Genomic DNA, 57,037 nt, shown 5'->3' on the forward strand with positions numbered 1-57,037 from the left:
GTTCAAGACACTGGGGAATGTCTTATAAATTAGGGAGGAACAACTTCGATACATATACTATAAAAGGTGGATGTGACCTTGGTGTGAACATAGAGTGAAAGATATGAGAATCTGAGAAACGATACATATAAAATAATTATTACAAGAGTTGTAGAGTAAGAAAAAATGTAATAGAAAGTGCCTTTTCATAAATGAAATGAAGTTCCAGTATAAATAAAAGTTGAAAACTATGAAAAAAAGGATTATGCTCAACTATATTATAAGAATATAAGGTTTATCCCGCTGTTTAAGATTTCTTATAAGCTTTTATTTATAAGGGGAAAAAGGGAGTTAGTGAATATGGAAGTAACAAAAAGACAAGGGCTGTATAATCGTCTTATACGATTAAATCCACCACAAATATTAGCATTAGGTTTTTTCTGCTTAATTGTGGTCGGCGGTTTGTTGTTAAAGTTACCATTTGCAACGAAAGTACATATTAGTTGGGTAGATGCTTTCTTTACGGCAACGTCAGCAGCAACTGTAACGGGATTGGGAGTAGTAGATACTGCAAGTACGTTTACGATGTTTGGCGAAATTGTAATTATGTTTTTAATTCAAACAGGCGGTCTAGGTCTTATGACAATTGCCATTTTAATTGTTTGGGTATTAGGCAAAAAAATCGGATTACGCCATCGCTTATTAATTGGAGAGGCATTTAATCAGACGAATATAGGTGGTCTCGTAAAATTAGTAAAACGTGTCTTTATATTTTCAATTTGTATTGAGCTTATTGGGGTCATCTTTTTATCGTTTCGCTTTATTCCAGAGTTTGGCTTTGGAAAAGGTGTATACTATAGTATTTTTCACGTTATTGCATCTTATAATAATGCTGGATTTGCTCTATGGCCAGATAATTTAACAAGGTATGTAGGGGATCCTATTATTAATATTGGGATTTGTTCTTTAATTGTAATAGGTGGTCTCGGTTTTACTGTATTAATTGATATATGGTATAGCCGTAGTTTTCGAAAATTATCACTTCATTCCAAAATCATGATTGTTGGAACAGTAGCGCTAAATGTGATAGCAATGATTGTGATTTTTGTATTGGAATATAATAATGTGAAGACGTTAGGAAATTTACCTTTAAATGAAAAGTTATGGGCTTCTTTCTTCCAAGGTATTACTCCTCGTACTGCTGGATTTAATACAGTTGACTACGGGGGAATGGAAGAATCATCTATATTATTTACAATGGTTTTAATGTTTATTGGTGCAGGAAGTGTATCAACAGGTGGAGGGATTAAATTAACAACGTTTGTTATTTTAGTTACATCTGTCCTTTCTTTCTTTAGAAAGAAAGAGGAAATCGTATTATTTCAGCGCACAATAAAAATGTCGACAGTAACGAGGGCGTTAGCGATTGCTGTTGCAAGTCAAATACTCATTTTTGCAGCGGTATTTGTATTAATGCTTACAGAAGACTTTAGTTTTATTCAGTTATTATTTGAAACAATTTCAGCATTTGGTACAGTAGGATTAACGATGGGGATTACTGCAAAGTTATCAGCGTTTGGAAAATGTATTATTATGTTTGTTATGTTTTGCGGATTAATTGGTCCGTTAACACTTGTCTTTTCTTTAGCGCGACCAGCAAAACAAAAAATTAAATATCCATCGGAAGATGTATTTACAGGATAAGGTATCCCGCATAAGCGAGATACCTTTTTCTTTTTAAAAAAGGGAGAACAATAATCCGATAAGCGCTACTCGGAATAAAATTGCAATGAGTGCTGCAATTCCGCCGACGATTGCAGCGATACCACCAGTTACAGTAGCTCCGCGATTATAAGCGTAAATACCTAGTAATACAGAAACAAGACCAAATAATGTTGGGAAGGTAAAGAGTGATAAGATAGATAAGGCAAGAGCGATAAAGCCAGCAGTTGATCCAGCGGCGGATGATCTTACATCATCTTTATGATCCTTCTCGTCGTAATCATAATCAATGCGCTGTGGTGCAACCTCAGCTGCATATTCTTCTTTATAGTCACTATAATCACTATCTATTCTATCTCTTTTTTTGTACTCATCAAATTTCTCAGTCAAAGTCATGACTCCTTTCATAACAAGGTTCAGTAGTAGTATGTATCTCTTTTTCCTTTTTATCCGAGTATGTACAGGGAGTCATATCCATTTAAAAGGTGGAAATTGTTTTTTTTGAAATAGGAAAAGTTAGTATGACTTCCTCTATTTTGGAAAGTATAAAAAAGAATAATGAGGAAAGGGTGCAATACATAATGGAACATCCAATTGAAAATTTAATGAAAACAGCAATGACAAATTTAAAAGAGATGGTAGATGTAAATACAATTGTTGGAAGTCCGGTTTCAACGGCTGACGGAAATGTAGTATTAACAGTATCTCAAGTAGCTTTCGGTTTTGGAGCTGGCGGAAGTGACTTTAAAGGTGATTTTATTTCTGAAAAACATAAGAACGGACAAGGGCAACATAAAGAGCACAAACAGAGTCATCCATTTGGAGGCGGGAGCGGGGCTGGGGTTTCTATTAGTCCAGTTGCTTTTTTAGTAGTTGGTTCTAACGGTGTGCAAGTACTGCACCTCAATAGTAGCACACATTTAATTGAGAAGGCTTTAAATACTGTACCAGGCACTGTAGATAAATTTGTAAATAATCGTCAAAAGTGAACTTGCATTTTTTAGGAATTATGATATATTAGAAAAAGTGCGCTTTAGGATGATCGGAATAATTGAACTTTAAATATATATGATGTGTGGAATAAGGGAGAGGAATTTATGATTAATATCAAAAACTTAGTAGTTGGCTTATGTATGTTAGTAAGCGGCTTTGTTGTATATGTAATAAAAGAAAAGGCTCCATTCTAAAACAGACAAACCGTTACTGTCTGTTTTTAATTTGTAAAAAATGTTGACAAGTTATTGTATTGGTGTTAAAATTTTAATTCGTGTCTCGGTTACAGCTAGTGTAAAGTAAATAACTCTTATGAATACAATACGAAAAGTTTGCGAAAGATCGGGTAATTTTACCAACAACTTTTGTGAACAAACCCTATAAATTGTGCTTGTAAGCTTTATATGTATACTAGTGAATCAAGGAGCGGTCAGTGGAACCGTAATGATGAGAGAGAGGTAGGGCTTTCATCCAGTATATATGTTACTTTCCCGTTAGGTGAATATAAAAAAGAGGACTCCTTTTCAAAAGGAGTCCTCTTTCTTTTTATATATGAAATTTAAGTGCGGCTCTCAACTTGCTGACAAATTTCATCTGTTGTTAAACCGTGAGCTGTAATTACCGATCCTTTAATTGATGCATCTGCAATCCCCATCATATTGGAATCTTGCCCAGTTACAACACAACAATCGCATCCTTGTGCATCCTGTTCGGAGTTAAGGGTAACAATTTCATGTCCTTGTTGCTGAAGGGCTTGCTGAACATCTGTTAATGAGTTTTCAACGCCAATTCTAGCCATAATTCTCACCTCCTACCATCTAGTTGCTAGTATGCTCAAGTACATCGCATATATTTATGCAAAGATGGTAGGAAACATATATTTATCTGCTATTTACGGATAGTTTGATTAAAGTATCACTATATTTAGTCGTTATATACACCAGTAAGCATTTGACTTACGAATTGATCGTTTAAAGTGTCTTGAGTAGAAGAAGTATTTGAATGGATATCGATTGAAGCAATAAAGTTATTATGATCTTTATGATTTGGTTCTACCTCTACATAGTTATCGAATTTACAAAAACCTTTCGTATCCATTAGATCAAATAGTTGAAGCATTTCTACTACTTCTTGTCTCGTTCCTTTAATTTGTACACACGCCATATTGATTTCCTCCTTCATTTTGACAAATTGTTTTTTAAAAATAGGATTATGATTCCGAAATGAAAAGTATGAATGTTATTTTTAGACAGCGTTATTTTTATTATTTTCCCCCTTTTTCAGCAAAAGTCGTTGTATATTCCCGAATTTATAAAAACGGACGTCCGTTTATTGAATACAATAGATTCGTATCAATTGATGAAAATCCTTCTTTTAAACAAATATTTTTTTTAGTGAAAATTGGCGAAAAAAATTTTTTGACTTTTTGTAAACGTTAACAATGCTGTTAAATCAATATAATCAAAGATGTACGTACGATTAAAAATTATAAATTTTCTAAAAATTATCTTGATTTATTTAGAAAGGAGAGTAAACTAGGAAACAATAAAAAATTCATAGAACATAGGAGGCGCTTTCCAGTGAACGAGCAATGGATTTTCTTAAATGGAGAATTTGTTCCAAAAGACGAGGCAAAAGTTTCAGTATATGATCATGGTTATTTATATGGAGATGGAGTATTTGAAGGGATTCGAGTTTATAGCGGTAATGTCTTCCGTTTGAGAGAGCATCTTGTCCGGTTATATGAATCAGCAAAATCCATCATGTTAGAAATTCCATATTCTTTAGATGAAGTAACGAATATTGTTGTTGAGACGATTCGACAAAATAAATTATCTAATGGATACATTCGCCTAGTTGTATCGAGAGGAGCAGGAAATCTTGGATTAGATCCTGATTCTTGTAAGAAACCGAATGTAGTAGTAATTGCAGAGCAACTATCTTTATTCCCGCAAGAATATTATGAAAAAGGGATTCCAGTTGTAACAGTTGCAACGCGCCGAAACCGTCCAGATGTATTGTCGCCTCAAGTAAAATCTTTAAATTACTTAAACAATATTTTAGTTCGCATCGAAGCGAAATTGGCTGGAGTACAAGAAGCGCTTATGTTAAATGATCAAGGATATGTAGCTGAAGGATCAGGGGATAACGTGTTTATTGTAAAAGGAAATAAATTAATTACACCACCAAGTTCTGCTGGAGCGTTAGAAGGTATTACACGAAACGCTATTTTAGAGATTGGTGAAAAACTTGGATATGACGTTAGAGAAGAGTTATTTACAAGACATGATGTATATGTAGCCGATGAAGTATTTTTAACAGGAACAGCAGCTGAAGTAATTGCTGTTACGACAGTAGATGGTAGAACGATTGGTTTAGGGCAAACGGGTCCACATACGAATCGTTTATTAGAAGAATTCCGAAAGTTAGTTATAGAAGATGGAGAGAAGATTTACGAAGAAAATAAAGTTGGATAACAACTTTTTATAACATAAGAAAGCGTTGAGAGGGAGGAGTAGTTGATTGTGAAGCCTCACAGAGAGTCGGTGGTTGCTGAAAACCGATGGTTCACGTCGACGAACATCGCCCTTGAGTGCTAAGCTGAAGCATTTGTCTAGGCTTAGACGGTAGCTCCGTTATTAGCTAGACTCATTTATGGGTCACTGAGGCAAGAGTATTCTTGCAAAGAAGGGTGGTACCGCGAAATCTTTCGTCCCTTCAGCACATAGCTGGAGTGTGGACGTAGGATTTTTTTTATTGATAAATGTTTTCAAAAAGGGGGCTTATAAGAACAATGTCTTCAAAAACGGAAGAGAAACTGGCAACTGGTGCACAGCTATTGTTAGAAGCGCTAGAAAAGGAAGGAGTAGAAGTGATTTTCGGTTATCCTGGTGGTGCTGTTTTACCTCTTTATGACGCACTCTATGACTGTGAAATTCCGCATATTTTAACAAGGCATGAGCAAGGGGCGATTCACGCTGCTGAAGGATATGCCAGAATTACTGGAAATCCAGGGGTTGTCATTGCAACGAGTGGGCCAGGTGCTACAAATGTAATTACGGGTCTTGCAGATGCCATGATTGATTCGTTACCGCTTGTTGTATTTACAGGGCAAGTAGCAACAACGTTAATTGGAAGTGATGCTTTCCAAGAAGCTGATATTATGGGGCTTACGATGCCGGTAACAAAACATAACTATCAAGTGCGAAAGGCTTCAGATTTACCTCGAATTATTAAAGAAGCATTTCATATTGCTAGAACAGGAAGACCAGGACCAGTCGTGATCGATCTTCCGAAAGATATGGTAGTAGAGCAAGGAGAACGATGTAATAATGTGCAAATGGATTTACCAGGATACAACCCAAATTATGAACCGAATCTACTCCAAATAAACAAATTATCACAAGCAATTCGTGCTGCAAATAAGCCGTTAATTTTAGCTGGAGCAGGTGTATTGCATGCGAAAGCATCAAAAGAGTTAACAAGTTTTGCGCGTAAATATGAAATTCCTGTTGTGCATACATTACTTGGTCTTGGTGGCTTTCCGCCAGATGATGAACTTTTTCTAGGGATGGGAGGAATGCACGGTTCTTACACAGCCAATATGGCGTTATATGAATGCGACTTACTCATTAATGTAGGCGCGAGATTTGATGATCGACTTACTGGAAATTTAGCTTATTTTGCTAAAGGAGCGACTGTCGCACATATCGATATCGACCCAGCAGAAATCGGAAAAAATGTGCCGACTGAAATTCCTATTGTTGCAAGTGCTAAGCGGGCATTGGAAGTATTACTTGAACCAGAAGGGGGAAAAGAAAATCATCATGAATGGATCACTTTATTAAAGGGGAGAAAAGAACAATATCCATTCTCTTATAAAAGAAACTCTGAAAGTATTAAGCCTCAATATGCAATTGATATGTTATATGAAATTACGAAGGGAGAAGCGATTGTAACAACAGATGTTGGGCAACATCAAATGTGGGCAGCCCAATATTATCCGCTGAAAACTCCAGATAAATGGGTAACTTCAGGAGGATTAGGGACGATGGGATTCGGATTTCCAGCAGCAATTGGTGCGCAAATTGCAAAGCCTGAAGAACTAGTTATTGCAATTGTCGGTGACGCTGGATTTCAAATGACGCTGCAAGAATTAAGTGTATTAAAAGAACACTCTTTACCTGTTAAAGTATTTATTTTAAATAATGAAGCTTTAGGAATGGTTAGACAATGGCAAGATGAATTTTATAACAAAAGATATTCGCACTCTTTACTATCGTGTCAACCAGATTTCGTTGCTCTTGCGAATGCGTATGGTATAAAAGGAGTTCGTATAGATGATCCACTTCTTGCAAAGAAGCAAATACAGCATGCGATTGAATTACAAGAACCGGTCGTAATTGATTGCCGTGTCCTTCAATCAGAAAAGGTAATGCCGATGGTTGCCCCAGGGAAAGGTGTTCACCAAATGGAGGGAGTGGAAAAAAGGTGAAGAGAATTGTTATAGCGACAGTTCGAAATCAAAGCGGTGTGTTAAACCGAATTACAGGTGTTATGACACGAAGACATTTTAATATTGAAAGCATTTCAGTAGGTCATACAGAATCATCGGACATATCGCGGATGACGATTGTTGTACACGTTGAAAATGAACAGCAAGTAGAGCAGTTAATTAAACAACTTCATAAGCAAATTGATGTTCTGAAAGTATCAGATATTACAGAAGAAGCGATGATCGCAAGAGAACTTGCACTTATTAAAGTTGCAACATCAGTAGCAAGAGCAGAATTATATAGTTTAATTGAGCCGTTTCGAGCCACTGTAATAGATGTTGGGAAGGATTCCATAGTTGTGCAAGTAACTGGTACGCAGGAGAAAGTAGAGGCATTAATTGAATTACTTCGTCCATACGGTTTGAAAGAAATCGCTAGAACAGGTGTAACAGCATTTACACGCAGTATGAAGAAGCAAGATAAGCAAGTGATGTTAATTCAATAATCATTTAAATATAGGGGGAAATGAAAATGGCAAAAGTTTATTATGAGAAAGATGTAACGGTAAATGTATTAAAAGAAAAGAGAGTAGCAATCATCGGATACGGCTCGCAAGGTCATGCGCATGCGCAAAATTTACGTGATAATGGATTTGATGTAATAGTAGGTTTAAGAAAAGGGAAGTCTTGGGATAAAGCGAAAGAAGATGGATTTTCTGTATATACAGTAGCAGAAGCGGCAAAGCAGGCTGATGTAGTAATGATTTTACTACCGGATGAACTGCAGCCCGAAGTATATGAAGCGGAAATTGCGCCAAATTTAAAGGCAGGAAATTCTCTCGTTTTTGCACACGGATTTAACGTTCACTTTGATCAAGTGAAACCACCAGTGAATGTAGATGTATTTCTAGTAGCACCAAAAGGTCCAGGTCATCTTGTGCGCCGTACATTTGCGGAAGGCGGAGCTGTTCCTGCATTATTTGCAGTATATCAAGATGCAACAGGAGTTGCGACTGAAAAGGCACTTTCTTATGCTGATGGAATTGGAGCGACGAGAGCTGGTGTACTAGAAACGACATTTAAAGAAGAAACGGAAACAGATTTATTTGGAGAGCAAGCTGTACTTTGCGGAGGAGTAACTGCGCTAGTAAAAGCTGGATTTGAAACGTTAGTTGATGCCGGATATCAGCCGGAACTTGCATATTTTGAATGTTTACATGAACTAAAACTAATCGTTGACCTTATGTATGAAGGTGGACTTGAAAATATGAGATACTCAGTTTCAGATACAGCGCAGTGGGGCGACTTCGTATCAGGACCACGAGTTGTAACGGAAGATACGAAGAAAGCGATGGGGGCAGTGCTAGCAGAAATTCAAGATGGTACATTTGCAAGAGGATGGATTGCAGAGCATAAAGCAGGGAAACCAAATTTCCATGCGACAAATGAGAAAGAAAATGAACATGAAATTGAAGTAGTTGGACGTAAATTACGTGAAATGATGCCTTTCGTACAACCGCGAGTAAAGGCAGGGGTTAAGTAATATGAAGAAAATTTTGTTCATGGATACGACGCTACGTGATGGCGAACAATCACCAGGAGTGAATTTAAATGAACAAGAGAAATTGCAGATCGCAAGGCAATTAGAGAGACTAGGGATTCATGTCATGGAAGCTGGCTTTGCAGCAGCTTCCGAAGGGGATTTTCAATCGGTAAAACGCATCGCAAATACGATTCAAAATGCTACAGTTATGAGTTTAGCTAGGGCGAAAGAAAGTGATATTCGAAGAGCATATGAAGCGGTGAAAGGTGCTGTATATCCTCGTTTACACGTATTTTTAGCTACGAGTGATATTCATATGAAATATAAACTTTGTATGTCAAAAGAAGATGTATTAGATAGCATTCACCGCTCGGTTACACTCGGTAAATCATTATTTCCGACAGTACAATTTTCTGCAGAAGATGCGACAAGAACAGCAAGGGATTTTTTAGCTGAAGCAGTAGAAGTTGCGATTCGTGCAGGAGCGAATGTAATTAATATTCCAGATACAGTTGGATATACGAATCCAGAAGAATATTATTCTCTTTTTAAATACTTACAAGAATCTGTTCCTTCGTATGAAAAAGCAATTTTCTCTTGTCATTGTCACGATGATCTTGGGATGGCTGTAGCAAATTCGTTAGCTGCGGTTGAAGGAGGAGCGTTGCAAGTAGAAGGAACCATTAATGGAATTGGAGAAAGAGCAGGGAATGCAGCGCTAGAAGAAGTCGCAGTTGCTCTTCATATTAGAAAAGATTTCTATAAAGCGGAGTCTTCTATGACGCTAAAAGAAATTAAAGCGACGAGTACATTAGTAAGTAGATTAACAGGTATGGTTGTACCGAAAAATAAAGCGATCGTTGGAGCAAATGCGTTCGCTCATGAGTCAGGAATTCATCAAGACGGTGTTCTAAAAGAAGTGACAACATATGAAATTATTGAACCGGAGTTAGTAGGCGAATCTCAAAACTTATTTGTACTTGGAAAACATTCTGGCCGTCACGCGTTTACAGAAAAAATGAAAGAGCTTGGCTATGAATTTACAACGGAAGAAAGAGATGCGGTGTTTGAAGCGTTTAAAAAATTAGCTGATCGTAAGAAGGAAATTACGGAGGAAGATTTACGTGCACTTATGCTTGGAGAAGCAGCATTTGCGGCTCAGCAATATACCATTACGCAACTGCAAGTACATTTCGTATCAAATAGTACACAATGCGCGACAGTTGTATTAAAAGATGAAGAAGGAAATGTATACAAAGATGCAGCTACTGGTTCTGGTAGTATTGAAGCGATTTATAATGCAATCCAAAGAATTTTAGGATTAGAATGCGAATTGGCAGATTATCGCATACAATCTATTACACAAGGTCAAGATGCACTGGCTCATGTACATGTTGAATTAAAAGAAGGGACGCATCAAGTATCAGGTTTTGGTGTTGCGCAAGATGTATTGGAAGCGTCGGCGAGAGCATATGTCCACGCAGCGGGGAAATTGAAATCTTTTATCCAGCTTGTGAAATAAGTTTTTGATAGGTGAGAGGAGCTATTCTCACCTATCAAATTTAAGTTCTGAAAATTCAGTTAAAGGAGTGTTGAAATTGGAAAAACGTATCGTTTGTTTAGCTGGTGATGGTGTTGGACCGGAAGTTATGGAAAGTGCGAAGGAAGTATTGCATATGGTAGAAAGGCTATATGGTCATCATTTTCATTTGCAAGATGAGTACTTTGGCGGGAGTGCTATCGATTTAAATGGGCAACCATTACCACAACGGACGCTTGCCGCCTGTTTAGCAAGTGATGCGGTATTACTAGGAGCGGTTGGTGGACCAAGGTGGGATGGTGCGAAAGAAAGACCAGAGAAAGGATTATTAGCTTTAAGAAAAGGGCTTGGTGTATTTGCGAACGTTCGCCCTGTAACAGTAGAAAGCGCAACGGCCCATTTATCGCCATTAAAGAAGGCTGATGAAATTGATTTCGTTGTCGTTCGTGAGTTAACAGGTGGAATTTATTTTTCTTATCCGAAAGAACGAACGGATGAAGTAGCAACAGATACACTTACGTATCATCGCCATGAAATTGAACGTATCGTTTCGTATGCTTTTCAACTAGCAAGTAAGCGGAAGAAAAAAGTAACATCGATTGATAAGGCGAATGTTTTAGAGTCTAGTAAATTATGGAGAAATGTGACAGAAGAAGTAGCACTTCGTTATCCAGACGTTGAACTAGAACATATTTTAGTAGATGCTGCTGCGATGGAATTAATTCGGAATCCAGGGCGGTTTGATGTAATTGTAACGGAAAATTTATTTGGAGATATTTTGAGCGACGAAGCTTCCGTATTAGCTGGATCATTAGGAATGCTTCCATCAGCAAGTCACGCGGAAAAGGGACCTTCATTATACGAGCCTATTCACGGATCAGCGCCAGATATTGCCGGGAAAAATAAGGCGAATCCAATTGCCATGATGCGCTCTGTTGCAATGATGCTTGGGCAATCGTTCGGATTAACGAGAGAAGGGTGTGCAATTGAAGAAGCCATTTCAGCAGTCCTTAAATCAGGAAAATGTACAGCCGATATCGGCGGGACTGAAACGACAACTTCATTTACGAAGGCAGTTATGCAAGAAATGGAAGAGCAAGCGTTAGTAGGGAGAGGAAGATAATGGGGAAAAGGTTGCTAGATAAACTTTGGGAAAGACACGTAGTTACGACAAACGAAAATGGATTGGATTTATTATATATCGATCTGCACCTTGTTCACGAAGTAACGTCACCGCAAGCCTTTGAAGGCTTGCGGCTTACAAATCGAACGGTCCGTAGACCAGATTTAACATTCGCAACGATGGATCATAATATCCCAACGAAAGATGTTTGGAATATTACTGATCGCATTGCGAAGCAGCAACTAGATACACTTCGGGAAAATTGTAAACAATTTCAGGTGCCATTAGCGGATATCGGAGATGAAGAGCAAGGGATCGTTCATGTTATTGGACCAGAACTCGGGCTTACGCAGCCAGGCAAAACAATAGTTTGTGGTGATAGTCATACAGCAACGCACGGTGCGTTTGGTGCGCTAGCATTCGGCATTGGTACGAGTGAAGTGGAACATGTATTGGCAACGCAAACGTTATGGCAACGTAAACCGAAAGCGATGGGCATTGAGTTAAAAGGAAAATTACAGAAAGGTGTTTATGCAAAAGATATTATTTTGCATCTCCTTTCAAAGTACGGTGTAGCAGTTGGAACTGGATACGTAATGGAATTTTACGGAGAGACGATTGAATCTATGGAAATGGAAGAGAGAATGACGCTTTGCAATATGGCAATTGAAGGAGGAGCAAAAGCAGGTATTATCGCGCCGGATGAAAAAACATTTGCTTACGTAAAAGGGCGTAAATATGCACCGAAAGACTATGAAACTTTCGAGAAAAAATGGTCTGAACTTTATACAGATGTAGACGCAATGTATGATTTACATATTTTAATTGACGTTACGGATTTAGCACCGTACGTTACGTGGGGAACAAATCCGAGTATGGGTGTTCGTATTGATGAAAGGTTGCCAGAAAAGCATGATGTAAATGACGAAAGAGCATTTTCTTATATGGGATTAAGCCCTGGACAAAGCACGTATGATATTCCAGTTCAGCATGTCTTCATTGGATCCTGTACAAATTCCAGGCTTTCTGATTTAGAAATTGCTGCATCTGTTGTGAAAGGGAAAAAGGTAAAAGAAGGTGTGCGAGCACTCGTTGTGCCTGGATCGAAAAGAGTAAGGGAAGCAGCGATGCAAAAAGGACTACATCGCATATTTGAAGAAGCAGGATTTGAATGGAGAGAACCTGGATGTTCCATGTGTCTTGGAATGAATCCAGATCAAGTACCTGAAGGAGAACATTGTGCTTCCACTTCAAATCGAAATTTTGAAGGGAGACAAGGAAAAGGAGCACGAACACATTTAGTTAGCCCAGCAATGGCGGCAGCAGCTGCGTTATATGGTCATTTTGTTGATACTAGAAAGGAGAGTTATGATGGAGCCATTTCGTATTCATAAAGGTACTGCCGCAGTACTGATGAATGATAACATTGATACAGATCAAATTATTCCGAAGCAATATTTAAAGAGAATTGAAAGGACGGGATTTGGAAAATATTTATTCGATGAATGGCGTTATGATAATAACCGCCATGAAAACCCTAATTTTCCACTTAATGCACTAGATAGAAAAGGAGCAAGTATATTAATTACAGGTGATAATTTTGGTTGCGGTTCTTCAAGAGAACATGCTCCGTGGGCGCTTGCTGATTATGGTTTCCGCACTATTATTGCTGGTGGGTTTGCAGATATTTTTTATATGAATTGTATGAAGAATGGTATGTTACCAATTGTAATGGATAAAGAAATGCGGGAACAACTTGCCAAAACAGATGCGAGAGAACAGATAGAAGTAGATTTAGAGAATGAAGTCATTACAACGAGTACGAACAGGTTTCATTTTACAATCGAGAAAATGTGGAAAGAGAAATTATTAAATGGACTAGATGAAATTAGTATTACAATGCAATATGAACAAGAAATTGTAGGATATGAAAGGGAAAGAGCTTTATATTAAAAAATAACGGAATGTTCGAAATCTATTTACATTTAGAATTAAGTATTATATACTATGTAAAAATTAGAGGAGAAAGGGAGTAAGTATTATGAAAACAATGCAATCTATTAAAATGCTTACACAACTACATCATCATACATAAAGCCCTTGAACCTAGCGTGAAAACGTGTAGGTGCAAGGGTTATTCCCGTTGTACCTACACGCTACGAAAGAGCCTTGTAGGTATATTTTATCTACAAGGCTCTTTTTATTTTCGGTTTAGGTGCATGAAATAGACATATAGTAGAAAGGGAAAGGCGTGAGAATTTAGATGACAAAATGGAAGCGTGCAAACCCAAATGGAACGAGAGATTATTTATTCGAAGAATGTACGTTAATTGAAGAAGTGGAGCAAAAATTAAGGCGTACTTTTTTAGAGAGAGGTTATGAAGAAATAAGGACACCAACAATAGAATTTTATGATGTGTTTGCCTTTCAAAATAGACCGATAGATGAAGAAAAGATGTATAAATTTTTTGATGAAAAAGGAAGGATTATCGTATTGCGTCCTGATATGACAATTCCTTTAGCGAGAGTGATTGGAACGCAGAGATGTGATATGCCACTTAAAGTGACGTATAGCGGGAATGTATTTCGAGCGAATGAGTCTCTCACTGGAAAATATAATGAGATTGTACAAAGTGGTATTGAAATTATTGGGATTGATAATGTAAGAGCGGAAATTGAATGTGTTATAAGCGTCATTCAATCACTTCAAAAGTTAAAAGTGCAATCTTTTACAATAGAGATTGGGCAAGTACAGTTATATAAATGTATTGTAAAAAAGCTCTCTATTCATGAGGAAGAAGAGAGAGTACTTAGAACGTATATTGAAAGTAAAAATTATGCTGCTCTATCAAATTTTATTAGAGAAAAGAAATTAGATCGATGTGATGAAACAGTCAGATTGCTGGAGAAATTACCAAGGCTATTTGGGAATTTAGAAGTGATTGAGGAAGCAGAAAAACTCGCCTCAAGTAATGAAATGAGAATGGCTATTGCAAGAGTGAAAGAAATATATGAAGCGATTGAAAAACTAGGCTATGGATCTTACATATCAATTGATTTAGGGATGATTCAACATCTGGATTATTATACAGGCGTTATTTTCAAAGGGTATATATATGAAATTGGGGAAGAAATTGTTAGTGGCGGAAGATATGATGAGTTAATTGGAAATTTTGGAGAAATGCGGCCGGCTGTCGGACTCGCGGTGCAAGTCAATCAAATTGTGAAGGCGCTACAAGAGCAACAAGAGCCATATGAACGAAAGAGAATAGATATGATAATTCATTATGAGTTAAATAGATTAGCAGAAGCGGAACGATTACGTAGTTTACTTCAAAAGGACGGAAAAAAAGTAGAGCTATCTTTATTCTCTAATGTAAATGACACCTTTCAATTTGCAAGAAAAAATCAAATCGGAACGGTCGTTGAGGCAAAAAACGAATCATTAGTGGAATATGTGTGGAAAGAAAAATGGGTAGTCCAGAAAGAAGGAGAAACTTCATGCGTAACATTCAAATTGCGTTAACGAAAGGACGATTAGAAAAACATGTTATTCCGCTCTTTGAGCAAATTGGAATTGATTGTTCAGAACTCAAAAATAAAGGACGAAAGCTTGTCTTTCAAAGTAAAAATACAGATATCTCATTTATTTTAGTGAAAGCAGTAGATGTTGCTACTTATGTGGAACATGGAGTAGCTGATATTGGAGTCGTTGGAAAAGATGTTTTAATGGAAAATGAGAAAGATATTTATGAAATGTTGGATTTAGGAGTAGGTGTGTGTAAGTTTTGTGTTGCTTCTATTCCTACTTATAACGCGAAGAGCTACCGGAAGAAACGTATTGCGACGAAATATCCACATATTACTTCTAACTATTTTCATGATAAAGGAGAAGATGTAGAAATTATAAAAATAGAAGGTTCGGTAGAAATTGCGCCTATTCTTGGATTGGCAGATGCGATTGTTGATATTGTTGAAACAGGAAAAACATTACAAGAAAACGGGCTCATTGTATTTGAAGAAATGTGTTCTATATCCGCTCGAATGATTGTAAATAAGGCTGCATTAAAAACTAAAAAAGACGAAATATTCAGTATTATAAATATGATGGAACAAGAAATTTTATCAGGAAAATAGGGGGATTAAAATGGAAGTCGTTTATGAAGATTTCAAAGAGGCGTTATCGAAAATAAAATTGCTAAGAGAAAACGCTAATATAATAGAAGAAACTGTTCAAAGAAGTGTAAGTGAAATCGTTCAAAATGTAAGGGAGAGTAGGGATGAGGCTCTGTCTTTTTATACAAAAAAGTTTGATGGTGTAAAGGTTAAAGAATTTCGCGTAAGTGAAGAAGAGATAAAACAAGCGAGTATGTTTGTCGAGAGTTCATTTTTAGAAGCGTTACAAGAGGCGAAGAAAAATATTATTTCGTATCATGAAAAGCAAAAAAGGCAATCTATATTCGATTGCGAGAGTGAAGGCATCATTAGAGGACAAATCATTCGGCCGTTAGAGAATGTAGGAGTATACGTGCCAGGCGGAACTGCTTCATATCCTTCGTCGGTATTAATGAATGTATTGCCAGCAAAACTCGCTGGTGTGAAAAAGATTGTAATGGTAACACCGCCGAGAGAAGGAGGAATTGATCCACATATTTTAGTTGCTGCAGGCCTTGCAGGAGTAAATGAAATTTATACGATAGGTGGCGCGCAAGCAATTGCTGCATTAGCATACGGGACGGAATCGATTCCGAAAGTGGATAAAATAGTTGGACCGGGAAATTTGTACGTTGCTTTGGCGAAACGAGAAGTATACGGAGTAGTGAATATTGATATGATTGCCGGACCGTCAGAAATTGTAGTTATCGCTGATGAAACAGGAAATGCAAAATATATTGCTGCTGATTTATTATCACAAGCAGAACATGACGAGAGAGCAACAGCAATTTGTATTACAACGAATATAGAGTTAGCAAAAGAGGTAGAAAAAGAGATAGAAAGACAGTTAGAAACATTACCAAGAAGCGAAATTGCACGTAAATCGATAAATAGAAATGGAGCTGTTTTTATCGTTCCTTCTTTAGATGAGGCACTACAATTATCGAATGAAATCGCCCCGGAACATTTAGAGTTACATATAAAAGAACCGATGAATGCACTAGCTTATGTGAAACATGCAGGGTCAATCTTTCTTGGACCATATGCACCAGAACCACTCGGTGATTATTTAGCAGGGCCGAATCACGTGTTACCGACAAGTGGAACGGCAAGGTTTTTCTCGCCGTTATCAGTTGATGATTTCGTGAAAAAATCAAGCTTCTTGTCTTATACAGAGGAAGCGTTAAGAGATGTACAACATCATATTGTAGAACTTGCCAATAAAGAAGGGTTATATGCGCATGCGAGAGCAATTCAAATAAGATTTGAGGAGGAAGAATGATGCGAGAAGCTAGTCAAATACGTGAGACGACAGAAACAAAAATAAAATTAAGTTTGCAGCTTGATGAAGGAAAGGACGTTTCTATACAAACGGGAGTTGGATTTTTTGATCATATGCTAACTTTATTTGCAAGGCATGGAAGATTCGGTTTGCAAGTGGAGGCGGAAGGCGATGTATATGTTGATGCGCATCATACAGTTGAAGATGTTGGAATTGTACTCGGAAATTGTTTGAAAGAAGCATTGCAAAGTAAAGAGGGGATTAACCGTTACGGCTCCGCATATGTACCGATGGATGAGTCTTTAGGTTTTGTTGCAATTGATATAAGCGGACGCTCGTATATTGTATTTCAAGGAGAACTAACAAATCCGAAGCTAGGGGATTTTGATACAGAACTAACGGAAGAGTTTTTTAGAGCAGTTGCTCATGCTGCCAATATTACATTACATGCTCGCATCTTATACGGAAGCAATACACATCACAAAATTGAAGCATTATTTAAAGCGTTTGGTAGAGCGCTTAGAGAAGCAGTCGAAAGAAATGCCAACATTACTGGTGTAAATTCAACGAAAGGGATGTTGTAATTGATTGCCATTATAGATTATGGAATGGGAAATATTCGTAGTGTAGAACAAGCATTAAAGCATATTGGAGCAGCGTATATCATAACGAGTGAGAAAGAAGAAATCCTTAGAAGTGATGGAGTAATTTTACCAGGAGTAGGTGCATTTCCAAAAGCGATGAATGTATTGGAAGAAAAAAATTTAGTGAGTGTGTTAAAAGAAGTCGGACGTTCAGGAAAACCGCTTCTAGGCATTTGCTTAGGAATGCAGCTTTTATTTGAAAAAAGTGAGGAACTACAAGACTGTAACGGATTAAGTTTATTGCCAGGTGTTATTAGAAAGTTAAAGGTTCCTTATAAAATTCCACATATGGGATGGAATGAGTTAAAGAAAGAGGGAGAAACAGCACTTTGGAATGGAGTAGAGGACGGTTCTTTCGTATATTATGTCCATTCTTATTACGCAGATTGTCCAAATGAAATTGTGTATGGAATAAGTGAATATGGAGTGAACGTACCTGGTTTTGTAGCAAAAGGAAGTATATATGGCGCACAGTTTCATCCTGAAAAAAGTGGTGACATAGGAATGCAAATGTTGAAAAATTTCAAAGGAGTGGTAGAAGCATGGAAATCTTCCCAGCTATCGATTTAAAAGAGGGCCGCTGCGTTAGACTTTATCAAGGAGAGTTTAGTAAAGAAACAGTAATGAATGAAGACCCGATTGCGCAAGCGATTATATTTGAAAAGTTTGGAGCAAAAAGGTTGCACATTGTTGATTTAGATGGTGCAGTTGCTGGCGAGTCGTTAAACTTGTCCGTCATTGAACGAATTTGTAAGGCGGTACGAATTCCAGTGCAAGTTGGAGGAGGAATTCGATCGCTTATAGCGGTAGAGAAGCTATTGTCAGCAGGGGTAGACAAAGTGATTTTAGGAACAGCCGCTCTTTATGATAAGGCATTTTTAGAAGAAGCAGTTCTTCTATATAAAGAAAAAATCATTGTTGGCATTGATGCGAAAAATGGTTTCGTAGCAACGAGAGGTTGGCTTGATGTGTCTGAAATTTCTTACATTGATTTAGCGAAGCAAATGGAAAATGTAGGTGTTCAAACGATTGTGTTTACAGACATTTCGAAAGACGGGACGCTTGCAGGGCCGAATATAGAGCAATTGGAGTTACTACAAAAAAGCGTTTCTATTCGTCTTATTGCTTCTGGAGGAGTGGCATCTATTCAAGATGTGAAAAAGTTAAATGATATGAATATATACGGCGTCATAATTGGTAAGGCTCTTTATGAGAAAACGATTGATTTAGAAGAAGTATTAGAGGTAACAAAGTTATGTTAGCGAAACGAATTATTCCTTGTCTAGATGTGAAAGAAGGGCGAGTCGTAAAAGGTGTAAATTTTATAGGGTTACAAGACGTCGGTGATCCTGTTGAAATAGCCGCTTTATATAACGAGGCGGGAGCAGATGAAATAGTATTTTTAGATATTACGGCAACGCATGAAGGACGAAAAACGATTATAGATGTTGTAGAAAAAACGGCTTCAAAAGTATTTATTCCTCTTACAGTTGGAGGGGGGATTTCAAGTGTTAAAGATATGTACAATTTACTAAGAGTTGGAGCAGATAAAGTTTCAATTAACTCAGCGGCAGTGCGAAATCCGAAGTTAATCAAAGAAGGGGCAGAACACTTTGGCTCACAATGTATCGTTGTCGCAATTGATGCTAGAAAAGTAGCAGAAGGTAAGTGGAATGTATATGTGAACGGCGGAAGAGTTGATACGGGAATGGATGCAATCTGGTGGGCAAAGCGTGTTACTGAGCTAGGAGCAGGCGAAATTTTATTAACGAGTATGGATGCAGATGGAACGAAAAACGGATATGACCTTCACTTAACAGAAGAAATTTCAAGAAGTGTTTCCGTACCAGTCATTGCGTCAGGCGGATGTGGTCATGCTGATCACATTATAGAAGTTTTTCAAAAGACAACAGTTGATGCAGCTTTAGCGGCATCCATCTTTCATTATGGTGAGGCGACAGTGCAGGACGTAAAGAGAAAATTAAGAAATGCAAATGTTGGGGTGCGGTTATGAAACCTAACTTTTCAAAAGGACTACTACCAGCAGTCGTAATTGAAGAAGGTACAAAAGAAGTTTTAATGTTAGCTTATATGAATGAAGAAGCATATGAAAAAACGCTAGAGACGAAAAGAACGTGGTTTTATTCTCGTTCAAGAAGGTCGTTATGGAATAAAGGAAAAACATCAGGAAATATCCAATCTGTGCAATCTCTTTATTTAGATTGTGATCAAGATTCAATTGTTGTCGTCGTTAAGCAAGTGGGACCTGCTTGTCATACGGGAGAGAAGACATGTTTTCACTACAAAATTATATAGGGGGATACATATGGAAAACGCCTTTACATTACTATTTAAAACAATTGAAGAACGAAAGAGAAATCCACTACCTCAATCATATACAAATTACTTGTTTTCAAAAGGAGAAGATAAAATTTTAAAGAAAATTGGTGAGGAATGTACGGAAGTAATTATCGCATCTAAAAATAATGATAAAAAAGAGTTAGTGAAAGAAATGGTTGATGTACTGTATCACTGCTTCGTTTTATTAGCCGAAAAAAATATATCATTAGAAGATATTATGGAGGAAGTAACAGAAAGAAATGGGAAGCTTTCGAGAGTAGGGGACAGAAGAGAAATAGATACATTATAAGGGGGAATATGTATGAAAGTGGATTATCACATTCATTTAGAAGAAGGGCCGTATTCAATAGGATGGCTAGCTAAAGTAAATGAAGCACTGCAACATTATGAACCGCTTAAAGAAGAAAAACATTCTATGGAATGGCTTGTGAAAACACAAGAACGCCTGCAAAGACGTGTGAAAGAAGGGCCATTTACAACGAAATGGATTGATTTATATTTAGAAGAAGCTTTGCGAAAAGGAATAAAAGAAGTTGGGATTGTCGATCATTTATACCGTTTTTATGAAGCGAAAGAATACTATGAAAGATATGTCGATATTAGTGATTCGAGGCTTGGGCGTTTACAGAAGGAATGGTTAGACCAAGTAAGGGTAGCGTCACTACATGATTTTATAAAGGCAATTGAAGAGGCAAAAGAACGGTGGAGTAAAAGAGGTGTTACGCTTAAACTTGGAATTGAAGCCGATTATTTTGTTGGTGGTGAACAACAATTACAATCTTTACTCGCATTAGGAGATTTTGATTATGTAATTGGTTCTGTTCATTTTTTAAATGGATGGGGATTTGATAATCCAGATACGAAAGAATATTTTAAGGAACATGACTTATATGCTTTATATGATACGTTTTTCAAAACAGTGGAGTGTGCAGTTCGTTCTGAGTTATTTGATATAATAGCTCATCTTGATAACATAAAAGTATTTAATTACCGGCTAGATGAGAATGAACAACTCTCTTATTATAAGGGAATTGCGCGTGCGTTAGTAGAAACAAATACAGCAACGGAAATAAATGCGGGATTGTACTATCGCTACCCTGTGCGCGAGATGTGCCCGAGTCCACTGTATTTACAAGTATTAGCTAAGCACGGGGTCCCGATTACACTCTCTTCAGATGCTCATTATCCGAATCATTTAGGGAAATATGTGGAAGAGAATATAAAGACGTTACGCAATCATGGTATTTCGCATGTAGCTACATTTACGAAACGAGTAAGAACGATGAGATTGTTTGAAGAAGAAGTTACAATTTTAAAATGATCATGATTTTTTGATGAAAACCCACCTTTTTGTTCAAAATAAGAAAGAATAAAAAGGAGGGTAAAGAAATGGCGAAACAACAAAATAAACAAAATGTACAAGGTGCACAGCAACAAGCCTATACTTCTGAAACGAATGCTACATCTCAATCCGTTATTGAGGAACAAATTAGTGATACAGTTGCAGAAGGAACGATCGATGTGAAGCTTGGAAAAGAATCACAAGAGAAAGCATAAGAAGAGGGGAGACTTGCATCTCCTCTTTTTTCATGGAAAAGTGTCGATTTACAAAACTATAATCAAATTCCTTGGTTTTTATATGTGGATTTCTTACAATGAAAGATAAGAGCTATCTTATTTTCTATAGAAGAGGTGTTAGTAGTGGCAAAAATATTAGTAGCAGGGAAAATTCCAGCAATCGGATTAGAACTATTAAAGGATCATGATGTAGAAATGTACGATAAAGAGGCGTTAATTTCTTTAGATGAATTAACAGAGCGTGTAAAAGATAAAGATGCATTGTTAAGCCTACTTTCTACAAAGGTGACAAAAGAAGTGATTGATGCGGCACCTCATTTAAAGATTGTTGCAAACTATGGTGCTGGTTACGATAATATTGATTACACGTACGCTGGAGAAAAAGGGATTTCGGTAACGAATACACCGAAAGTATCAACAGAAGCGACAGCTGAATTAACATTTGCACTTCTTTTAGCAGCTGCACGTAGAATTCCTGAAGGTGATACGTTATGTCGTACAACTGGATTTAACGGATGGGCACCGTTATTTTTCTTAGGCCGCGAAGTACATGGGAAGACAATTGGAATTATTGGCCTTGGAGAAATCGGAAAGGCAGTTGCAAAGCGTGCGAAAGCGTTTGGAATGAATGTTTTATATACAGGACCAAACCGAAAGCCTGAAGCTGAAAGTGGACTGGAAGCAACATATGTAACATTGGAAGAATTATTACAAACGGCAGACTTTATTACAATTAACTGTGCGTATAATCCGAAATTGCATCATATGATTGATGAAGAACAGTTCAAAATGATGAAGAAAACAGCGTATATTATAAATGCTTCACGTGGGCCAATAATGCATGAAGCAGCACTTGCTCATGCATTAAAAACGAATGAAATTGAAGGGGCAGCTCTTGATGTGTTTGAATTTGAACCGAAAATTACGGAAGAGCTAAAAGGATTAAAGAATGTAGTACTCGCTCCTCACGTAGGAAATGCAACATTCGAAACGCGTGATGCGATGGCGGAAATGGCAGTAAGAAATATTTTATCCGTATTAAACGGTGAAGAGCCTGTAACACCTGTAAATCAAAAAGTATTCGTTACAAAATAAAAAGAAACCTTCCGGAATCGGAAGGTTTTTTTATTTGTCTTTATTTGCTCTTTTAGATGGTCTTTGTCTAAGAAATTGAGATAGCATATACAAAATATATAGTGGAATAGCAATGAATAAGAAAACAGAAAAATTACCGAACCCTGTTTGGTACATTGTGATAATGATTCCAACTAAAAATAGTGTAATAATGATGCTATATCGTGGGATTGGTACATCTTTTAAACTTGGGATACGAATGCGGCTCACCATTAAAAATGCGAACGTTACAAATACTGTAATAAGAACGATTTTTGGAATGGTATGTGAAAATAATGTTAAGAAAGCAACAAGCCCTCCCGCTGCTGTAATCGGTACCCCAGTGAAATATTTCATTGAAGTAGAAGATGGCGTTACATTAAATCGTGCTAAACGATATGCTCCGAAAAGAGGGAATAGTCCCGCTATGTATAGTCCGATGATTCCATAATTGGAGAAAGATGTGTAATACATAAGAACAGCAGGTGCGGCACCAAATGTTACGACATCTGCAAGTGAGTCAAGTTCTTTTCCCATTTGTGAATCAACACGTAATAAACGAGCAACACGCCCATCAAGACTATCTAACATCATCCCGATAAGTACTAAAATAGCAGCTGATTTATAATATCCTAAAGATGCATAGCCGATTGACAAGAATCCACTATATAAATTTCCGAGCGTAAATAAGTTTGGAATAGCTGCTCTATACAAAATCTGATCCCTTGCTTTCTGTAATAAATTCTTAATTAGTGTATGAAAGTTTACTTATTTTATCATACCATAAATTTCTTCCTCATACGAAAAAAATTCCCAATTTGTGAAAGATTTCATAGAAGAATGATTTGAAAAATAAGTGAAAAAAGAAGCAACTTTTATAAAGTTGCTTCTTGTATTATTCAAATTTCGTTGTCATTGTTCCAGTTTTATACCGATTGTTAGGATCGAAACGTAATAAATCTCCATAAATGAGTTTATCCGAGAGTTTTAATTCATTTTTTGCTTTTTCAATATTCGGTTGACATAATGAAAAGTCCGCTTCTTCACCCGTATTTCGTTTATAACACATGTTTTTTGTATACACATAATCTTCCGAAACGAAGCTACCATCACGCATTACCATAAGTGGGTCTTCTTCTTTAATAAATAAGTCAGTTCCAAATTCAACCGATTGATTTGTTTTAATACCAAGTAAATGAAGTAGCGTTGGTTTAATATCAATTTGACCAGATACTTTAGAAATGACTTTTCCTTCTTGACCAGGTACGTGAATAATGAGAGGGACGCGTTGTAATTGCATAGAATCAAACGGTGTAATAGCGTCTTTCCCAAGGAACTGAGCCATAGCTGCGTTATGGTTTTCAGAAATACCGTAATGGTCTCCGTAAATGACAATAACGGAATTATCATATAGTCCTTCTTCTTTTAATTGTTTAATAAATCGTTTAAGAGCTTCATCCGTGTAACGAACAGTTGGGAAGTAACGGTTTACAACACCACTTTCTGAATTGAACTCATCAATATATTGGTCTTCTGGATTTAGAAGAAACGGAAAATGGTTTGTTAAAGTAATGAATTTTGTATAGAACGGCTGTGGTAAAGATTTTAGCTTTGGAATAGATTGTTCAAAGAACTCTTTATCTTTTAATCCCCAACCGACAGACATTTGTTCTGTGCCTACGTAATCATTTAAATTAAAGTAACGATCATATCCAAGTGCAGGATACATTACATCACGATTCCAAAACGTTTTATCGTTTGAATGGAAGACAGCAGAAGAATATCCGTATTTCTTTAACTGTTCTGGTGTAGCTGTGTATTCATTTGTTGCGTGAGTAAAGAATACAGAACCGCGGTCTAACGGATAAAGTGAATTTTCAACGATAAATTCTGCATCAGATGTTTTGCCTTGTCCTGTTTGATGGTAGAAATTATCGAAATAAAAACTATCTTTAATAAATTCGTTTAAAAATGGAGTGATTTCTTTTCCATTTATTTTTTTATTAATAACAAAACTTTGTGTAGATTCCATTGAAATCAAAATGACATTTTTACCTTTTGCAGCTCCAAATAAGTTTTTATCAACTTGCTTATCTTTTGAGTCTGTATAGTTTTTAATTTCAGAGAACCCGTCACCACTTGCAAATACACGTTCAGCTGAAGATTTAGATTGAAGTGTAATATCAAATAGATGATATGTGTATAAACCTAAATTTTTCACGACAGTTTGACGATCAAATGAACGTGAGAACATTTGTGGTTTATAAATAACTGAAACAACAATTTGTAATGCTAGTAGAACTGTTACACCGCTAAAGAAAGTTCGCTTCTCAGAGCGAGAAAGCGGCGTCTTGTCACAAAATGTCGGGAATTTACGCGAAAGAAACATTAAAATAATCGCATCTGCAAATAAGAGTAATGTTTTATACGTAAAGAGTTCTTTTATACTTGTCCCTAAATCAGCCATATTATTTGTTTGAAATAATACTGGGAACGTAACGAAATCGTTATAAAACCCATAAAACATTGCATTTCCAAATAAAATGAATGATAGTACAAAACTAATTCCAACTATAATGCGATTTCGGTGTTTAGATGCAAATAATGCAAAACCGAAAAATAAAAGTAGCGCAGCTAGTGGATTAATAAAAAGCATAAATTCTTCAAAGAAATTATCAATTTTAATATCAAATGCTAGCTTGTACACAATATATGTTTTTATCCATAATAAAACGACTGCAACGAGTGCAAATCGCAGTTTTGGAAACAGACGTTGTAGCATAATATACTCCTCTCCTAAAAAGCATGACCGTCCTTGTGAGCCGGTTTGATTAGCGCCTCATTTTATATATACGAACAGTCCTTTATTATTATGTTTATTATACTATGAGTATCATTATACGAAAATAAAAGAGAGTTGTGGACTTTTTTATAATAATTGAGTAGAAAAAGGGCAGTAGGAGACAATATAACGGAGTTTCTATGTATGATTACTATCGTGCGCAGAAAGAATCGTGTAACAATACGGAGGTTATAATGCGAAAATTATTATATTTTATAGTATGCAGTAGTGTTATACTTTTTGCTTCACCGAGTGTGTCGATAGCCCAATATGATGCACCTCTTATGGAAGATGCCCTTTATTCTGTTTTATTTCCAAAAATAAATAAAGCAATTGAAAAACAATATGGGAGCTTAAAACCTTATCAATGTCCGAAAATCATCAGTTTAAAAAAAGTGTATAGCGGTACCTATTTATTTCAAGCGAGTATTGAAGTGACGAAGTATGAGCAGGTTGGTGGGAAAATTGTTCCACCATTTGAGAAGGTAACGATTACATTTAATAATGAAGAGGGCGAATGGGAAGTAACAAAGGTAATAGTAAAGCGCTTACCAAATGAAACGAAATTAAACTGTAAAAAAACAATGTAAAAAATTGTTTGACAAATAAAATGGTCCTTTGGTATTGTTAATAGCAACAATTAGATGTTTGAAAATTAAATAGACTTACCTCATCTACTCTCAAAGGTAGAGGCCGCGATAGGAAAGAGTAAGCTATGGGAGATTTAATGGAATCTGTGATCATAGGTTGAAAGGGACTATTGCCGAAATATAAGAATAACCATCTTATTCATATATTGGGACTGCATTGAATAAATGTAGTACTGTCATAAGATTATTTTATGGAGAGCTATTTGGAGATGTTGATGCGGTTTCTTATTTTGAGGAGATAACAACTCGTTTATTTTTTCAATATATATTTTTCCTAATAAGAAACGCGTGTGAACATTGTTCCGCGCGTTTTTTGTCTATCTAAAAGCGTGCTGCAATGAATAGAAGATTGGGGTTATGAGTTTTAGAGGAAATAAGGGAGGAATTCAAATGTATTTACACGGCACAAGCCGAATCAATGGGCAAGGACACTTAGAAATTGGAGGGTGCGATACGACGCAGCTAGCAAAACAATATGGAACACCACTTTATGTATACGATGAAGAGTCTATTCGAGGAAAGTGCCGCGCGTTTCATCGTGCTTTTAAAGAAAGTGGTTTCTCTTACCAAGTAGCATATGCAAGCAAGGCGTTCTTGTGCATGGAGATGTGCCGAGTGGCTCGTGAAGAGAATATGTCATTAGATGTTGTTTCTGGAGGGGAATTATATACTGCGCTTCAAGCAGGATTTCCGGCATCGCGTATTCATTTTCACGGAAATAATAAAACAGATGAAGAAATTGTGATGGCTCTTCAGGCGAATATTGGTTGTTTTGTCGTAGATAATTTCTTAGAATTAGAGATTTTGCATGATTTAGCAGTGCAACATGGGAAATTTGTGAACATATTAATTCGTGTAACGCCTGGAGTAGAGGCGCACACACATGAATATATTACAACAGGTCAAGATGATTCGAAATTTGGATTTGGCGTGTCAAATGGTCAAGCGATGCAAGCAATTGAGCTTGCTTTACAAAAATCAAATTATAATGTGTTAGGAATTCATTCACATATCGGATCACAAATATTTGAAACGGCCGGTTTTGTGCGAGCGATTGAAGTTCTTCGTCAATTTTTAGAAGAAGTGAGAGAGCGAACGAATTATGTAGTAAAAGTACTAAATGTGGGCGGAGGATTCGGAATACGCTACACAGAATCAGATACGCCATTAACTCTTGAGACATATGTGCGAGCTGTAACAAGTGCAGTGAGAGAACAATTTACAGTATGTAATTATCCCTTGCCAGAAATATGGGTTGAACCAGGCCGTAGTATTGTAGGTGATGCTGGAACGACACTTTATACAGTCGGATCTGTGAAAGACATTCCTGGTATTCGGAAATATGTATCAGTGGATGGTGGGATGACTGATAATTTAAGACCTGCTTTATATAACGCTCGTTATGAAGCGATGTTAGCGAATCGAGGGAACGATGAGAACGAGGAAGTTGTTTCGATTGCAGGGAAATGTTGTGAGAGTGGAGATATGTTAATTTGGGATATTACTCTACCGAAAGTTGCTACGGCCGATTTATTAGCAATTTCTTGTACAGGGGCATACGGGTACTCGATGGCGAATAATTATAACCGGATTCGTAGACCAGCTGTCGTCTTCGCGAAAGGTGGCACATCACAAATTGTTGTAGAGCGCGAAACATATGAAAATATTATTGGGAACGATCGCATACGTATTAAAGAACTGGTTTAAATGGAGAAAAAGGAGTTGTTCAGATGGGCAATTCCTTTTTTGTAAAATAAAATAATTAAAATATATCGGAAAACTAGGATTGAAAAAAATCAGAATTGTGATAAAATACAAATACAAAGCTTATCAAGAGAAGCGGAGGGAACTGGCCCGACGAAGCTCGGCAACCTGCTTATAGAAAGCAAGGTGCTAAATCCAGCAAAATGGAATCCATTTTGAAAGATAAGGTAAAATATATTACCGAACAGTCTTTTCGAAATGGGAAAGATTTTTTTTATGAATAAAAAGGGGGGCTGTTCGCGTGAGCGTACGGGAACATTTTGAGGAAGTATCTGAGAAGATTCAAGCGATGCTTGCTGATATGAAATATGGTTCAATTACAATTGTTGTGCAAGATGGAAAAGTCATTCAATTAGAGAAAAGTGAAAAAGTACGTTTAAAGTAAAAAGCGCTGACTAGAAAAACTAGAGGCGGTTTTAACCTATATCATTAGGTTAAAACCGTCTTTTTGCTTTTACAGGGGGAAAGAACATGTTGACGTATGAAACGTGGGAAGAAAATAACATTTCATTTTCAGAAGAAGATGAAACGAAAGGCGCACTATCTGTATTAAGTTGGGCTTATAAAGAATATAAAAGTGAAATTGTATACGCATGTAGCTTCGGAGTGGAAGGGATGGTATTGCTGCATCTTATAAACCAAGTAAATCCATCTGCTAAAGTTGTATTTTTAGATACAAATGTTCATTTTCAAGAAACGTATGAATTAATTCAAAAAGTACGGAGACGATTTCCTTCATTAAATATTATAGAACAACAGCCGGAACTTACACTTGATGAACAAGCGAAGTTGCATGGTGAGAAATTATGGGAAAGTAATCCGAATCTCTGTTGTAAAATTAGAAAAATTTTACCGTTAGAAAAATCATTAGCAGCGGAAAAAGCGTGGATATCGGGCTTAAGGAGGGAACAATCAGAAACACGTAAGCATACAAAGTTTATAAATCAAGATCATCGCTTTCAATCTATTAAAGTTTGTCCGCTCATTCATTGGACGTGGAAAGAGGTATGGCGATATGTATACAAACATAGCTTGCCGTATAACCCGCTGCATGATGTTGGATATCCAAGTATTGGGTGTGAGAAGTGTACGTTACCTGTAGGTGAGGGTGGCGATTCGAGAGATGGTAGATGGGCGGGGAAAGTGAAAACTGAATGCGGTCTACATTACCAATAAGATGAATTTGAAAATAAAGCTAAGAGAGGGTATAGAAAATGAGTACAAGAAACGAATTAGTAAATCTTATAGATGAGACATATGACGTATCACAAATTGAAAAAGAAATTGAACTAGACAACATTGCGTTAAGTGATTTAGAGCTATTAGCAACAGGTGGATATAGCCCGCTTACTGGTTTTTTAGGAAAGAAAGATTATGAATCGGTTGTAGAAACGCTTCGTTTAGTTAACGGGAGTGTTTGGAGTATACCGATTACATTACCAGTAACAGAAGAAGTAGCAGAGAGTCTGAAAGCTGGAGAGGAAGTAAAACTTGTTAACGCTGGAAATGTATATGGTGTTATTCAAATAGAAGATATTTTTGTACCAGATAAAGAAAAAGAAGCGTTACTTGTATATAAAACGACGGATGAGGCTCATCCAGGAGTGAAGAAGTTATATGAGCGACCGAACGTTTATGTTGGTGGAGCTATTATTCTTACGAAACGTTTTGAAAATAATCCATTTCCATCTTATCATTTAGATCCAATTGAAACGAGAGAAGAATTTAAAAAACGTGGTTGGAAAACAGTAGTTGGATTTCAAACGAGAAACCCGGTACATCGTGCTCATGAGTATATTCAAAAATCTGCTCTTGAAATTGTAGACGGCCTTTTTTTGAATCCGCTCGTTGGGGAAACGAAGTCGGACGATATTCCTGCTGATGTAAGGATGGAAAGTTATGAAGTATTACTTCAAAATTATTATCCGAAAGATCGTGTCTTTTTAAGTGTATTTCCTGCAGCAATGCGTTACGCAGGACCGAGGGAAGCGATATTTCATGCGCTAGTTAGAAAGAATTTTGGATGTACACACTTTATAGTAGGGCGCGATCATGCAGGGGTAGGAGATTATTACGGTACTTATGAAGCGCAAGAAATTTTTACGAACTTTACAGTGGAAGAGTTAGGGATTACACCGCTATTTTTTGAACATAGTTTTTACTGCGCGAAATGTGAAGCGATGGCTTCGACGAAAACATGTCCGCACGGAAAAGAAGATCATGTCATTTTATCAGGTACGAAAGTAAGAGAATTATTACGAAACGGTGAGGTTCCGCCAAGTACATTTAGTCGTAAAGAAGTAGTAGAAGTACTAATTAAAGGTTTGAAAAAAGAAGTAGTAACAGAATAGGGAGAGAATGAGATGGACACAAATATTACTTGGCATACAGCATCTGTTTCAAAAGATGAGAGAAGAATAAAAAATAGGCATCATAGTTTCGTAGTTTGGTTTACTGGATTATCAGCTTCAGGTAAATCTACAGTGGCGAACGCGGTTGCTCGTAAACTATTTGAAAAGAATATTGGAAACTATGTACTAGATGGAGATAATATACGCCATGGTTTAAATAAAGACTTAGGTTTTTCTGAAAGTGATCGTATGGAGAATATAAGAAGGATTGGCGAAGTGGCGAAGCTATTTGTAGATCAAGGTACTGTTGTTCTTACAGCGTTTATTTCACCGTTTCGAGTAGACAGAAAACAAGTTAGAGATTTATTAGCTGCAGATGAGTTTATAGAAGTGTTTGTAAAGTGTCCAATTGAAGAGTGCGAAAAGCGTGATCCGAAAGGGCTTTATAAAAAAGCAAGAAAAGGTGATATTAAAGAGTTTACAGGGATCGATTCACCGTATGAGGAACCGGAGCAAGCGGAATTAATTGTAGAAACACACAAGTATTCTATTGAAGAATGTGCAGAACAAATCGTGAAGTACTTACAAGAGCGTAGTTTTATATAGGGGGATTAAAAAATGAGTTATGAAAAAGTATGGGCTAACAATGAAAAATTAAATCAAACTGAGAAAAATAAATTGAAAAAAGATGGATTGGAAATCTTTAATGATATTCCTTACTATGCGGAGAATGGCTTCGAATCTATTCCGAAAGAAGAGTGGGACGCATTCAAATGGGCAGGATTGTATTTACAAAGACCGAAAGAAGCTGGATATTTTATGATGCGTGTAAATATTCCTTCAGGGATTATTACGAATGCACAGGCAGAAGTACTTGCCTCTATCGCTGAGGATTATGGACGTGACGTAATTGATATTACGACAAGACAGGCGATTCAGTTTCATTGGTTAGAAATCCATCAAATTCCAGATATTTTTAAAAGATTAGCAAGAGTTGGGTTATCTTCAGCTGGAGCGTGTGGTGATATAACGCGTAATATTACAGGAAATCCACTTGCTGGCATTGATGCAAATGAACTATTTGATACAACTAGTATTGTAAAAGAGGTATATGACTATTTCCAACATAATGAAGAGTTTTCTAACTTACCACGTAAATTTAAAATGTCTATTAGTTCTAACATTTATAATTCAGCAAATGCAGAGATTAACTGTGTTGCATTTACACCTGCAACGAAAGAGATAGATGGTGAGAAAAAAGTTGGTTTTCATATAAAAGTAGGCGGTGGATTATCCGCCCGTCCATATTTAGCTGATGAATTAGATGTATTCGTTTTACCAGAAGAAGTGAAGGCGGTAGCGATTGCGATTGCTACGATATTCCGTGATTTTGGATATCGTGAAAAACGTCATTTAGCTCGTTTGAAGTTTCTTGTTGCAGACTGGGGAGCAGAGAAGTTCAAAGAGAAACTAGTAGAGTATACAGGACCATTGCAAAGTAAAGGGGAAAGTGCTCTTAAAGGCTGGAATGCTGGATACTTTTATGGAGTCCAAGATCAAAAGCAAGATGGACTAAAATATGTAGGTTTTAATGTGCCGGTCGGACGTCTACATGCAGAAGAAATGTTTGAGATTGCAAGAATTGCTAAGCAGTATGGAAATGGACAGATTCGTACATGTAACTCGCAAAATTTCATTATTCCGAATGTTCCGCCAGAGAATGTAACGGGTTTACTAAATGAGCCGTTGTTTGAAGCTATATCAGCAAGTCCGAAATCATTTATTGGTCATGCGGTTTCTTGTACTGGTATTGAATATTGCAATCTTGCTTTAGTAGAAACGAAAGAAAGATTGCGGAAAATTGCCGAATACTTAGATACACAAATTGCGCTCGATGTTCCGGTTCGTATTCATATGGTAGGGTGCCCGAATTCATGTGGTCAACGTCAAATTGCTGATATTGGATTACAAGGAGTGAAAATGAAAACGAAGGAAAAAGGAATTGTTGAAGCATTTGAAATATATGTAGGTGGAACGTTGTTAGATGGTGGTGCTTATAATCAAAAGTTAAAAGGGAAAATAGATGGCGAGGATCTACCTGATGTACTTGCTTCATTTATAAGTTATTTCAAAGAGAATAAATTACCAGCTGAAACGTTTTATGATTTTGTCGGTCGTATTGGTGTAGATACATTACAAATCGCGTTAAATAACGTGCTAGAAGAAGTAATAGCGTCTTAGGAGGGACAATATGGATTTATATCGATTTGAAGCTGTGTTAATAAATAGTATTGTTCCGATTGTTGTCGTTGCTCAAAGTGAAGAACAGGCATTTAAGCTCGCGGAGATGGAGCTTGAAAAGCATTTTTTACCGTTGCCAGAAGTAAAGGAGATTTCCCTATTTGAAAAAAAGAAGATTCGAAAAGGGGCGGCTTTTGTTATTCATGAGTAAGGAAAAGTAATACGAAATAATGAAAACTTCCATTCGTATATAAGGATGGAAGTTTCACTTTAATAGTAGAAATGAGGAGAGATGATGGGGAAGGTTTATATCGTTGGTGCGGGTCCTGGTGATCCAGATTTAATTACTGTGAAAGGGTTAAAATGTATTGAGAAGGCCGATGTTATTTTGTACGACCGTCTCGTAAATAAAGAGTTGCTTTCCTATGCAAAGCCTGAAGCGGATTTAATTTATTGCGGAAAACTACCAAATTATCACACGATGAAGCAAGAGACAATTAACACGTTTCTTATTAAATATGCGAAAAAAGGAAAAGTTGTAACGAGGCTTAAGGGCGGCGATCCATTTGTATTTGGTAGAGGGGGAGAAGAAGCTGAAGCGTTAGCAAAGCAAGGTGTACCGTTTGAAATTGTTCCTGGTATTTCAGCTGGAATAGCTGCTCCTGCTTATGCTGGTATTCCAGTGACACATCGTGATGCAAGTGCAAGTTTTGCTATTGTGACAGGGCATAGGAAAGAAGATGCTGAAGAAGAAGTGAAGTGGGAACATTTAGCGAAAGGTGTAGAGACTTTAGCTGTATATATGGGGGTTAGTAATTTACCCTACATATGTGAACAACTGATGAAGCATGGAAAAGATACAAGTACGCCTGCTGCCATTATTGAGCGAGGAACGACATCTATGCAGCGCACAGTTGTTGGGACGTTAGGGACAATTGTAGATGTTGCCAAAAAAGAACAAATTCAAAATCCGAGCATGATTGTAATTGGAGAAGTGGTCCGTTTTAGAGAAAAGATTCATTGGTTTGAGAAACAGGCTGAAAGTACGTATCAAGTAAGCGGAGTGTTATAAAATGAAGGCCATCTTATATATATGTCATGGAAGTCGTTTGAAAGCAGCTAAAGAAGAAGCGGTTTCGTTTATTACGTCATGCATGAACCGTGTAGAGGCAAGTATTCAAGAAGTTTGTTTTTTGGAGTTAGCGAGTCCGACTATTGATGAAGGGTTCCGTACATGTGTGAAGCGTGGTGCTACAGAGATTATTGTTATTCCAGTTTTTTTATTAGCGGCAGGTCATGTGAAAAAAGATATCCCGTTTGAATTGGAAAAGTTAAATAATCAATTTCCAAGTGTTAAAGTGACCTATGGTAACCCATTTGGTGTATCAGAAACACTTGTTAAATCGGTATATAGCGGAAGTGGAATTGAACAGGAAGATAAGAATGAAGTGACGCTACTTCTCGTTGCAAGAGGGAGTAGCGACCCTGAAGTATTAAAAGATATAAACTGGATCGCTTCTTTATTTCAAACGGAAGAGAAAATTAAAAAAGTAGAGGTTTGTTATTTAGCGGCTGCCGAGCCGAAATTTGAGGAGAAGTTAAAGGAAGTTGTAAAACGAAAAGAAAAGAACATCGTTGTGCTACCTTACCTGTTATTTACAGGTTTACTTATGAAACATATTGAAAAAGAAGTGGGCCAATATGAGTTGGGTGATATAAAAATAAGTCCGTATTTAGGAAAGAATGAAGCGTTTCAATATATGTTAATTCAAAAAACGAAGAAGTTATTGAAGGGAGATCAATATGTATCCACTTACAGTGCGAGTTGAGAAGAAACGTGTTGTTGTCATTGGTGGAGGGAAAGTCGCGGGATTTAAAATTATTCCTTTACTAAAACAAGGTGCGGATATAATTGTGATAAGTCCTGAATTGGATGCGAATTTAGTGAAACTTGTAGAAGAAAAGAAAATCCGTTGGTATCAAAGGGATTATGAAAAAAGTGACATTAAAGACGCTTTTTTAGTTGTTGCAGCGAGTAGTGATGCCGTACTAAATGAACAAATAGCTGAAGATAGCGCAGCAAATCAATTAGTAAATGTTATTACGAACCCGGAAAGTGGTAATGTTCATTTTCCAGCGGCGATTCATCGTGGATTACTGAATGTGGCTGTTTCTACTGGAGGAGCGAGCCCGAAACTTGCAAAAAAAATTCGTGATGATATCGCAAATAAATATGATGAGGCGTATGGATCATATCTTGATTTTTTATACGAAGTTAGAATAAAAGTGAAAGAATTACAAATAGAGAAAAGGCAGAGAAATATATTGTTGCAAGAAGTATTAAAGTCGATATATGTTCAAGATGAACAAAAAAGAGAATTGTTTTTACAAGAATTAGAGAGAAGAGTTCATATAGGATAATGAATAAATTGTGCTTTACAACTATAAAAATATAATTTATAATCACAAGTAACTTCAATAGATGAAATCGATGAGCAAGAAGAGTATGTATATTTGATACGTTCAGAGAGCTGGGGTAAGGTGTGAGCCCGGTACGATAAAATATACAGAATGGGCTTGCGAGAGGTATGTTGAACATTGTAGTAGGCAACCCGGGTTCCGCCGTTAAAAGGATAGAGTATCGGAGTTTTTCCTGTACTTGAACAAGTGGGATTTATCAATCCAATTGAGGTGGTACCACGGTATTTACATTACATATATCGTCCTCTACATGCATATTTGCGTGTAGGGGACTTTTTTATTTTCTAAAGGAGGTGTGCGAGTATGAAATGAAAGTGTATAATTAATAAAAGTTTAAATATTCAGAAAAGGAGAATTTATGATGAAAGAAACACAGCAATGGACGTCGAAAATAGGCTTTGTACTCGCAGCAGCCGGAGCCGCAGTAGGTCTTGGTGCCATATGGAAATTTCCATATGTTGCAGGTAATGGTGGGGGAGGCGCATTCTTCCTTGTATTTTTACTATTAACTTTATTTATAGGTATGCCTTTACTATTAGCGGAGTTTGTTATTGGACGTAGCACTCAAAAAGAGGCGGTTACAGCTTATAAAGTACTAGTACCAAATAGTAAAGTATATCCTTGGATTGGTCGTATGGGAGTTGTAACTTGTTTTAGTGTACTCTCTTTTTATAGTGTTGTAGGTGGATGGATTTTACTGTACTTATATTATAGTGTTACAGGAAGCTTCTGGAATGGTGTTGTTGATTATGGACAATTGTTTGGTGAAACGATTTCAAATCCAGTAAGCGCAATTGGAGCACAATTTATCTTTATGCTTTTCACTATTTTTGTTGTAAGTAAAGGTGTAGAGAAAGGAATAGAAAAAGCAAGTAAGTATATGATGCCGCTATTATTTATTTTATTTATTGCGATCATTGTTCGTGCGTTAACACTGGATGGTGCTTTTGCTGGAGTAGAGTTCTTCTTAAAACCAGATTTTTCAAAGCTGACAGCAGATACAATTTTATACGCGATGGGACAATCGTTCTTTTCGTTAACAGTTGGAGCCTCAGTAATGGTAACGTATAGTTCCTACTTAAAGAAAGAAGAACATTTAGCGAAATCAGCAACATCTATTGTAAGTTTAACTGTTTTTGTTACAGTACTTGCAGGATTAGCAATTTTCCCGGCGATTTTCGCATTAGGCGTTAAGCCGACTGAAGGGCCAGGATTACTGTTTATCGTCCTTCCAGCAGTATTTGCAAAAATACCATTTGGGCAATTTTTCTTTGTTCTGTTTTTAATTTTATTCTTCTTTGCGACTTTAACATCAGCAATTTCAATGCTTGAAATTGTAGTAGCATCTGTTGCGAAAGGCAATGAGAAAAAGCGTCCGTCAGCATCATTATTAATTGGTATTCTTATTTTTGCGGTTGGAATCCCGTCAGCATTATCATTTGGAATTATGAGTGATGTGAAAATATTTGGTAAGACATTCTTTGATTTCGTCGATTTCTCGGTAAGTAACGTATTACTGCCGCTTGGTGTACTAGCCATTTCGCTATTCGTACCAAATAAAATGAGTAAAGAAATGTTAATGAAAGAATTAGAAGTTACGGAAACGAAAGGGAAAACATTATTTAATATTTGGTTCTTCTTACTTCGTTATGTTATTCCAGTAACGGTAATCATTGTATTTTTAAATGCGATAGGCGTATTTAAAATGTTTGCATAGTAAAAAGACGGAGATTTCTCCGTCTTTTTTATTGTGTTGTAGGTGTATTTAATAAGCAATTATAGGTTTTATAGGCTGTGACGACTACAATAAATAATCCAATTAAAAATAACGCTGGGCCGCCAAATGTAAGTTTCTCTAGCTTCTTCTATTTTTTGTTGTAATTGTGTATTTGTATGATTTACCCCGTAAAATATAGGCATTTAGTTGTAGTCTATGTGGAGTGCCTATAGTGTGTGAAGTGAAAATAAAAAACTCGGTATGCACCGAGTTTTTTATAATCCGATATAAGGAGATGGATCAACTGCGTTTGTCTTACCGACATTCCATTCTCCGAGGTGAAGTTCGAAGTGTAAATGTTGTCCGTATGATTGGCCAGTATTCCCCATAAATCCAAGTTGAGTGCCTTGTTTTACAGTTTGTCCATTTGATACAGAACGGCTACTCATATGAGCATATACTGTCGTATATGTTTTTCCGTTTATACGGTGAGATAAGTACACAACGTTTCCGTAACTAGATGATAATTCTGAGCGAATAACAACGCCATCTGCAGCAGCGATAATTGGAACAGTTCCTGAAGCAGCGATATCGATTCCTTTATGGTTATCTAAAGAACGTGCGCCAAATCCAGAAGTTTTTGATCCAGCTGCTGGTTTAATAAATCCGCCGATATTTGTATCGTGCGGTACCGGAGCGGCTTGAGCTGGTGTGGCAGCTTGTTTGCGAGCTTCCTCTGCCTTACGTGCCTCTTCAGCTTTACGAGCTTCTTCTGCTCGTTTTTCTTCTTCAATTGCTTTTTGAACAGCTTGACGCTGATTTTCTAAAATACCTTTAGATTCTTCTAATCCTTCAATCTCTGAATCTACTTTTGCTACTTTCGTATGTAGATCGCTAATAAGAGTTTGTTGCTGTTGTTGGTTATTTTGTAATTCTTGTTGTTTTTGTTCTAATTTTTGCTCGGCTTCTTTCAGTTGTTGCTCTTTTTTCTCAACAGCCTCTTTTTCTTTCGTCACAGCATCTTGGTCAGTTGTTTGTTTTTTCACAATATCAGTATCGTTGTTTAAAATTAAACTGACAGAGTACATATTATCAACAAGATCAGCAATGTTTGCAGAATTTGTTATTACTTCTGTAATGATATTTGTGCGAGGTTTTTCTTGCATGGATTGCAGTCTTTGCTTAATAACTTCCTGACGTGTATCTATGTTTGTTTGTAATTGTTCTATATGTTTCTTTTTTTCGGCAATTACTTGTTGTGTTTTACTAATTTCTTTTTTTGTATCGTTTAATTCAGCTTCGTTTTTATTAATAGAAGTAGTTAAGTCGTCAATTTTCTTTTGTAATTCTTGAATTTCTTTTTCTATTTGTTCTTTCTCAGCTGATTTATTTTGTAAGTCATTTTGTTTTCCTTCTAATTCAGATTGAATATTAGATAATTTATCTTGATTCGTTTCAGCGTATACGGGTGAAAGTAACGGAGAAACAAAAATTGTTCCTGCTGCTAAAACACTAAGCGCTGCAAATTTCTTTTTCATGGTTGTCTGGCTCCTTTCCCTATGAATGTTATATATCATTAGAAGAAGAGTGTCTATCGTTGTAACCATAATGTAAAGAAAATTTTATAAAATTGCTAAGTTTTGTCGGGATTTATCATCTTTTAATGATAATTGTCATGTTAGATGCGCTTTGTTATTCGTACAACAAGGATGTATTTTTTTGGTTATTATTGTAAAATGAAGGGAAATATATTTGTTTGATATAGTAAAATATTAAATAGAAACCCTATAAAACGCTCATAAGGAATCGTTCTCATGTGAGGTTTTCTGACATGGGTTTTGTTTTTGTCAAGAAGAATATTTGCGTTCGGGCAAACTTATTTTGTTGTCAGATTTTAAATTTTGATTTATGATTTTTAACAGGGACAAAATGTAGTGAATTGTCGAATAATATGTAATACTCTTAATTTCAAGTTTTATAGATATAGAATGAGAGGTAGAGTGACACATCGAAGAGGGGGTTACAACAAATATGAAAAGAATAGGACTTGCATGGCAAATATTAATTGGTCTTGCGTTAGGTATTGCAGTTGGGGCGATTTTCTTTGGCAATCCGGCAGTGGTGAGTTATTTACAACCAATTGGTGATATTTTTATCCGATTAATTAAAATGATCGTTGTACCGATTGTTGTAGCAAGTATTGTTGTTGGAGTTGCTGGTGTTGGCGATGTTAAAAAATTAGGTCGACTAGGCGGAAAAACAATTATTTACTTTGAAATTATTACAACAATTGCAATTATTGTCGGTCTATTAATTGCGAATATTTTCCAACCAGGAAAAGGCGTAAATATGGAGCAGTTAACAAAGACAGATATTTCGAAATATACACATACGACAGAGCAAGTACAAAGTCATTCATTTGCAGATACATTTGTAAATATTGTTCCAACGAACATTATGAAGTCATTAGCTGACGGAGATATGCTTGCTATTATCTTCTTCTCTGTATTATTTGGTTTAGGTGTAGCAGCAATTGGTGAAAGAGGGAGACCGGTTCTTCAATTTTTCCAAGGTGTAGCTGATGCAATGTTTTACGTAACAAATCAAGTTATGAAATTTGCACCATTTGGTGTGTTTGCGCTAATTGGGGTTACAGTTTCTACATTTGGTCTCGCTTCATTAATTCCATTAGGGAAATTATTAATTGTAGTATACGGAGCAATGATTTTCTTCGTTGTAGTCGTATTAGGGATTACAGCGAAAATATTTGGAATTAACATTTTCCAATTCTTTAAGATTCTAAAAGACGAGCTGATCTTAGCATATTCTACAGCTAGTTCAGAAACAGTTTTACCGAAAATCATGGAGAAAATGGAGAAGTTTGGTTGTCCGAAAGCAATTACATCTTTCGTTATTCCGACAGGTTATTCATTTAACTTAGATGGATCAACTTTATATCAAGCAATTGCGGCTATTTTCTTAGCGCAAATGTACGGTATTGACTTATCTATTACACAACAAATTACATTATTACTTGTATTGATGGTAACATCAAAAGGTATCGCAGGCGTACCGGGCGTATCATTCGTTGTATTATTAGCGACACTTGGTACAGTAGGTATTCCACCTGAAGGTTTAGCATTCATCGCTGGTATTGACCGTATTTTAGATATGGCTCGTACAGCAGTTAACGTTGTAGGTAACTCTTTAGCAGCTGTAGTTATGTCTAAGTGGGAAGGTCAGTATGACGCTGAAAAAGGACAAGCCTACTTGAAAGAAATTTCTAATAAGCAAGCAGCTTAATTATAATTTGAACAAGCTCTCACATAATATGTGGGGGCTTTTCTATATAGAAGGGGAGCAGACGTAATGAAACGTAAATATGGTGACGGTTCTTCGTGGAAGCGACTACTAGAGAAGAATTATACGGTTAAGCAAATAGAAGAGGGAATGCTAGGAATACTGGAAATAAAAAAGGTGAGAGAACCGAGTTGTAAAGAATATGACGGTAAAGAGCTATGTATTGCTGGCAATCAGTATACGTGGATTCAATATTTCATAGACGGGAAAAACTTTGCGATTACCGCTATGTTAGATAATCAAAAAGAATTAGTGCAATATTATATCGATGTGGCGAAAGAATATGAAATAGACGAGCGTGGTTTACCATATTTTGATGATTTATATTTAGATGTAGTGTTAATATCGAATGGTAAGATGTATGTGCTAGATGAAGATGAGCTAGAGGATGCTTATAAAAGTGGCGATGTTACAAAAGAAGAGTATGAGTTAGCTTGGTACACTACGAAATGGATAATAGATGCAATAAAAAATAGTGAATTTTATTGGATTTCAATATTGGAAGAAGAAATCAAAAAGTTAAAATGATTGTTGTATTCAAATTTTTGTATAATTACCAAAAAAAACTATACAAAAAATAATTGACTTTTGTTTTGTAAGCGAGTAAAGTTAGGGAAGAAATTATTATTAAAAAATAAATATGAAACCTTCTTATAAAGAGAGGCGGAGGGACTGGCCCTACGATGCCTCGGCAGCGGACTCGATTTCAGAGTGCTGTGCCAAATCCAGCAAGCATGTGCTTGAAAGATGAGAAGAGCGTTTCTTATAGATGTATAAGACCTCTTCTCATTGGAAGAGGTCTTTTGTTATTCATTAGAAAAAGGTTGAAATTAGGGAGAGATGGTACTTTGAAAGAAACGAGAGGAAATGGTTTGGCTTTATTACCACTTGGGATATTTTTGGCGCTATTTATTGGTTCTGGAATTATTACAGGTGATTTCTATAAATTGCCGATACTTGTAGCAATTTCAATTGCTGTAGGAGTCGCTTTAGCAATGAATCGTAAAGAAAGTTTTAATGTAAAAGTAGAACGATTTGCTAAAGGTGCAGGGAACCCGGATATTATGATTATGGTTCTAATTTTTGTCCTAGCAGGAGCATTTTCTGAAACAGCAAAAGGGATGGGCGGCGTTGATTCTACAGTTAACTTGGCGTTATCCGTTTTACCGCAAGGATTTATCGTAGCTGGAATTTTTGTTATAGGGGCGTTTATTTCATTAGCGATGGGAACTTCAATGGGAACAATTGCTGCATTAGCACCAATTGCTGTAGGTATTAGTGGGCAAACTGATATCTCCATTGCACTTACGATGGCTACTGTTGTTGGCGGGGCGATGTTTGGTGATAATTTATCATTTATTTCAGATACAACAATCGCAGCTGTACGTTCGCAAGGAACAGAAATGAAAGATAAGTTTAAAACGAACTTTTTAATTGTATTACCAGCGGCTATTATTACAATTGTACTTTTAGTAATCGTTACTTTAGGAAGCGATACGCAGATTAAAGCACATAGCTTTGACTGGATAAAGATTTTACCGTATGCAGGAGTACTTATTACAGCATTACTTGGTTGGAATGTACTTATTGTGTTAACTGGTGGGACAGTACTATCCGGCGTTATCGGTCTTTTAGATGGAAGTTACACGTTAGAGAGTTTCTTTAAAAGTGTAACAACTGGAATGGGCGGTATGATGGAGTTAGTATTACTTGCTATTTTAATTGGCGGTATGGTCGAACTGATTCAATATAATGGTGGCATTCAATATTTAATGAATATTTTAACGCGTAACATTCGTTCAAAAAAAGGAGCAGAGTTCGGTATTGCTGGCTTAGTAAGTATGACGAATATGTGTACAGCGAATAATACGATTTCTATTATCTTTACAGGTCCGCTTGCGAAAAACATTGCAGATCAATATGAAATTGATCCCCGTAAATCAGCGAGTGTATTAGATCTTTTCTCATGCTGTGTGCAAGGATTAATTCCGTATGGTGCGCAAATGTTAACGGCAGCAGGGTTTGCGGCGTTATCTCCAATTGAATTGTTACCATATGCGTTTTATCCGATCTTAGTTGGAGTATGTGGAATCATTTCTATATTGATTGGTTTCCCGAGGTTTTCTAAAGTAGCGGGAAAGAAAGAGTATGATAAAACAGCATAATGAAAATGAAGTTTATGAATTGTAACGAAAGCCGTACAGAGAATGTTCTCTGTGCGGCTTTTTATGTGCGGAAAAAGAGTGAATGATCCTATCCTACCGTATGTTTTTACAAAAGGCTGAATGCAACTCGGTCTTAAGTCTGAGTCAAAAACGGTTCTTAAGCTCGTTATGGAAAAAAGAAAAAATAGTTAAGATAAGAGTATCAAATCGAAGGGAGGCAAGCACAAGATGAAACAATTTCTAGCGTTTATCGCGGCTGGTATTTTAGCTTTAATTGCTCTTGGCAGTCTTGCTGGTATTATAGGATTCGCAATTGGAGCAGGAGTTGTGTACTGGAGCTATAAATCATTTGTGCGAGCACAATCATTTTTTGGAAAGTTAGCCTGGGGTATTGTTGGTTTAATCGGCTTGTCCATCGCCCTTTCTCATTCCCCAGCATTAATCGGTATTGCAGCATTAGTAGTTTTATACTACGGATACCGTGAGTGGAAAAAAGAAAAAGATGTAGTTGTTGATTCTGCTCCAGAAAGTTCTAAACCATATAGCAACTTTGAAGATGAGTGGAACAAGTTAATGAAAAACTAATATAAAATAAATCAAATTTATAAAGTAGAAGAGAGGAAGATTATAATGAAACAATCTTTATTCGGACGTGTACGCGATGCAATTTTAGCAGATTTTCATAATGTATTAGATGAGAAAGAAAGAAAAAACCCAATCGCTATGTTAAACCAGTATTTACGCGATAGTGAGCGTGAAATAACAAAAATTGAGAAGTTAATTCAGCGTCATAAAACATTAAAATCTAATTTCGCTCGTGAACTTGAGCAAGCGCGATATTTTGTTAATAAAAGATCAAAGCAAGCAATCATTGCTCAAGAAGCAGGCGAACTAAAACTACATGAGCGTGCCTTAGAGGAAGTAGCTTATTATGAAGGGCAAGTAACTCGATTAGAAGAAATGTATGCAGGTGTTGTAGAGCAAATTGATGAGTTAGAGCGTCGTCTTTCTGAAATGAAAAATAAATTAAAAGAAATGCACGCAAAGCGTATGGAATTAATGGCACGTGAAAATATGGCGCATGCAAATCGCCGTATGAATACTGCGATGCATAAAATGGATGAAAATAATCCATTTTTACGATTTGAAGAAATTGAGGATCATATTCGCGACTTAGAAACTCGTATGAATGAGGAACATGAACGTGACACATTTGATATGAAGATTGCAAAGCTTGAGCGTGAAATGAAGGAAAAAAATGATGTGTCGTTAACAAAATAATAGTAGTATATTATAAAACAGGCTTATGATATAGTGATAGGAGAAAAGGTGTTGGAAAGCAATGCCTTTTCTTCTATGTATATGTGACAAGAAGGGGGGAGCTGAAATGAAGAAACATTTTTCAAAAACACAATTAATGGGGATGCTCCTCATCATATTTGGATTCGGTCTTTTTCTTGATATGATACTTGGACATTTTGAACCAGGTGGTCTCATTTTTGCATTTATTATGCTTATGTTTGGAAGACATTATCGTAAAAAGAATCGTTATGTACGGGGAAATGTATTTTTATTTGTTGGCGGTATCGTATTTTTATTCTTCTTATTTTCATCAGCAGCATTTGTTCTTGTCGTATTCGCTTGTTTAGCTTTAATTGGATATCAATTGATTCAACAAGGACATAAGCAAAAGGCAATGAAGGTGGAAATTAAAGAAAAAGGGATTATAGACGAAGAGAAGCAAATATATCGTACAGAACCATATTTGAAAAATATGTTTGTAGGTAATGTACGAATGATGGATCATATTTATGAACTTGAGGATATTAATGTTCAATATGGTGCTGGTGATGTGGAAATAGATTTAACAACTGCTATGATTCCAGAAGGAGAAACGGTAATTGTTATTCGAGGTGTCGTTGGTAATATTCGTTTATATGTGCCATATGATATTGAACTGTCTTTAAATCATTCTGTTATTGTCGGACGTGTGCTCTTGCCAGGACATGAAGAGACAGGATTTAACCGTAATGTTACATTTAGAACAGAGCAGTATAAAGAGGCTCCTCGTCGTATAAAAATTATTTCTTCGCTTGTCGTAGGCGATACGGAAGTGAGGAAAGTATAATGAAGAAACAAAAAAATATTTCGTGGATGTATATTCGTTATTCTATGTTGTCCTCTGTTAGTATCGCACTTATTTGTACAATTGTATATGTATGGAAGAGCGAACAACAAGTGTATGATTTATTATGGAAAGCATCCATCGCTTCTGTTCCAATTGGCTTGTTTATTATGACTACAAGTTTACTTATCGGGGGAATTGTAGGATATGCAATCGGTTACTATATAGAGCAGCGTATACAAGGATTAAATACGTTTTTATTTGAAGTAGAGCGAGGGAATTTTCCAAGCGATGTTTCGTTTACTGCAGATGATGAATTTCATGAAGTGGAACGAAAAGTAATCGTTCTGGCTCGTCGATTAGAAGAGCAAGCTGGACTCTTTCAAAAAGTAACGAATGAACGAGCTCATTGGAATGAAGAGATGAGACAAGAAGCGATTTCCCAGGAAAGGCATCGATTGGCCAGGGAGCTGCATGATTCTGTAAGTCAGCAGCTTTTTGCAATGTCGATGATGATGTCGGCTATTAATGAACAAGTAGCTGCATTTCCAGAAACGACGAAAAAGCAGTTGCAGCTCGTTGAAAATATGGTTGTAAATGCACAATCAGAAATGAGAGCATTGCTTCTTCATTTACGCCCAGTGCAGTTAGAAGGTAAGAAACTAACAGAGGGTATAGAAGAGCTTTTAACAGAGCTGTCAAGAAAGCAACATATGAAAATTGAATGGTTAATTGAGCCAATAGAATTGAAAAAAGGTGTAGAAGATCATTTATTTCGCATTGTACAAGAGGCACTGTCTAATACTTTACGGCATGCGAAGGCAAAGAAAACGGAAGTGCGTCTTCGAAAAATTGATCAATATGCAATATTGAAAATTATTGATGATGGCGTGGGATTTGAAGTTGGAGTTAATAAGGCTGGTTCATATGGCTTAAGATCCATGCAAGAGCGTGTTCATGAAATTGGTGGGACATTAAAAGTGCTTAGTTTTCCGGCTAAAGGTACGCAAATAGAAGTGAAAGTACCGATTATGATTGAGAGAGGGGGAGAATCATGATAAAAGTATTACTAGTGGATGATCATGAAATGGTTCGAATGGGTGTATCAGCATATTTATCAACACAGCCAGATATTGAAGTAGTTGGAGAAGCTGAAAATGGAAGAAAAGGTTCAGAGTTAGCTTTGCAATTAAGACCGGATATTATTTTGATGGACCTTGTCATGGACGAGATGGATGGGGTTGAAGCAACACGAGCTATTATTCAGGAATGGCCAGAAGCGAAAATTGTAGTTGTAACGAGTTTTTTAGATGATGAGAAATTGTACCCTGTAATTGAGGCCGGAGCGACAAGTTATTTATTAAAAACATCAAGAGCGAGTGATATAGCAGACGCTGTACGAGCTACTTATGATGGAGAAACGGTATTAGAGCCAAAAGTTACTGGTAAAATGATGTCTCGTATGCGTCAGAAGAAGGAACAACCTTTGCATGAGGAGTTAACAGAAAGAGAGTCTGAAATTTTGTTATTAATTGCAGAAGGAAAAAGTAATCAAGAGATTGCAGATGAATTGTTTATTGCCCTAAAAACAGTAAAGACACATGTAAGTAATATATTAAATAAGCTAAATGTAAGTGACCGGACACAGGCGGTTATTTATGCGTTTAGACATCAATTGACGAAATGATAAGGTGAAACTAATAAGCGGTGGGGGTTATCCCCACTGCTATTAGTTTGCGCCAAATCTTTTTATTGACGTCAATAAATGTAAGCGTTATCATTAAGTTGTTAACAGTACATACAAAGGGGAGAATGTATATGTTAGTTCAAACTATATTTGGCATGGATAAGTCTAAAAAATTAGGGGATTATGTGAACGCATTACAAGCACTTTGTGAACAATATAATGTGGAAACAGATAAAATTGCAATTGTTGAGGCGACAGAAGAGTACTATTTATTTTTAGTGAAACAAGAAGATTACTACGATGTTGTCAAAGTAGAAACAGTGGATACAAATATCGACTATTATACGAAAGCTTATAAAATAAGTAGCTTTAACCATACTGCTTTTCAAATGTAAAAAAACTCCCGAAAGGGAGTTTTTTAGGATGCTTTTACTTCATGAGATTCAGTCAGTAAAGGAACTTTTTTCGCACCGCTTAACTTAGCGATTATAAGACCGATAAGGGCTCCGGCTAATGCTGGTATTAACCAGCCAATTCCTTCATTATATAAAGGGATAAATTCAAAATATGGTGTAATAAATGAAATAGAAATACCACCTTGTTTTAATCCATCAAATACGCTCACCGCTGCTGCTCCAATTAAAGCACCTACATAAACAGAGCGATACCCACCGAAATATTTATGAAGTAATGATAGTAGAACGAGTACAATCGCAATTGGATATACGACAAGTAGGATTGGAACAGAGATAGCAATAATTTTTGTTAAACCTAAGTTGGCAACTAATAATCCTAATGCACAAATGATGCTAGCGAACGTTTTATATGAAAATGTAGTCAATAATGTTGAGAAGTATTGACTACATGCAGATACAAGTCCAACGCATGTTGTCAAGCAAGCGAGTGTAACGATTAGAGATAATAGAAGTAGACCATATGGACCGAATAATTGCTGTACGATGACAGTAAGTAATTGTCCGCCATTTTTTGCATATCCGAGAGAGACGCTAGTTGCACCGAGCCAGCCAAGTGCACCATATACAAGTACGAGACCGGTAGCGGCAATAAGTCCTGCTTTCGCTGTTGCGATGGCGATGGATTTACGGTCCTTTACACCTTTTGACCGAATGGCATTTACAACGATAATTCCAAATGCAAGCGCAGAGATGGTATCCATCGTTAAGTACCCTTCCATAAATCCTTTGAAGATTGGAGAGGTTTGATACTCTTGCATTGCTGTTCCTGATTGTCCGAGTGGTGTAAATACACTTTTTACAAATAATAAGAAAATAGAGAGCAATAAAATAGGTGTTAAAATATTTCCGATTCGATCGACAAGTTTAGATGGATTTAAACTAAGCCAAAATACGATAGCGAAGAAAATGACCGTGTATAAAAATAGTGCTAGGCTACTAGAGCGAATTGTTTCTGGTAAGAAAGAACTAACACCCATTTCATAAGCGACATTTGCAACGCGCGGAATTCCCATAGAAGGACCGATTGCGATGTATACAACTACAGTAAAGAAAATTCCGAATAATGGGTGAACATGACTTGCAAGTTGTTGCATACCATTTCCTGATAAAGAAATTGCAATAACAGTTAATAATGGTAAACCGACTCCTGTTAGTAAAAATCCAATCATTGCCGGCCAAAAGTTTTCACCTGCATTTTGTCCAAGCATGGGAGGGAAAATTAAATTACCTGCCCCAAAAAATAAAGAAAATAGCATAAGACCAGTGAAAAAAATATGTTTTTTTGATACAGTGTTCATTGTTTTTCCTCCTTTTTTAAATTCATTTGTAAGAACACAAAAAACTCGTCCCTAAAGAAAGGGACGAGTTATATTTACCCGCGATACCACCCTAATTTATACATGTAGAAATGAGTCTATATGTATACGGCTTCACAACGTACAACATGATACGTGTTCCTTGTAACGGGGGACAGCCGGTAAGAACTTACTGTAACATTCGGTTCTACTTCTCGGAGATGATTTTCGGCTACGCACTGAACGTTGGCTTTCAGCAAATCGCCAACTCTCTGGGGGACAGTCCTATAACGTACTCGTTCTCGTCAATGAATTTTTATTCAAGTATTCTGACAGTATTGTTGCATGTTTTTTTTGGAAAGTCAACATTTTTTTGAAAGATATATTTATATCCAGAAATATCGAATGTAATATTTATTGTAGTAAAAGGAATGGTGAATTGTAAAAAAAGGAGTGAAATTTTGTAGAGAATTGTAAAGTTTGTGGAGAAAGTTGATATTTATAGGAGTAAAGAAGGGATTGTTTGAATTTACAGAGAATAATACAACAATCCACTTGCTGGAAAGAACAAACCAAAAGAGGTGACTGAAATGCTTGCGATGGGAGTATTATTTGGCATTATTGCTATAATTGGTTTTATGTGGTTATATTATTCGCGTTCGTTTAAACAAGCAGAAGTTTTACTCTTTCAAAAAGGTAGTTTGTTGACAAATCAGTCTAGATATTTAGTATGTCCGAAGTGTGGAAGTGCACAGGCCAGAAGTGGAGGGTATCAAGAGTGTTGCAAAATTAGATTATGAAAGAAGGAAGCCTCACATTATTTTGTGAGGCTTCCTTCCTTACAATTTCATGGCGCTCCAAATTGTCCATCGATCTCTTTCGATAATAGGAGATACGTTTTGCAAGGCAGTCTGTACTTGTTGTAGAAGTTGAGAAAGTTCATAATCTGTTAATTCGTATAGAATGGATCGACCTGTTCGAGGTGATAAATCTTGTAGCAATGCCTCTACGGAATCATGTATTTTTCGTACTTCCCATTGTGTTTGAGCGGGGAATACGTGAAGAAAATATTTTTGTAATTCTTGTTGTACTGTGTTGGTTTTTGGACGTCTTTTTGATTCAATATCAATGAGTTTTGGAAAGATAGAGAAAAAATATCCACGGATGTGTTCAGGGCTTCCAGGAATTATGCAATCTTCAATGGTCCGGTCTTGTACAATAAGTACACCGTTTTTCTTTAATATACGAAAAGCTTCACGTAGAAATGTAGGAATGTCGTGTAAATGATGAATAACTGCGCGCGAAATAACAATGTCGAAAGTATCATTAGGATAGGGGACGCTATGTGCATCGCCGTGAATGAATGAAATGTTTGAAAAAGCGCTACAATTTTCTTTTGCAGCTTGTAATATTTCTTTGGAAAAATCCAGCCCAACAACACTTTTTGCTCCTATAAGAGCAAGTTCTTTCGTATAAATTCCGCCACCACAGCCGATATCAATTATTTGCTTATTTTGTATATTTGTAATACTTTTTATCATTTCTCCCCAAGAAATATGGGCGTTTCGCTGTGCGTATGTGTATTTATTGTTTGCATCGTGAAAATTAATAGACATGAAAAAGACCTCCTTTCAATGCTTAGTATAGCGTATTTTATAGTGTGTCATGTTTTTGTTTTTTGTATGAAGATTATAAGGATTTCTTATTGTAAAGGGAGGATTAAATTGAAAAGGAAATATGTATTGTTAGTACTTGCTATGTTACTAGCATCTTGTAGTCAAACTGAGCCAAAAAAAGAAACAGAAAAAGTAGAAGAGACGGTGAATGAAGTGAAAGAAACAATAGGGGTAACTGTTATACAAAAAAAACATAAAGAGAAAAAGTTACAGGAATCAGAAGCGAAGTTAGTAATAGGCATTATGGATAAAGCGGAGAAACAAGAAATAACAGGGAGCTTTGGTGAACCTGAATATGAAATACAAATTAGTAGAGATGGAAAGAAAGAAACGTATTATGCATGGCTAAGAGGAGAAGACAGACGAGGTTGGATACAACATAAGAAAGCTATGTATATGCTGAATAAAAAAGATACGGAAAAGCTTTTGGCTATATTTCCAAATGTTTCAGAACAAAAAGAAGACGAGAAGCAGGTAGGTCCTTTAACGGAAGTAACAAAAAAAGATTTGCAGATTACTGCGTTTCATATTAAAGCAGGAGATCAAAAAGTGAATTATACGGTACGGTATACGATTTCACAATCACTTTACAACAAGCTAGAGAAGGAACGAGAGTATTATTTGCAAGTCATTTATCCGGAAAAAGTTCAAAAATTAATTGGAGCAAAAGAGGGTGAAGAAATTTTAGGTGAAAAGGTAAAGGAAGGGTATAAACAGTATGAATTACATGCTACTGTGCAGGTAAAAGGTGCTTCAGAATCACAATTAAAGGCATTAGAAACATATTATGAAAATTATGATTTGAAAATATTAAATAGTAAAAAAGAGAAAATAGGTGTATTTCAAAATATCATTCAAATTGTGAAAGATTATGGCGAAAAAATGAATTTACAAAGATAAAGTGAAACTTTAATCAGTGGGGGTTGTCTTCATCCCCCACTGATTATTAGTTGAACCAATCGGACTTTTATGGGCAGTTGATCCCCCCACCTAACTTCTTTGCTTTCGCTAAATTTTGAGGTGGGGGTCTTACTGCCCGTTAAAGCGGGATAAGGTGAAACTTCAATTAGCCCTTATAGATCGGGGTGAATGTCAATTCGTAAAGTCTATGTGACCTTTTCTAGGAAATGATAATAGAGAGGGGAAAATCCCCTCTCTATTACTTTGCTTTTGCAGATGGCTCATTCATTGATTTTCGTGTAATAAGAAAAGAAATCATAAGGGCGGACAGGATGATAAGAGCAATAAGTAAGTGATTGGGCAACAAATCTAATAATAATACGTAACTAACGGTATAAAAAATAAGAGTTGAAGCTAAAAACGATAGAGCGCCTATTATAAGTGATTGTAAATTCATTTGTATGCACCTCCTTTCATTTGTATTTTTGGCTAAAAATGGATTATATAAACATTATTTCTAACAATAGAAAAAAATATGTCATAATAGAGGGAAGAACAAGCTTTGATGAATAGGATTCATTCGTGAGAGATAAAGGAGAGGAATATGAAAAATAATAAAAAAGGATTATGGGGAATTATTGTTGCAATAGGGCTATTTTTACTTTCTAAGTTAAAGTGGGTATTTGCAATTTTTAAATTAGCAAAGTTTTCAACGGTGTTTAGTATGTTTCTATCACTTGGTGCATACGCAGTTATATATGGTTGGAAATTTGGGGTAGCGCTCATTTATTTGTTATTTATTCATGAAATGGGCCATTTATGGGCTGCGAAAAGAAAAGGTATACCAACATCGCCAGCAATATTTATTCCATTTATGGGTGCTCTTATTGGGATGAAAGAGATGCCGAAAAATGCAAAAGATGAAGCTTACATCGCCTTTATGGGACCTCTTTTCGGGTTGGTGTCATTTTTACCGGCAATTCCACTTTATATAGTAACGAAAGAGCCATTTTGGGCATTAATTATTCTACTTGGAAGTATGATTAACTTCTTTAACTTGATTCCAGTTTCTCCATTAGATGGTGGGCGAATTATTTCAATTGTAAGTACAAAGATTTGGGGAGCGGGCCTTATTGTATTGCTCGGTTATTCTATTTACTTTAAAAGTATTTTGGGAGGGTTTATTGTTATTATCGGCTGTATGGAATTATATAGAGTAATAAAGAGAGATGGGCCAATTAAGGAATTAGGATATAGAATTGATGGAATGAAAGAATATGTTGCAAGGCTTGAAGAGGAGTTAAAAGAAACTGGTGCAGTACATCGAAATATATATATGATGCAACATGAAATAAATGTATTAAGGCAAAAAGAACGAGAGAAAGAATTAAAAACAGGAGAACTTCAAAAGCTTGAAGTGTTAGAGTATCTTTTACCAAAGTTTGAGCCACTTGATTACGTCCCATATGAAGATGAAAAAGAAACACATACAATTCATATAAGAGAAGCATTTGAAATGTCAGAAAGAAAATTACAGGAATGGGATGCAGACAAGAGACAACAGGAAAACTATTACAAAGTGGATACGAAAACGAAATGGACAGTATTTGCTTGTTATATCGGATTAATGGCTATACTCGGTTACACAGCTTATGAAGGATATGTAGTTTTACAAGAGCATTTGCCAACGAGAAATGCATAGAAAAATATTGTCGAAATGATAGGAAGGATTTATACAGGAATTAGATTTCTACGAGAGAATGTTACAAGTATAGTCATACATTGTAATATCTTTAATAGAGAAGGAGTTCTGTATATGAAGAAATTGTTAAGTGTATTCGGGATTATTATCGTAATGATCATTGCGAGCTATAGTCTTATGAAAGTGTTGTTACATTATGCGAATAAGCCTGCTAAGGTAAATACGATAGCTCAAATAGAAGAAGATGTGCAAGAAGAGACAAAAGTGCTAGATTTTATTCGTATGACACATGAAAGCTATAATAATTTCTTAAATTATGGTAAAGCAGAGAATTATACAGAAGGGGACTGGAGCCAATTAAAAAAATGGTTTCAACAACAAGAATCGTCTTTAAAAAATATACATACAGAAATAAAGAATGAAAAAATAAAACGAGATGTAAATAGAAGCTATGAAATTGCAAAAAAAGGTGTGGAACTTCAAAAGATTGAGTATGTAATTTACGCACATCGTGTATATCATGACTTAGATATTATCGTAAATAAATATAGAGGTGAAACGAACATCTGGGGGTATACCGAATTTGGAGGTGGGAAAGATATAAGAGTAATTGAACAAGCAATTCAGTCTAAATAATAAGCTAGCTAGAAATTCTAGTTGGCTTATTTTCTTTTGTAAGTACAATGTTCATATATTTTTCACAAAAACACCGTGTTAATAGTGATTAAAATCACAATCTGTATTATACAATTCAGTTAAACTAAAAACAGTTAAGGAAATAGAGGAGTGGGATACAATGTTAAGTGAAAAAACAATTGAAATCGTAAAGTCAACAGTACCATTATTACAAGAAAAAGGTGTTGAAATTACAACGAGATTTTATGAAATTTTATTTTCGGAACATCCGGAGTTATTGAATATTTTCAACCATACAAATCAGAAAAAGGGAAGACAACAACAAGCGTTAGCGAATGCTGTTTATGCAGCTGCAACGTATATTGATAATTTAGAAGTTATTATTCCGGTTGTAAAACAAATTGGTCATAAGCATAGAAGTTTAGGTATTAAAGCAGAGCATTATCCGATTGTAGGTACATGTTTACTACGTGCAATTAAAGAGGTCGCAGATGCACCTGATGAAGTGTTAAACGCATGGGGAGAAGCTTACGGTGTCATCGCTGATGCATTCATTAGCATTGAAGCAGAGATGTATGAAGAAGCGGCACATAAAGAGGGCGGATGGAAGGATTTCCGTAACTTTGTAGTTGTTAAAAAAGTGAAGGAAAGCGATGTTATTACGTCATTTTATTTGAAACCTGAAGATGGAGGGAAAGTTTCTTCATTCATCCCAGGACAATATGTAACGGTTCAAATAAATATCGAGGGTGAAACATATACACATAATCGTCAATATAGCTTATCAGACGCCCCTGGAAAAGAATATTATCGTATTAGTGTAAAGAAAGAAAAAGGTGTAGATACACCAGATGGTAAAGTATCTAATTACTTACATGATCATGTAAAAGAGGGCGATATATTACCAGTAAGTGCACCGGCAGGAGATTTCGTATTGAATATGGATTCAACATTACCAGTTGTACTAATTAGTGGTGGAGTAGGTATTACACCAATGATGAGTATGCTAAATACGTTAATTGAACAAAATTCAAAACGTAATGTATGTTTTGTTCATGCAGCGATAAATAGCAATACACATGCAATGAAAGAACACGTTGAGGCAGTAGATAATGAATACGAACAAGTTAAAGCATACACTTGCTATTCGGCACCGACTGAAAAAGATCTGGAAATGAAAAACTTTGATAAAGAAGGTTTCATTGACGCTGAATGGTTGCAAATGATTATCCCGACAACAGAAGCAGAATTTTATTTCTGTGGTCCCGTACCATTTATGAAACATATAAATGCTGCACTAACTAATTTAGGAGTGAAACAAGAGCATATTCATTATGAATTTTTCGGTCCGGCAGCAAGCTTACAATAGATGTAGTTTGAGTAAGCAAAAAAAACGAGGTATTTATTTTACCTCGTTTTTTATTTGTTCTCGCAATAGTCGATTTACCGTTTCACGGCGTATACCGATGAGTTGACCAATTTCAGTTTGCGTTAATATTTCATATATAGGAATGTCACCTAAATATAGTGTGAACCATTCTTGTAAGCGATGAAGACGTTCTTTTGGAGAGACGGTCGTCAATTGATCGATACGCTGCTGCATCATTCTTAATTTTGATTGTAATTGCATGGCGATATTTTCATATGATGCAGGGTTCGCTTGAAGTTGATCGTACCACTCATTACTACTTATAGGTTCAACTTCTGTTTTCATTAAAGCGATTGCTGTACCGTGATATTCCTTCGGTGAAATTAAAGAATGATGAGGTATCGTTTCTCCTGGAACGATAATGTTGAATAGAAAAGGTGTTCCATCTTCTTCAATTCTTACTACTTTTAATAAACCTGTTTTTATAAAATATAAAGGACCGTCCTCGCCTTGACGGAATAGTACATCTCCTTTGTGTAGAATCAATGTTAGCCCCCCATTTAAACATTTCTATTACTTTTATTTTAGCGTATATGTATACAGACAATATGTTTTTAAACAGCAATTTCATTGACGAAATATATGCTATTACAGTAGTATACTATTTAGTGTGTAATAGTACTAGCAATGAATACGCTGTAGGGGGTTTAGTATATTGTTAGATGCGATAAAAATGACGGATATGAGAATTCCGGCGAATGCTATCATTCATGTAGAAGAGATGAAGGGTGGAGTCGTGTTATCCGTTGAAGTAGACGGCCAAATTATTTATACGATGGCTTATGATGAAGAAACAGATAGTTATGCTGAATTATATGATCGAAACGATAAGAGGGCGTGCCAAGTACATGAGGATTTTATGGGATGGTCACTTCTTCATTAAAAAAGATGTCAATATGACATCTTTTTTTATTAAATCGATAGAATATACAAGGAAATGAAATATAAGGATAAAATTTGTAATAAATGATTTTGCATTGTTAGCACTTTGTAACTGCAAGTAAACTATTTTTTCGCTATCATAAAGATAACAGTCGCAGTTATAGGAGTGGTCAACGTGAAGAAAGTACATATTTCCAATTATATGCTATTATCTGTTTGTTTAATTTTATTTGTTCTCTTAGGAGGATTTTTATATTCATGTGTATAAGAAAAAACGCATTCTAAAAAGAACGCGTTATAGAAAAGAAGTAATGATTAATCTAGTTCCAAGAATTATTAATGTGATACGTAATAAATTAATTACGGCATTACCGCTTAATTTTGTATTAATATACGCCCCGATTTTTCCGCCAATCCATGCACCAGGAATAAGAATTAATGCATAAGTCCAGCTAACATTTCCAAGAGAGATGTGAGTTGCAGAACTTACAATTGCTGATAAAAATACGATAAACATCGAAGTTGCCACAGCAATATGTGCTGGGAATGCAAAAAGAAGCATCATCGCTGGAACAAGTAAGGCACCGCCACCAATTCCAAATAATCCAGATATAAACCCAACTATAAAGGCGATAAAGATAGCAAGAAACGGTGGGAATTGATAGTGTACAGTATTTCCTTTGTTATCTGTAAAAGACCGCTTAATGACAGACATATTTGATAAGGAAAGAGGTTTTAATTTGTCTCGTAGCATAAGAAGAATGGAGACGAAAATAAGGAAAATCCCAAAATATAAAGAAAATGTATCTTGGTTTAAAAATTTATTTGCCCATGATCCGATAATACCACCAGGGCCACTCCCGATAAATAAAATAAGTCCACTTTTATAATCCACCCGTTTATGCTTCATATACGTAAGGGTGGAAGCCAGTCCTGTAAAAACGACTGTTACCATAGAAGTTCCTACTGCGAGTTGTGGTGATAAACTGTGTAATCCAATTAATAACGGAACGATAATAATTCCGCCCCCAAGCCCAACTAGGCTCCCGACGGTCCCGGCGATTAATCCGATGAAAAGTAACATGATGTATTCCAAAATTGCCAACTCCTCTATATAACTTATCCATCAATTATTATACACGCTTTTTAATAAGAAATAGGCTTGTTCACAAAAAAGTCGTCTTCCTAGAAAAATAAGGAAGACGACTTTTGATTAAAAGATTAAGTGTAATAAGTAGTAAAATAACGCAGCTAATGAAGCTGAAATAGGAAGTGTAATAACCCAAGTAATTAACATGCGTTTTGCAGTTCCCCATTTTACACCTTTTACACGATGAGAAGCACCAACTCCTAAAATAGAAGAAGAGATAACGTGCGTCGTACTAACTGGTAAGTGAATGAATGTTGCCCCGAAAATAACAAGAGATGATGATAAATCGGCAGCTACACCATTTACAGGACGAATTTTCATAATTTGTCCACCGACAGTTTTAATAATTTTCCATCCACCGACAGAAGTACCAAGACCCATTGCAATCGCACAAGATAATTGTACCCAGAACGGGATGTCGCTAGAAGTATGGTAGCTATTAGCCATAAGAGCCATCGTGATGATTCCCATTGCTTTTTGCGCATCATTTGTACCGTGTGTATAAGCTTGTAATGCAGCAGTGAAAATCTGGAATATACGGAAGTTTTTGTTAGTCTTCGTTAAATTGAAGTTTTTAAAGACGACTTTAAAAATACTGTATACGGTATAACCGATAACAAAAGCGATAATCGGTGAAATGATTAAAGCTTCAAGAATTTTTATGAAACCTTTAAAGTTTAATGAACTAAAACCAGCAGCAGCGATAGCTGCACCTGCGATCGAGCCAATAATTGCATGCGAAGAACTACTTGGAATACCGTAGTACCAAGTAATCAAATTCCATGCTATTGCCGCAAGTAAAGCAGCTAAAATTACAAGAGAACCATTTGGTAAAGCGAATGGATCAACGATATCTTTTGTAATCGTTTTTGCTACACCTGTAAATGTCATTGCACCTAAAAAGTTCATAATAGCTGCCATAACAATTGCATGTCTAGGCTTTAGAGCTTTCGTTGAAACAGCCGTTGCAATAGCGTTTG

General features: G+C 36.2%; 63 protein-coding genes, 3 riboswitches and 3 other annotated features (1 of these 69 only partly in view). Of the genes, 51 read left to right on the forward strand and 12 right to left on the reverse strand.

The window, feature by feature from the left end:
• The first annotated feature begins 339 nt into the window (after positions 1–339).
• Complete coding sequence (locus tag AC3WVA_RS10985) at positions 340–1,683, forward strand: TrkH family potassium uptake protein (protein WP_048526846.1); 1,344 nt, start codon at positions 340–342, stop codon at positions 1,681–1,683.
• Positions 1,684–1,716: 33 nt separating this feature from the next.
• Here AC3WVA_RS10985 and AC3WVA_RS10990 read toward each other — a convergent pair whose 3' ends face one another.
• Positions 1,717–2,109: an imidazole glycerol phosphate synthase gene (locus AC3WVA_RS10990; protein ID WP_002020776.1), complete on the reverse strand. Its 393-nt coding sequence runs from the start codon at positions 2,107–2,109 to the stop codon at positions 1,717–1,719.
• Between the two features lie 113 nt (positions 2,110–2,222).
• On the opposite strand from AC3WVA_RS10990, the gene ytfJ reads away from it, so the two are divergent.
• Positions 2,223–2,690 (forward strand): GerW family sporulation protein, encoded by a 468-nt coding sequence (ytfJ, locus tag AC3WVA_RS10995; RefSeq protein WP_098347307.1) that lies wholly within the window; start codon positions 2,223–2,225, stop codon positions 2,688–2,690.
• Positions 2,691–2,798: 108 nt separating this feature from the next.
• On the forward strand, positions 2,799–2,888 hold the full coding sequence (locus tag AC3WVA_RS11000; protein ID WP_000608225.1) for a hypothetical protein: 90 nt from the start codon (positions 2,799–2,801) through the stop codon (positions 2,886–2,888).
• A gap of 365 nt (positions 2,889–3,253) precedes the next feature.
• Here the strand turns inward: AC3WVA_RS11000 and AC3WVA_RS11005 are convergent, their stop codons facing one another.
• Entirely contained in the window at positions 3,254–3,493 is a 240-nt protein-coding gene (locus AC3WVA_RS11005; RefSeq protein ID WP_048526850.1) for a YkuS family protein, read from the reverse strand.
• 125 nt (positions 3,494–3,618) lie between these two features.
• Positions 3,619–3,858 (reverse strand): DUF3911 family protein, encoded by a 240-nt coding sequence (locus tag AC3WVA_RS11010; RefSeq protein WP_098347306.1) that lies wholly within the window; start codon positions 3,856–3,858, stop codon positions 3,619–3,621.
• 59 nt (positions 3,859–3,917) lie between these two features.
• Between AC3WVA_RS11010 and AC3WVA_RS11015 the strand changes: the two genes are divergently transcribed.
• The 21 genes from AC3WVA_RS11015 (at position 3,918) to AC3WVA_RS11115 (ending at position 22,510) form a co-directional block, all read left to right on the forward strand.
• Positions 3,918–4,133: a hypothetical protein gene (locus tag AC3WVA_RS11015; protein WP_048526854.1), complete on the forward strand. Its 216-nt coding sequence runs from the start codon at positions 3,918–3,920 to the stop codon at positions 4,131–4,133.
• A gap of 141 nt (positions 4,134–4,274) precedes the next feature.
• The gene (gene ilvE, locus AC3WVA_RS11020; RefSeq protein ID WP_001005497.1) at positions 4,275–5,171 is read left to right on the forward strand and encodes a branched-chain-amino-acid transaminase; all 897 of its coding nucleotides are present in this window, start codon (positions 4,275–4,277) and stop codon (positions 5,169–5,171) included.
• A gap of 16 nt (positions 5,172–5,187) precedes the next feature.
• Positions 5,188–5,415, forward strand: a binding site (T-box leader).
• A gap of 73 nt (positions 5,416–5,488) precedes the next feature.
• Positions 5,489–7,189, forward strand: coding sequence for an acetolactate synthase large subunit (gene ilvB, locus AC3WVA_RS11025; protein ID WP_098520784.1), 1,701 nt, complete (start codon positions 5,489–5,491; stop codon positions 7,187–7,189).
• The gene (gene ilvN / locus AC3WVA_RS11030; RefSeq protein WP_166689579.1) at positions 7,186–7,695 is read left to right on the forward strand and encodes an acetolactate synthase small subunit; all 510 of its coding nucleotides are present in this window, start codon (positions 7,186–7,188) and stop codon (positions 7,693–7,695) included. Before ilvB ends, ilvN begins: the two co-directional genes overlap by 4 nt.
• Positions 7,696–7,721: 26 nt before the next feature.
• The gene (ilvC, locus tag AC3WVA_RS11035) at positions 7,722–8,732 is read left to right on the forward strand and encodes a ketol-acid reductoisomerase (RefSeq protein ID WP_098347302.1); all 1,011 of its coding nucleotides are present in this window, start codon (positions 7,722–7,724) and stop codon (positions 8,730–8,732) included.
• Position 8,733: 1 nt separating this feature from the next.
• Positions 8,734–10,254: a 2-isopropylmalate synthase gene (gene leuA / locus AC3WVA_RS11040; protein ID WP_098347301.1), complete on the forward strand. Its 1,521-nt coding sequence runs from the start codon at positions 8,734–8,736 to the stop codon at positions 10,252–10,254.
• 76 nt (positions 10,255–10,330) lie between these two features.
• Positions 10,331–11,395 carry a 3-isopropylmalate dehydrogenase gene (gene leuB / locus AC3WVA_RS11045; protein ID WP_071757538.1) on the forward strand — a complete coding sequence of 355 codons (1,065 nt, stop codon included), beginning with the start codon at positions 10,331–10,333 and terminating at the stop codon, positions 11,393–11,395.
• Complete coding sequence (leuC, locus tag AC3WVA_RS11050; RefSeq protein WP_048526862.1) at positions 11,395–12,789, forward strand: 3-isopropylmalate dehydratase large subunit; 1,395 nt, start codon at positions 11,395–11,397, stop codon at positions 12,787–12,789. Before leuB ends, leuC begins: the two co-directional genes overlap by 1 nt.
• Entirely contained in the window at positions 12,767–13,348 is a 582-nt protein-coding gene (leuD, locus tag AC3WVA_RS11055; RefSeq protein ID WP_048526864.1) for a 3-isopropylmalate dehydratase small subunit, read from the forward strand. Before leuC ends, leuD begins: the two co-directional genes overlap by 23 nt.
• A gap of 310 nt (positions 13,349–13,658) precedes the next feature.
• On the forward strand, positions 13,659–14,921 hold the full coding sequence (gene hisZ / locus AC3WVA_RS11060; protein WP_098347299.1) for an ATP phosphoribosyltransferase regulatory subunit: 1,263 nt from the start codon (positions 13,659–13,661) through the stop codon (positions 14,919–14,921).
• Positions 14,897–15,532, forward strand: coding sequence for an ATP phosphoribosyltransferase (gene hisG, locus AC3WVA_RS11065; RefSeq protein ID WP_048526868.1), 636 nt, complete (start codon positions 14,897–14,899; stop codon positions 15,530–15,532). Before hisZ ends, hisG begins: the two co-directional genes overlap by 25 nt.
• 10 nt (positions 15,533–15,542) lie before the next feature.
• Positions 15,543–16,832, forward strand: coding sequence for a histidinol dehydrogenase (gene hisD, locus AC3WVA_RS11070; RefSeq protein ID WP_071757536.1), 1,290 nt, complete (start codon positions 15,543–15,545; stop codon positions 16,830–16,832).
• Positions 16,832–17,416, forward strand: coding sequence for an imidazoleglycerol-phosphate dehydratase HisB (gene hisB / locus AC3WVA_RS11075; protein WP_098347298.1), 585 nt, complete (start codon positions 16,832–16,834; stop codon positions 17,414–17,416). Before hisD ends, hisB begins: the two co-directional genes overlap by 1 nt.
• On the forward strand, positions 17,417–18,046 hold the full coding sequence (hisH, locus tag AC3WVA_RS11080) for an imidazole glycerol phosphate synthase subunit HisH (RefSeq protein WP_098347297.1): 630 nt from the start codon (positions 17,417–17,419) through the stop codon (positions 18,044–18,046).
• On the forward strand, positions 18,019–18,738 hold the full coding sequence (gene hisA / locus AC3WVA_RS11085; RefSeq protein WP_048526876.1) for a 1-(5-phosphoribosyl)-5-[(5-phosphoribosylamino)methylideneamino]imidazole-4-carboxamide isomerase: 720 nt from the start codon (positions 18,019–18,021) through the stop codon (positions 18,736–18,738). Before hisH ends, hisA begins: the two co-directional genes overlap by 28 nt.
• The gene (gene hisF, locus AC3WVA_RS11090) at positions 18,732–19,490 is read left to right on the forward strand and encodes an imidazoleglycerol phosphate synthase cyclase subunit (protein WP_098347296.1); all 759 of its coding nucleotides are present in this window, start codon (positions 18,732–18,734) and stop codon (positions 19,488–19,490) included. The genes hisA and hisF overlap by 7 nt, the downstream gene beginning before the upstream one ends.
• Positions 19,487–19,792: a phosphoribosyl-AMP cyclohydrolase gene (gene hisI, locus AC3WVA_RS11095; RefSeq protein WP_048526879.1), complete on the forward strand. Its 306-nt coding sequence runs from the start codon at positions 19,487–19,489 to the stop codon at positions 19,790–19,792. The genes hisF and hisI (AC3WVA_RS11095) overlap by 4 nt, the downstream gene beginning before the upstream one ends.
• 10 nt (positions 19,793–19,802) lie before the next feature.
• Positions 19,803–20,126 (forward strand): phosphoribosyl-ATP pyrophosphatase, encoded by a 324-nt coding sequence (hisI, locus tag AC3WVA_RS11100; RefSeq protein WP_048526883.1) that lies wholly within the window; start codon positions 19,803–19,805, stop codon positions 20,124–20,126.
• A gap of 12 nt (positions 20,127–20,138) precedes the next feature.
• Positions 20,139–21,158 (forward strand): histidinol phosphate phosphatase domain-containing protein, encoded by a 1,020-nt coding sequence (locus AC3WVA_RS11105; protein WP_048526885.1) that lies wholly within the window; start codon positions 20,139–20,141, stop codon positions 21,156–21,158.
• Between the two features lie 68 nt (positions 21,159–21,226).
• Positions 21,227–21,394: a YozQ family protein gene (locus tag AC3WVA_RS11110; protein ID WP_001118881.1), complete on the forward strand. Its 168-nt coding sequence runs from the start codon at positions 21,227–21,229 to the stop codon at positions 21,392–21,394.
• Between the two features lie 144 nt (positions 21,395–21,538).
• A complete protein-coding gene (locus tag AC3WVA_RS11115) occupies positions 21,539–22,510 on the forward strand; it encodes a 2-hydroxyacid dehydrogenase family protein (RefSeq protein WP_048526887.1) in 972 nt (323 codons plus the stop codon).
• Positions 22,511–22,540: 30 nt separating this feature from the next.
• Here the strand turns inward: AC3WVA_RS11115 and pssA are convergent, their stop codons facing one another.
• Both pssA and AC3WVA_RS11125 read right to left on the reverse strand, forming a co-directional pair.
• Positions 22,541–23,242, reverse strand: coding sequence for a CDP-diacylglycerol--serine O-phosphatidyltransferase (gene pssA / locus AC3WVA_RS11120; protein ID WP_000285421.1), 702 nt, complete (start codon positions 23,240–23,242; stop codon positions 22,541–22,543).
• 181 nt (positions 23,243–23,423) lie between these two features.
• Positions 23,424–25,310 (reverse strand): LTA synthase family protein, encoded by a 1,887-nt coding sequence (locus AC3WVA_RS11125; RefSeq protein WP_098347295.1) that lies wholly within the window; start codon positions 25,308–25,310, stop codon positions 23,424–23,426.
• Positions 25,311–25,564: 254 nt separating this feature from the next.
• Here AC3WVA_RS11125 and AC3WVA_RS11130 point away from each other — a divergent pair, with 254 nt between their 5' ends.
• From AC3WVA_RS11130 to AC3WVA_RS11185, 12 genes are all read left to right on the forward strand, one after another.
• Positions 25,565–25,960, forward strand: a complete 396-nt coding sequence (locus AC3WVA_RS11130; protein ID WP_180235661.1) for a DUF3888 domain-containing protein — start codon at positions 25,565–25,567, stop codon at positions 25,958–25,960.
• A gap of 89 nt (positions 25,961–26,049) precedes the next feature.
• A riboswitch (Lysine riboswitch) is annotated at positions 26,050–26,230 on the forward strand.
• A 180-nt stretch (positions 26,231–26,410) separates the two neighbouring features.
• The gene (gene lysA / locus AC3WVA_RS11135) at positions 26,411–27,727 is read left to right on the forward strand and encodes a diaminopimelate decarboxylase (RefSeq protein WP_098347293.1); all 1,317 of its coding nucleotides are present in this window, start codon (positions 26,411–26,413) and stop codon (positions 27,725–27,727) included.
• 117 nt (positions 27,728–27,844) lie between these two features.
• Positions 27,845–27,953: riboswitch (SAM riboswitch) on the forward strand.
• Positions 27,954–28,025: 72 nt separating this feature from the next.
• On the forward strand, positions 28,026–28,169 hold the full coding sequence (locus AC3WVA_RS11140; protein ID WP_000116163.1) for a YezD family protein: 144 nt from the start codon (positions 28,026–28,028) through the stop codon (positions 28,167–28,169).
• Positions 28,170–28,255: 86 nt separating this feature from the next.
• Positions 28,256–28,960 carry a phosphoadenylyl-sulfate reductase gene (locus AC3WVA_RS11145; protein ID WP_078384272.1) on the forward strand — a complete coding sequence of 235 codons (705 nt, stop codon included), beginning with the start codon at positions 28,256–28,258 and terminating at the stop codon, positions 28,958–28,960.
• Between the two features lie 38 nt (positions 28,961–28,998).
• Positions 28,999–30,135, forward strand: a complete 1,137-nt coding sequence (sat, locus tag AC3WVA_RS11150) for a sulfate adenylyltransferase (RefSeq protein WP_048526896.1) — start codon at positions 28,999–29,001, stop codon at positions 30,133–30,135.
• 12 nt (positions 30,136–30,147) lie between these two features.
• Positions 30,148–30,741, forward strand: coding sequence for an adenylyl-sulfate kinase (gene cysC, locus AC3WVA_RS11155; RefSeq protein WP_048526898.1), 594 nt, complete (start codon positions 30,148–30,150; stop codon positions 30,739–30,741).
• A gap of 12 nt (positions 30,742–30,753) precedes the next feature.
• Positions 30,754–32,376, forward strand: coding sequence for a nitrite/sulfite reductase (locus AC3WVA_RS11160; RefSeq protein WP_098347292.1), 1,623 nt, complete (start codon positions 30,754–30,756; stop codon positions 32,374–32,376).
• A gap of 10 nt (positions 32,377–32,386) precedes the next feature.
• On the forward strand, positions 32,387–32,587 hold the full coding sequence (locus AC3WVA_RS11165; RefSeq protein WP_071757530.1) for a DUF3906 family protein: 201 nt from the start codon (positions 32,387–32,389) through the stop codon (positions 32,585–32,587).
• 84 nt (positions 32,588–32,671) lie between these two features.
• Positions 32,672–33,448 carry a uroporphyrinogen-III C-methyltransferase gene (gene cobA, locus AC3WVA_RS11170; protein ID WP_098347291.1) on the forward strand — a complete coding sequence of 259 codons (777 nt, stop codon included), beginning with the start codon at positions 32,672–32,674 and terminating at the stop codon, positions 33,446–33,448.
• A 1-nt stretch (position 33,449) separates the two neighbouring features.
• Positions 33,450–34,205, forward strand: coding sequence for a sirohydrochlorin chelatase (locus AC3WVA_RS11175; RefSeq protein WP_098347290.1), 756 nt, complete (start codon positions 33,450–33,452; stop codon positions 34,203–34,205).
• A complete protein-coding gene (locus AC3WVA_RS11180) occupies positions 34,180–34,797 on the forward strand; it encodes an NAD(P)-binding protein (RefSeq protein ID WP_048526907.1) in 618 nt (205 codons plus the stop codon). The genes AC3WVA_RS11175 and AC3WVA_RS11180 overlap by 26 nt, the downstream gene beginning before the upstream one ends.
• A 61-nt stretch (positions 34,798–34,858) precedes the next feature.
• Positions 34,859–35,107 (forward strand) — a binding site (T-box leader).
• A gap of 111 nt (positions 35,108–35,218) precedes the next feature.
• Entirely contained in the window at positions 35,219–36,574 is a 1,356-nt protein-coding gene (locus tag AC3WVA_RS11185; RefSeq protein ID WP_048526909.1) for a sodium-dependent transporter, read from the forward strand.
• A 275-nt stretch (positions 36,575–36,849) separates the two neighbouring features.
• On the opposite strand, the gene AC3WVA_RS11190 is transcribed toward AC3WVA_RS11185, so the two are convergent.
• Positions 36,850–38,112, reverse strand: a complete 1,263-nt coding sequence (locus AC3WVA_RS11190) for a murein hydrolase activator EnvC family protein (RefSeq protein ID WP_098347289.1) — start codon at positions 38,110–38,112, stop codon at positions 36,850–36,852.
• Positions 38,113–38,605: 493 nt separating this feature from the next.
• Between AC3WVA_RS11190 and gltP the strand changes: the two genes are divergently transcribed.
• The 9 genes from gltP (at position 38,606) to AC3WVA_RS11235 (ending at position 46,306) form a co-directional block, all read left to right on the forward strand.
• Positions 38,606–39,877 carry a glutamate/aspartate:proton symporter GltP gene (gene gltP / locus AC3WVA_RS11195; RefSeq protein ID WP_098096779.1) on the forward strand — a complete coding sequence of 424 codons (1,272 nt, stop codon included), beginning with the start codon at positions 38,606–38,608 and terminating at the stop codon, positions 39,875–39,877.
• 66 nt (positions 39,878–39,943) lie between these two features.
• A complete protein-coding gene (locus tag AC3WVA_RS11200; RefSeq protein ID WP_098347288.1) occupies positions 39,944–40,462 on the forward strand; it encodes a ribonuclease FAU-1 family protein in 519 nt (172 codons plus the stop codon).
• 120 nt (positions 40,463–40,582) lie between these two features.
• Positions 40,583–40,688, forward strand: a riboswitch (SAM riboswitch).
• Positions 40,689–40,782: 94 nt separating this feature from the next.
• Positions 40,783–42,099, forward strand: a complete 1,317-nt coding sequence (locus AC3WVA_RS11205) for a Na+/H+ antiporter NhaC family protein (RefSeq protein ID WP_048526918.1) — start codon at positions 40,783–40,785, stop codon at positions 42,097–42,099.
• 228 nt (positions 42,100–42,327) lie between these two features.
• Positions 42,328–42,684, forward strand: coding sequence for a lmo0954 family membrane protein (locus AC3WVA_RS11210; protein WP_000808632.1), 357 nt, complete (start codon positions 42,328–42,330; stop codon positions 42,682–42,684).
• 45 nt (positions 42,685–42,729) lie between these two features.
• On the forward strand, positions 42,730–43,380 hold the full coding sequence (locus AC3WVA_RS11215; RefSeq protein ID WP_048526920.1) for a PspA/IM30 family protein: 651 nt from the start codon (positions 42,730–42,732) through the stop codon (positions 43,378–43,380).
• Positions 43,381–43,486: 106 nt separating this feature from the next.
• Positions 43,487–44,227, forward strand: a complete 741-nt coding sequence (liaF, locus tag AC3WVA_RS11220) for a cell wall-active antibiotics response protein LiaF (protein WP_071757526.1) — start codon at positions 43,487–43,489, stop codon at positions 44,225–44,227.
• Entirely contained in the window at positions 44,227–45,282 is a 1,056-nt protein-coding gene (locus AC3WVA_RS11225; protein WP_048526923.1) for a sensor histidine kinase, read from the forward strand. The genes liaF and AC3WVA_RS11225 overlap by 1 nt, the downstream gene beginning before the upstream one ends.
• Positions 45,279–45,911: a response regulator gene (locus AC3WVA_RS11230; RefSeq protein ID WP_000598709.1), complete on the forward strand. Its 633-nt coding sequence runs from the start codon at positions 45,279–45,281 to the stop codon at positions 45,909–45,911. Before AC3WVA_RS11225 ends, AC3WVA_RS11230 begins: the two co-directional genes overlap by 4 nt.
• A gap of 56 nt (positions 45,912–45,967) precedes the next feature.
• Positions 45,968–46,306 (forward strand): DUF3992 domain-containing protein, encoded by a 339-nt coding sequence (locus AC3WVA_RS11235; protein ID WP_141539561.1) that lies wholly within the window; start codon positions 45,968–45,970, stop codon positions 46,304–46,306.
• A 23-nt stretch (positions 46,307–46,329) separates the two neighbouring features.
• Here AC3WVA_RS11235 and brnQ3 read toward each other — a convergent pair whose 3' ends face one another.
• Positions 46,330–47,685 (reverse strand): branched-chain amino acid transport system II carrier protein BrnQ3, encoded by a 1,356-nt coding sequence (gene brnQ3 / locus AC3WVA_RS11240; protein ID WP_098347286.1) that lies wholly within the window; start codon positions 47,683–47,685, stop codon positions 46,330–46,332.
• 56 nt (positions 47,686–47,741) lie between these two features.
• Positions 47,742–48,000 (reverse strand) — a binding site (T-box leader).
• Positions 48,001–48,272: 272 nt separating this feature from the next.
• Between brnQ3 and AC3WVA_RS11245 the strand changes: the two genes are divergently transcribed.
• Entirely contained in the window at positions 48,273–48,482 is a 210-nt protein-coding gene (locus AC3WVA_RS11245; RefSeq protein ID WP_000880630.1) for a hypothetical protein, read from the forward strand.
• A gap of 39 nt (positions 48,483–48,521) precedes the next feature.
• Here AC3WVA_RS11245 and AC3WVA_RS11250 read toward each other — a convergent pair whose 3' ends face one another.
• The gene (locus AC3WVA_RS11250; RefSeq protein ID WP_492321909.1) at positions 48,522–49,298 is read right to left on the reverse strand and encodes a class I SAM-dependent methyltransferase; all 777 of its coding nucleotides are present in this window, start codon (positions 49,296–49,298) and stop codon (positions 48,522–48,524) included.
• A gap of 108 nt (positions 49,299–49,406) precedes the next feature.
• Here AC3WVA_RS11250 and AC3WVA_RS11255 point away from each other — a divergent pair, with 108 nt between their 5' ends.
• On the forward strand, positions 49,407–50,258 hold the full coding sequence (locus AC3WVA_RS11255; protein WP_141539560.1) for a YhfM domain-containing protein: 852 nt from the start codon (positions 49,407–49,409) through the stop codon (positions 50,256–50,258).
• Between the two features lie 259 nt (positions 50,259–50,517).
• On the opposite strand, the gene AC3WVA_RS11260 is transcribed toward AC3WVA_RS11255, so the two are convergent.
• On the reverse strand, positions 50,518–50,715 hold the full coding sequence (locus tag AC3WVA_RS11260) for a hypothetical protein (RefSeq protein WP_098347284.1): 198 nt from the start codon (positions 50,713–50,715) through the stop codon (positions 50,518–50,520).
• Between the two features lie 147 nt (positions 50,716–50,862).
• Here AC3WVA_RS11260 and AC3WVA_RS11265 point away from each other — a divergent pair, with 147 nt between their 5' ends.
• The 3 genes from AC3WVA_RS11265 to hmpA all read left to right on the forward strand — a co-directional run bounded on the left by AC3WVA_RS11265 (position 50,863) and on the right by hmpA (position 53,965).
• Complete coding sequence (locus AC3WVA_RS11265; protein WP_492321910.1) at positions 50,863–51,960, forward strand: site-2 protease family protein; 1,098 nt, start codon at positions 50,863–50,865, stop codon at positions 51,958–51,960.
• 114 nt (positions 51,961–52,074) lie between these two features.
• Entirely contained in the window at positions 52,075–52,596 is a 522-nt protein-coding gene (locus tag AC3WVA_RS11270) for a hypothetical protein (protein ID WP_098881651.1), read from the forward strand.
• Between the two features lie 160 nt (positions 52,597–52,756).
• Complete coding sequence (gene hmpA / locus AC3WVA_RS11275; RefSeq protein ID WP_098881652.1) at positions 52,757–53,965, forward strand: NO-inducible flavohemoprotein; 1,209 nt, start codon at positions 52,757–52,759, stop codon at positions 53,963–53,965.
• Positions 53,966–53,998: 33 nt separating this feature from the next.
• On the opposite strand, the gene AC3WVA_RS11280 is transcribed toward hmpA, so the two are convergent.
• Positions 53,999–54,511 carry a Crp/Fnr family transcriptional regulator gene (locus AC3WVA_RS11280; RefSeq protein ID WP_492321911.1) on the reverse strand — a complete coding sequence of 171 codons (513 nt, stop codon included), beginning with the start codon at positions 54,509–54,511 and terminating at the stop codon, positions 53,999–54,001.
• 169 nt (positions 54,512–54,680) lie between these two features.
• On the opposite strand from AC3WVA_RS11280, the gene AC3WVA_RS11285 reads away from it, so the two are divergent.
• The gene (locus tag AC3WVA_RS11285; protein WP_000882907.1) at positions 54,681–54,908 is read left to right on the forward strand and encodes a hypothetical protein; all 228 of its coding nucleotides are present in this window, start codon (positions 54,681–54,683) and stop codon (positions 54,906–54,908) included.
• A gap of 294 nt (positions 54,909–55,202) precedes the next feature.
• Here the strand turns inward: AC3WVA_RS11285 and AC3WVA_RS11290 are convergent, their stop codons facing one another.
• Both AC3WVA_RS11290 and AC3WVA_RS11295 read right to left on the reverse strand, forming a co-directional pair.
• A complete protein-coding gene (locus tag AC3WVA_RS11290; protein ID WP_048526946.1) occupies positions 55,203–56,003 on the reverse strand; it encodes a sulfite exporter TauE/SafE family protein in 801 nt (266 codons plus the stop codon).
• Between the two features lie 117 nt (positions 56,004–56,120).
• Positions 56,121–57,037 carry the 3' portion of an inorganic phosphate transporter gene (locus AC3WVA_RS11295; protein WP_048526948.1) on the reverse strand. 82 nt of this gene lie beyond the right edge of the window, so only the last 917 of its 999 coding nucleotides appear in the window; its start codon lies beyond the right edge, outside the window; the stop codon is at positions 56,121–56,123.

It is taken from the genome of Bacillus sp. EB106-04-02-XG92 (assembly GCF_058791995.1).

Coding starts and splice junctions, on each gene's coding strand:
- AC3WVA_RS11265 (WP_492321910.1), top strand. CDS start 50,863: ATGAAAAATAATAAAAAAGGATTATGGGGAATTATTGTTGCAATAGGG.
- leuD (WP_048526864.1), top strand. CDS start 12,767: ATGGAGCCATTTCGTATTCATAAAGGTACTGCCGCAGTACTGATGAAT.
- cysC (WP_048526898.1), top strand. CDS start 30,148: ATGGACACAAATATTACTTGGCATACAGCATCTGTTTCAAAAGATGAG.
- hisA (WP_048526876.1), top strand. CDS start 18,019: ATGGAAATCTTCCCAGCTATCGATTTAAAAGAGGGCCGCTGCGTTAGA.
- hisB (WP_098347298.1), top strand. CDS start 16,832: ATGCGAGAAGCTAGTCAAATACGTGAGACGACAGAAACAAAAATAAAA.
- hisI (WP_048526879.1), top strand. CDS start 19,487: ATGAAACCTAACTTTTCAAAAGGACTACTACCAGCAGTCGTAATTGAA.
- AC3WVA_RS11010 (WP_098347306.1), bottom strand. CDS start 3,858: ATGGCGTGTGTACAAATTAAAGGAACGAGACAAGAAGTAGTAGAAATG.
- AC3WVA_RS11180 (WP_048526907.1), top strand. CDS start 34,180: ATGTATCCACTTACAGTGCGAGTTGAGAAGAAACGTGTTGTTGTCATT.
- cobA (WP_098347291.1), top strand. CDS start 32,672: ATGGGGAAGGTTTATATCGTTGGTGCGGGTCCTGGTGATCCAGATTTA.
- AC3WVA_RS11200 (WP_098347288.1), top strand. CDS start 39,944: ATGAAACGTAAATATGGTGACGGTTCTTCGTGGAAGCGACTACTAGAG.
- AC3WVA_RS11270 (WP_098881651.1), top strand. CDS start 52,075: ATGAAGAAATTGTTAAGTGTATTCGGGATTATTATCGTAATGATCATT.
- leuA (WP_098347301.1), top strand. CDS start 8,734: ATGAAGAAAATTTTGTTCATGGATACGACGCTACGTGATGGCGAACAA.
- AC3WVA_RS11185 (WP_048526909.1), top strand. CDS start 35,219: ATGAAAGAAACACAGCAATGGACGTCGAAAATAGGCTTTGTACTCGCA.
- AC3WVA_RS11165 (WP_071757530.1), top strand. CDS start 32,387: ATGGATTTATATCGATTTGAAGCTGTGTTAATAAATAGTATTGTTCCG.
- AC3WVA_RS11245 (WP_000880630.1), top strand. CDS start 48,273: ATGCTTGCGATGGGAGTATTATTTGGCATTATTGCTATAATTGGTTTT.
- hisF (WP_098347296.1), top strand. CDS start 18,732: ATGTTAGCGAAACGAATTATTCCTTGTCTAGATGTGAAAGAAGGGCGA.
- ilvB (WP_098520784.1), top strand. CDS start 5,489: ATGTCTTCAAAAACGGAAGAGAAACTGGCAACTGGTGCACAGCTATTG.
- AC3WVA_RS11225 (WP_048526923.1), top strand. CDS start 44,227: ATGAAGAAACAAAAAAATATTTCGTGGATGTATATTCGTTATTCTATG.
- AC3WVA_RS11250 (WP_492321909.1), bottom strand. CDS start 49,298: ATGTCTATTAATTTTCACGATGCAAACAATAAATACACATACGCACAG.
- AC3WVA_RS11230 (WP_000598709.1), top strand. CDS start 45,279: ATGATAAAAGTATTACTAGTGGATGATCATGAAATGGTTCGAATGGGT.
- hisG (WP_048526868.1), top strand. CDS start 14,897: ATGCGTAACATTCAAATTGCGTTAACGAAAGGACGATTAGAAAAACAT.
- gltP (WP_098096779.1), top strand. CDS start 38,606: ATGAAAAGAATAGGACTTGCATGGCAAATATTAATTGGTCTTGCGTTA.
- AC3WVA_RS11130 (WP_180235661.1), top strand. CDS start 25,565: ATGCGAAAATTATTATATTTTATAGTATGCAGTAGTGTTATACTTTTT.
- AC3WVA_RS10990 (WP_002020776.1), bottom strand. CDS start 2,109: ATGAAAGGAGTCATGACTTTGACTGAGAAATTTGATGAGTACAAAAAA.
- AC3WVA_RS10985 (WP_048526846.1), top strand. CDS start 340: ATGGAAGTAACAAAAAGACAAGGGCTGTATAATCGTCTTATACGATTA.
- hmpA (WP_098881652.1), top strand. CDS start 52,757: ATGTTAAGTGAAAAAACAATTGAAATCGTAAAGTCAACAGTACCATTA.
- AC3WVA_RS11105 (WP_048526885.1), top strand. CDS start 20,139: ATGAAAGTGGATTATCACATTCATTTAGAAGAAGGGCCGTATTCAATA.
- AC3WVA_RS11260 (WP_098347284.1), bottom strand. CDS start 50,715: ATGAATTTACAATCACTTATAATAGGCGCTCTATCGTTTTTAGCTTCA.
- hisD (WP_071757536.1), top strand. CDS start 15,543: ATGGAAGTCGTTTATGAAGATTTCAAAGAGGCGTTATCGAAAATAAAA.
- leuC (WP_048526862.1), top strand. CDS start 11,395: ATGGGGAAAAGGTTGCTAGATAAACTTTGGGAAAGACACGTAGTTACG.
- ytfJ (WP_098347307.1), top strand. CDS start 2,223: ATGACTTCCTCTATTTTGGAAAGTATAAAAAAGAATAATGAGGAAAGG.
- AC3WVA_RS11110 (WP_001118881.1), top strand. CDS start 21,227: ATGGCGAAACAACAAAATAAACAAAATGTACAAGGTGCACAGCAACAA.
- AC3WVA_RS11175 (WP_098347290.1), top strand. CDS start 33,450: ATGAAGGCCATCTTATATATATGTCATGGAAGTCGTTTGAAAGCAGCT.
- AC3WVA_RS11210 (WP_000808632.1), top strand. CDS start 42,328: ATGAAACAATTTCTAGCGTTTATCGCGGCTGGTATTTTAGCTTTAATT.
- hisI (WP_048526883.1), top strand. CDS start 19,803: ATGGAAAACGCCTTTACATTACTATTTAAAACAATTGAAGAACGAAAG.
- AC3WVA_RS11145 (WP_078384272.1), top strand. CDS start 28,256: ATGTTGACGTATGAAACGTGGGAAGAAAATAACATTTCATTTTCAGAA.
- brnQ3 (WP_098347286.1), bottom strand. CDS start 47,685: ATGAACACTGTATCAAAAAAACATATTTTTTTCACTGGTCTTATGCTA.
- AC3WVA_RS11190 (WP_098347289.1), bottom strand. CDS start 38,112: ATGAAAAAGAAATTTGCAGCGCTTAGTGTTTTAGCAGCAGGAACAATT.
- AC3WVA_RS11215 (WP_048526920.1), top strand. CDS start 42,730: ATGAAACAATCTTTATTCGGACGTGTACGCGATGCAATTTTAGCAGAT.
- AC3WVA_RS11000 (WP_000608225.1), top strand. CDS start 2,799: ATGATTAATATCAAAAACTTAGTAGTTGGCTTATGTATGTTAGTAAGC.
- hisZ (WP_098347299.1), top strand. CDS start 13,659: ATGACAAAATGGAAGCGTGCAAACCCAAATGGAACGAGAGATTATTTA.
- liaF (WP_071757526.1), top strand. CDS start 43,487: ATGAAGAAACATTTTTCAAAAACACAATTAATGGGGATGCTCCTCATC.
- ilvC (WP_098347302.1), top strand. CDS start 7,722: ATGGCAAAAGTTTATTATGAGAAAGATGTAACGGTAAATGTATTAAAA.
- sat (WP_048526896.1), top strand. CDS start 28,999: ATGAGTACAAGAAACGAATTAGTAAATCTTATAGATGAGACATATGAC.
- AC3WVA_RS11005 (WP_048526850.1), bottom strand. CDS start 3,493: ATGGCTAGAATTGGCGTTGAAAACTCATTAACAGATGTTCAGCAAGCC.
- lysA (WP_098347293.1), top strand. CDS start 26,411: ATGTATTTACACGGCACAAGCCGAATCAATGGGCAAGGACACTTAGAA.
- AC3WVA_RS11125 (WP_098347295.1), bottom strand. CDS start 25,310: ATGCTACAACGTCTGTTTCCAAAACTGCGATTTGCACTCGTTGCAGTC.
- AC3WVA_RS11015 (WP_048526854.1), top strand. CDS start 3,918: ATGAAAAGTATGAATGTTATTTTTAGACAGCGTTATTTTTATTATTTT.
- AC3WVA_RS11160 (WP_098347292.1), top strand. CDS start 30,754: ATGAGTTATGAAAAAGTATGGGCTAACAATGAAAAATTAAATCAAACT.